The sequence below is a fragment of the Shewanella sp. SM71 genome (assembly GCF_025653905.1).
In the GTDB taxonomy this organism is placed as follows: domain Bacteria; phylum Pseudomonadota; class Gammaproteobacteria; order Enterobacterales; family Shewanellaceae; genus Shewanella; species Shewanella oncorhynchi.
Window position 1 is genome coordinate 1 of sequence record NZ_JAKKRW010000003.1, and the last position, 57,671, is coordinate 57,671.

The 57,671-nt window shown below is 46.3% G+C and carries 48 protein-coding genes and 1 pseudogene (1 of these 49 running past the window's edge); 25 read left to right on the forward strand and 24 right to left on the reverse strand.

Annotated elements, in window-relative coordinates; all coding sequences use genetic code 11:
* Positions 1–559: 559 nt before the first annotated feature.
* A complete protein-coding gene (locus tag L5L97_RS03685; protein ID WP_131523258.1) occupies positions 560–1,918 on the reverse strand; it encodes a YjiH family protein in 1,359 nt (452 codons plus the stop codon).
* Between the two features lie 706 nt (positions 1,919–2,624).
* Between L5L97_RS03685 and L5L97_RS03690 the strand changes: the two genes are divergently transcribed.
* Complete coding sequence (locus tag L5L97_RS03690) at positions 2,625–3,338, forward strand: hypothetical protein (protein WP_028761881.1); 714 nt, start codon at positions 2,625–2,627, stop codon at positions 3,336–3,338.
* A 36-nt stretch (positions 3,339–3,374) separates the two neighbouring features.
* On the opposite strand, the gene L5L97_RS03695 is transcribed toward L5L97_RS03690, so the two are convergent.
* Together L5L97_RS03695 and L5L97_RS03700 are read right to left on the reverse strand one after the other, a co-directional pair.
* A complete protein-coding gene (locus L5L97_RS03695) occupies positions 3,375–4,262 on the reverse strand; it encodes a U32 family peptidase (RefSeq protein ID WP_263181180.1) in 888 nt (295 codons plus the stop codon).
* Positions 4,263–4,299: 37 nt separating this feature from the next.
* Positions 4,300–5,310: a peptidase U32 family protein gene (locus L5L97_RS03700; protein ID WP_263181182.1), complete on the reverse strand. Its 1,011-nt coding sequence runs from the start codon at positions 5,308–5,310 to the stop codon at positions 4,300–4,302.
* Between the two features lie 138 nt (positions 5,311–5,448).
* Between L5L97_RS03700 and L5L97_RS03705 the strand changes: the two genes are divergently transcribed.
* Entirely contained in the window at positions 5,449–5,982 is a 534-nt protein-coding gene (locus L5L97_RS03705; RefSeq protein ID WP_219234640.1) for an SCP2 domain-containing protein, read from the forward strand.
* Between the two features lie 109 nt (positions 5,983–6,091).
* On the opposite strand, the gene L5L97_RS03710 is transcribed toward L5L97_RS03705, so the two are convergent.
* From L5L97_RS03710 to yegQ, 3 genes are all read right to left on the reverse strand, one after another.
* Positions 6,092–7,981 (reverse strand): S8 family peptidase, encoded by a 1,890-nt coding sequence (locus L5L97_RS03710; protein ID WP_263181184.1) that lies wholly within the window; start codon positions 7,979–7,981, stop codon positions 6,092–6,094.
* A gap of 521 nt (positions 7,982–8,502) precedes the next feature.
* Entirely contained in the window at positions 8,503–8,754 is a 252-nt protein-coding gene (locus L5L97_RS03715; RefSeq protein WP_006082676.1) for a YfhL family 4Fe-4S dicluster ferredoxin, read from the reverse strand.
* Between the two features lie 4 nt (positions 8,755–8,758).
* Positions 8,759–10,126 carry a tRNA 5-hydroxyuridine modification protein YegQ gene (gene yegQ / locus L5L97_RS03720; RefSeq protein ID WP_105251727.1) on the reverse strand — a complete coding sequence of 456 codons (1,368 nt, stop codon included), beginning with the start codon at positions 10,124–10,126 and terminating at the stop codon, positions 8,759–8,761.
* Positions 10,127–10,454: 328 nt separating this feature from the next.
* On the opposite strand from yegQ, the gene L5L97_RS03725 reads away from it, so the two are divergent.
* Together L5L97_RS03725 and L5L97_RS03730 are read left to right on the forward strand one after the other, a co-directional pair.
* Positions 10,455–11,297: an HDOD domain-containing protein gene (locus L5L97_RS03725; RefSeq protein WP_028761421.1), complete on the forward strand. Its 843-nt coding sequence runs from the start codon at positions 10,455–10,457 to the stop codon at positions 11,295–11,297.
* A 90-nt stretch (positions 11,298–11,387) separates the two neighbouring features.
* Entirely contained in the window at positions 11,388–12,881 is a 1,494-nt protein-coding gene (locus L5L97_RS03730; RefSeq protein ID WP_263181306.1) for a putative bifunctional diguanylate cyclase/phosphodiesterase, read from the forward strand.
* Between the two features lie 208 nt (positions 12,882–13,089).
* Here the strand turns inward: L5L97_RS03730 and L5L97_RS03735 are convergent, their stop codons facing one another.
* On the reverse strand, positions 13,090–13,521 hold the full coding sequence (locus tag L5L97_RS03735) for a thioesterase family protein (protein ID WP_168822859.1): 432 nt from the start codon (positions 13,519–13,521) through the stop codon (positions 13,090–13,092).
* Between the two features lie 352 nt (positions 13,522–13,873).
* Between L5L97_RS03735 and L5L97_RS03740 the strand changes: the two genes are divergently transcribed.
* Complete coding sequence (locus tag L5L97_RS03740) at positions 13,874–14,854, forward strand: chemotaxis protein (RefSeq protein ID WP_105251730.1); 981 nt, start codon at positions 13,874–13,876, stop codon at positions 14,852–14,854.
* 152 nt (positions 14,855–15,006) lie between these two features.
* On the opposite strand, the gene L5L97_RS03745 is transcribed toward L5L97_RS03740, so the two are convergent.
* Positions 15,007–16,263: an adenylosuccinate synthase gene (locus L5L97_RS03745; RefSeq protein ID WP_113939327.1), complete on the reverse strand. Its 1,257-nt coding sequence runs from the start codon at positions 16,261–16,263 to the stop codon at positions 15,007–15,009.
* Positions 16,264–16,403: 140 nt separating this feature from the next.
* Between L5L97_RS03745 and L5L97_RS03750 the strand changes: the two genes are divergently transcribed.
* Positions 16,404–17,294, forward strand: coding sequence for a LysR family transcriptional regulator (locus L5L97_RS03750; protein WP_028761417.1), 891 nt, complete (start codon positions 16,404–16,406; stop codon positions 17,292–17,294).
* Positions 17,295–17,321: 27 nt separating this feature from the next.
* Here the strand turns inward: L5L97_RS03750 and L5L97_RS03755 are convergent, their stop codons facing one another.
* Together L5L97_RS03755 and L5L97_RS03760 are read right to left on the reverse strand one after the other, a co-directional pair.
* A complete protein-coding gene (locus L5L97_RS03755) occupies positions 17,322–18,146 on the reverse strand; it encodes a substrate-binding periplasmic protein (RefSeq protein ID WP_263181185.1) in 825 nt (274 codons plus the stop codon).
* A 325-nt stretch (positions 18,147–18,471) separates the two neighbouring features.
* Positions 18,472–18,906 (reverse strand): PACE efflux transporter, encoded by a 435-nt coding sequence (locus L5L97_RS03760; protein WP_263161960.1) that lies wholly within the window; start codon positions 18,904–18,906, stop codon positions 18,472–18,474.
* 90 nt (positions 18,907–18,996) lie between these two features.
* On the opposite strand from L5L97_RS03760, the gene L5L97_RS03765 reads away from it, so the two are divergent.
* Complete coding sequence (locus L5L97_RS03765) at positions 18,997–19,884, forward strand: LysR family transcriptional regulator (protein ID WP_212599308.1); 888 nt, start codon at positions 18,997–18,999, stop codon at positions 19,882–19,884.
* Positions 19,885–19,983: 99 nt separating this feature from the next.
* Here the strand turns inward: L5L97_RS03765 and L5L97_RS03770 are convergent, their stop codons facing one another.
* Positions 19,984–20,601 carry a TetR/AcrR family transcriptional regulator gene (locus tag L5L97_RS03770; protein WP_198572928.1) on the reverse strand — a complete coding sequence of 206 codons (618 nt, stop codon included), beginning with the start codon at positions 20,599–20,601 and terminating at the stop codon, positions 19,984–19,986.
* 418 nt (positions 20,602–21,019) lie between these two features.
* Here L5L97_RS03770 and L5L97_RS03775 point away from each other — a divergent pair, with 418 nt between their 5' ends.
* The 6 genes from L5L97_RS03775 (at position 21,020) to L5L97_RS03800 (ending at position 30,278) form a co-directional block, all read left to right on the forward strand.
* Positions 21,020–22,258, forward strand: coding sequence for an efflux RND transporter periplasmic adaptor subunit (locus tag L5L97_RS03775; protein WP_263181186.1), 1,239 nt, complete (start codon positions 21,020–21,022; stop codon positions 22,256–22,258).
* A 13-nt stretch (positions 22,259–22,271) separates the two neighbouring features.
* Complete coding sequence (locus L5L97_RS03780; protein ID WP_113939332.1) at positions 22,272–25,430, forward strand: efflux RND transporter permease subunit; 3,159 nt, start codon at positions 22,272–22,274, stop codon at positions 25,428–25,430.
* 443 nt (positions 25,431–25,873) lie between these two features.
* On the forward strand, positions 25,874–26,551 hold the full coding sequence (locus L5L97_RS03785) for a methylamine utilization protein (RefSeq protein ID WP_263146951.1): 678 nt from the start codon (positions 25,874–25,876) through the stop codon (positions 26,549–26,551).
* Complete coding sequence (locus L5L97_RS03790) at positions 26,541–28,847, forward strand: GGDEF domain-containing phosphodiesterase (RefSeq protein WP_263181187.1); 2,307 nt, start codon at positions 26,541–26,543, stop codon at positions 28,845–28,847. The genes L5L97_RS03785 and L5L97_RS03790 overlap by 11 nt, the downstream gene beginning before the upstream one ends.
* Positions 28,848–28,923: 76 nt before the next feature.
* Positions 28,924–29,805 (forward strand): DUF3034 family protein, encoded by an 882-nt coding sequence (locus L5L97_RS03795; RefSeq protein WP_263181189.1) that lies wholly within the window; start codon positions 28,924–28,926, stop codon positions 29,803–29,805.
* Complete coding sequence (locus L5L97_RS03800) at positions 29,802–30,278, forward strand: group I truncated hemoglobin (RefSeq protein ID WP_263181190.1); 477 nt, start codon at positions 29,802–29,804, stop codon at positions 30,276–30,278. Before L5L97_RS03795 ends, L5L97_RS03800 begins: the two co-directional genes overlap by 4 nt.
* Before the next feature lie 112 nt (positions 30,279–30,390).
* Here the strand turns inward: L5L97_RS03800 and L5L97_RS03805 are convergent, their stop codons facing one another.
* Positions 30,391–30,864: an NYN domain-containing protein gene (locus L5L97_RS03805; RefSeq protein WP_006082658.1), complete on the reverse strand. Its 474-nt coding sequence runs from the start codon at positions 30,862–30,864 to the stop codon at positions 30,391–30,393.
* Positions 30,865–30,979: 115 nt separating this feature from the next.
* Positions 30,980–31,855, reverse strand: a pseudogene (locus tag L5L97_RS03810) (helix-turn-helix transcriptional regulator).
* A gap of 193 nt (positions 31,856–32,048) precedes the next feature.
* Between L5L97_RS03810 and L5L97_RS03815 the strand changes: the two are divergent.
* Positions 32,049–32,960, forward strand: a complete 912-nt coding sequence (locus tag L5L97_RS03815; protein ID WP_259573406.1) for a DMT family transporter — start codon at positions 32,049–32,051, stop codon at positions 32,958–32,960.
* A 72-nt stretch (positions 32,961–33,032) separates the two neighbouring features.
* Here the strand turns inward: L5L97_RS03815 and L5L97_RS03820 are convergent, their stop codons facing one another.
* Positions 33,033–33,800, reverse strand: coding sequence for an AraC family transcriptional regulator (locus tag L5L97_RS03820; protein WP_263167057.1), 768 nt, complete (start codon positions 33,798–33,800; stop codon positions 33,033–33,035).
* Between the two features lie 142 nt (positions 33,801–33,942).
* Between L5L97_RS03820 and L5L97_RS03825 the strand changes: the two genes are divergently transcribed.
* Entirely contained in the window at positions 33,943–35,106 is a 1,164-nt protein-coding gene (locus L5L97_RS03825; RefSeq protein ID WP_263181191.1) for a multidrug effflux MFS transporter, read from the forward strand.
* Positions 35,107–35,182: 76 nt separating this feature from the next.
* On the opposite strand, the gene L5L97_RS03830 is transcribed toward L5L97_RS03825, so the two are convergent.
* The 7 genes from L5L97_RS03830 to L5L97_RS03860 all read right to left on the reverse strand — a co-directional run bounded on the left by L5L97_RS03830 (position 35,183) and on the right by L5L97_RS03860 (position 44,465).
* Positions 35,183–38,326: a multidrug efflux RND transporter permease subunit gene (locus L5L97_RS03830; RefSeq protein WP_263181192.1), complete on the reverse strand. Its 3,144-nt coding sequence runs from the start codon at positions 38,324–38,326 to the stop codon at positions 35,183–35,185.
* Positions 38,326–39,435: an efflux RND transporter periplasmic adaptor subunit gene (locus L5L97_RS03835; protein WP_263181193.1), complete on the reverse strand. Its 1,110-nt coding sequence runs from the start codon at positions 39,433–39,435 to the stop codon at positions 38,326–38,328. The genes L5L97_RS03830 and L5L97_RS03835 overlap by 1 nt, the downstream gene beginning before the upstream one ends.
* A gap of 210 nt (positions 39,436–39,645) precedes the next feature.
* A complete protein-coding gene (locus L5L97_RS03840) occupies positions 39,646–40,440 on the reverse strand; it encodes a substrate-binding periplasmic protein (RefSeq protein WP_263181194.1) in 795 nt (264 codons plus the stop codon).
* Positions 40,441–40,687: 247 nt separating this feature from the next.
* A complete protein-coding gene (locus tag L5L97_RS03845; RefSeq protein ID WP_263181195.1) occupies positions 40,688–41,890 on the reverse strand; it encodes a metallophosphoesterase in 1,203 nt (400 codons plus the stop codon).
* 297 nt (positions 41,891–42,187) lie between these two features.
* Entirely contained in the window at positions 42,188–42,658 is a 471-nt protein-coding gene (locus L5L97_RS03850; protein WP_263181196.1) for a nuclear transport factor 2 family protein, read from the reverse strand.
* A 2-nt stretch (positions 42,659–42,660) separates the two neighbouring features.
* Positions 42,661–43,353 (reverse strand): DsbA family protein, encoded by a 693-nt coding sequence (locus L5L97_RS03855; protein WP_263181198.1) that lies wholly within the window; start codon positions 43,351–43,353, stop codon positions 42,661–42,663.
* A 188-nt stretch (positions 43,354–43,541) separates the two neighbouring features.
* Positions 43,542–44,465 carry an MBL fold metallo-hydrolase gene (locus L5L97_RS03860; protein ID WP_219251241.1) on the reverse strand — a complete coding sequence of 308 codons (924 nt, stop codon included), beginning with the start codon at positions 44,463–44,465 and terminating at the stop codon, positions 43,542–43,544.
* A gap of 274 nt (positions 44,466–44,739) precedes the next feature.
* On the opposite strand from L5L97_RS03860, the gene L5L97_RS03865 reads away from it, so the two are divergent.
* Positions 44,740–45,681 carry a LysR family transcriptional regulator gene (locus L5L97_RS03865; protein ID WP_263181200.1) on the forward strand — a complete coding sequence of 314 codons (942 nt, stop codon included), beginning with the start codon at positions 44,740–44,742 and terminating at the stop codon, positions 45,679–45,681.
* Between the two features lie 177 nt (positions 45,682–45,858).
* Here L5L97_RS03865 and ettA read toward each other — a convergent pair whose 3' ends face one another.
* Positions 45,859–47,526, reverse strand: coding sequence for an energy-dependent translational throttle protein EttA (gene ettA / locus L5L97_RS03870; protein ID WP_028761391.1), 1,668 nt, complete (start codon positions 47,524–47,526; stop codon positions 45,859–45,861).
* Positions 47,527–47,715: 189 nt separating this feature from the next.
* Between ettA and glyA the strand changes: the two genes are divergently transcribed.
* The 9 genes from glyA to L5L97_RS03915 all read left to right on the forward strand — a co-directional run bounded on the left by glyA (position 47,716) and on the right by L5L97_RS03915 (position 55,510).
* A complete protein-coding gene (gene glyA / locus L5L97_RS03875) occupies positions 47,716–48,969 on the forward strand; it encodes a serine hydroxymethyltransferase (protein WP_263181201.1) in 1,254 nt (417 codons plus the stop codon).
* Between the two features lie 316 nt (positions 48,970–49,285).
* Entirely contained in the window at positions 49,286–49,735 is a 450-nt protein-coding gene (nrdR, locus tag L5L97_RS03880) for a transcriptional regulator NrdR (protein WP_006082643.1), read from the forward strand.
* Positions 49,736–49,854: 119 nt separating this feature from the next.
* Positions 49,855–51,033: a bifunctional diaminohydroxyphosphoribosylaminopyrimidine deaminase/5-amino-6-(5-phosphoribosylamino)uracil reductase RibD gene (gene ribD, locus L5L97_RS03885; protein ID WP_263146993.1), complete on the forward strand. Its 1,179-nt coding sequence runs from the start codon at positions 49,855–49,857 to the stop codon at positions 51,031–51,033.
* Positions 51,034–51,083: 50 nt separating this feature from the next.
* A complete protein-coding gene (locus L5L97_RS03890; protein ID WP_263181202.1) occupies positions 51,084–51,740 on the forward strand; it encodes a riboflavin synthase in 657 nt (218 codons plus the stop codon).
* Positions 51,741–51,835: 95 nt separating this feature from the next.
* Positions 51,836–52,939, forward strand: a complete 1,104-nt coding sequence (gene ribBA / locus L5L97_RS03895; RefSeq protein ID WP_263181203.1) for a bifunctional 3,4-dihydroxy-2-butanone-4-phosphate synthase/GTP cyclohydrolase II — start codon at positions 51,836–51,838, stop codon at positions 52,937–52,939.
* Between the two features lie 130 nt (positions 52,940–53,069).
* Positions 53,070–53,549, forward strand: a complete 480-nt coding sequence (ribE, locus tag L5L97_RS03900) for a 6,7-dimethyl-8-ribityllumazine synthase (RefSeq protein ID WP_006082639.1) — start codon at positions 53,070–53,072, stop codon at positions 53,547–53,549.
* A gap of 11 nt (positions 53,550–53,560) precedes the next feature.
* A complete protein-coding gene (gene nusB, locus L5L97_RS03905; protein ID WP_006082638.1) occupies positions 53,561–53,965 on the forward strand; it encodes a transcription antitermination factor NusB in 405 nt (134 codons plus the stop codon).
* Between the two features lie 78 nt (positions 53,966–54,043).
* On the forward strand, positions 54,044–55,000 hold the full coding sequence (thiL, locus tag L5L97_RS03910) for a thiamine-phosphate kinase (protein ID WP_263181307.1): 957 nt from the start codon (positions 54,044–54,046) through the stop codon (positions 54,998–55,000).
* Positions 55,001–55,015: 15 nt separating this feature from the next.
* Positions 55,016–55,510, forward strand: a complete 495-nt coding sequence (locus L5L97_RS03915; protein ID WP_220590854.1) for a phosphatidylglycerophosphatase A — start codon at positions 55,016–55,018, stop codon at positions 55,508–55,510.
* 152 nt (positions 55,511–55,662) lie between these two features.
* On the opposite strand, the gene recN is transcribed toward L5L97_RS03915, so the two are convergent.
* Together recN and L5L97_RS03925 are read right to left on the reverse strand one after the other, a co-directional pair.
* Positions 55,663–57,321, reverse strand: a complete 1,659-nt coding sequence (recN, locus tag L5L97_RS03920; protein WP_263181205.1) for a DNA repair protein RecN — start codon at positions 57,319–57,321, stop codon at positions 55,663–55,665.
* A gap of 128 nt (positions 57,322–57,449) precedes the next feature.
* A protein-coding gene (locus tag L5L97_RS03925; protein ID WP_263146999.1) for an AEC family transporter crosses the window boundary here: on the reverse strand, positions 57,450–57,671 show its end. Its footprint extends 741 nt past the window's final position; only the last 222 of its 963 coding nucleotides appear in the window; its start codon lies off the right edge, out of view — the gene reads right to left on this strand; the stop codon is at positions 57,450–57,452.

The window sequence follows — 57,671 nt, forward strand, 5'->3', positions numbered from 1 at the left end:
TATGTATGTAAAAATCGAGTATTAAACTCACCTTAAAACACGACTACAGATAATGAAGTAACAGGTAATACCGGCCTTTGCAGATGCTGAGAGAGTACAAGGAGCATATGACTCCGAAAGGACGATAAGCAGCAAAGGCGCGGTTCTCATTAAGGCCAGAGAACAAAGATTCTCACAAACAGGTCGGATATACGTACGCAGTATTACTTTCTGTTACTCAAAAAGTGGTTGATCTATTTGAGGTGTCCATATACGGACTTGCTGCGAGTCGACGAGCGAATGCCATGGCAAGCCTGTGCTAGTGGATACCCGTAAACGCTAAACTTCTAACAACTGAAATTACTGCACCCCAAACACTACTTTCCAACACATTTCTGTCCCAAAGTGAGTTGTGTGGTGTCGAGTGGAGATTGTACGATTAAGTCACGCTATATAATCAAAACAGCCTGTTCGTGTATGAGTTAGTGCAAAAAGGGGAGTCAGTTAATCTGACTCCCCTTTTTTAGAACGTTTGTTGGACTTACATTAAAACCTACGTTAGGCCCAAACTAGCGTAATGTTAGAACAATAAATGGGCTACACCTGCGATAACAGGTAGTGTCACTAAGGTGCGTAGAATAAACACCACGAAAAGCTCAACGAAGTTGACGGGAATTTTACTGCCGATAAGCAGTGCACCGACTTCACTCATATAGATCAACTGAGTCACAGACAAGGCTGCAATTACAAAGCGGGTCATATCTGATTCAATTGAGCTGGCAAGGATTGACGGAATAAACATATCCGCAAAACCGACCACGATTGTTTTAGAGGCTTCAGTGGCTTCTGGAATATGCAGTAATTCGAGTAATGGAATAAACGGCATACCCAAATAGTTAAATATGGGCGTGTGCTCGGCAATAATCAGTGCCAGCGTACCAATGGCCATTACCACAGGAATAATACCAAACACCATATCGACAACGTTTTTAATACCTTCATTTAAGACCGCTTTTATGCCACCGGCACTGGCGGCTTTTTCTAAGGCTTTATCAAAGCCCCAAGATAAGGCGCCATGTCCAGCTGGGATTAGCTCATCATCTGGCATGCGTGGTGTGTCATCTATGTAGTTGTCTTTCTTCCACGATAATGGTGGCAACTTAGGCACAATCACAGCGGCGGCAAAACCCGCGAGGCACACAGTCAAATAAAAGGGCACAAACATATGCTCTAACTTAACTTGTGAGATCACCACTAAGCTGAAGGTAATCGATACCGCCGAGAAGGTTGTACCAATAACTGCGGCTTCTCTCTGGGTATAAAAACGGGCTTCGTATTGTTTGCTGGTCAGCAAAATACCGACACTGCCATCACCTAACCATGAGGCCATACAATCAATAGCGCTACGACCCGGTAGATTGAACACGGGACGCATGACTTTCGTTAAGAGTGTGCCAAAGAGCTCGAGTAGGCCGAAGTTCAGCAGCAGCGGCAGTAACATACCCGCAAAGATAAATACTGAGAACAACACAGGTAATAAGTCGTTTAAGACTAATGCGCCAGTGCTCGAGGAGTTGATGATCTCTGGACCTAAACCTAAGTAAGTCAGTACGATAAACACTGCACCTAAGATTCGAGTCGTCAACCACATAGGGCTGACATTCAATAAACCATTAAGGAAGTGATTTTGGCTAACAAATGTGGGCTTAAACACTTTTGACAGTAAAGAGGCCAGCGCCGTAGTCACAACAATAATAGTCACTATGAGGGTTAGCACACCGCTCAATGCGCCTTGCAGTGCTTTAGATATGATAGCGATAGGAATTGTGATCGCATCGTTGTAGCTGATAGGGGTCATAAATAACAACAGACCAATCAGCGAAGGGACGATAAAGGTGAGTATCGTCTTAATGTTTCGGTTTTTATTTTCAGTAGCCAATGTTGTACACCTTAAAGTACGAGTCGTACATGGTAAATTTGAATAAATAGCCGCACGTAACAAGCTGTCGACGCTAATTAAGGTGCATTTAAATTCAACTCAAAAACGAGAATGGGGAAGATTACTCGCTTAGCTTCTCTATGTAAAACGATTCGCTAGTTAGTTTGATATAAGCAGCAAAACAGCATAGTTATTTTACTTCAGTTTTCGATAAATTAAGAGTGGCTATATTGGCTTGCATTACTGTAAAAGCATTATTAAACATGGCGTTATCATCACTCACTTGAGGTTGGCTAACGACTGGTTAATTACTTGTTTACTGATGTGTGTGAAACTATCTAGATGTTATTTCTGCACAAAAATGCATCAACAACTTTAGCGTTACTGCCGTGTTGGTTGGTTTTCTGTTCGATTTGAAAGTGCAATAGAGATAACTCTGGCTATATAGCGTTGGCGAGAACCTGTTGTGCATATCGCGGTAATGTTAAGGATCCTTGGGCACTAGGACACATTTTTATGCGATAAGCCTTTAAATCGACTTATCTCTAAAAGTGACCTTCTCCATTATCTTGATGCTTTTGTGATTGACTAAAAAGTCGCAAATAACGATGAAAGTAAAAATATTATTCATAAAGCGGATACCCGCCGCTTTAAATCTTCTCATTTCCATGTAAGTTAGTATTACTCCCATCCAGCTCTAGTATTCATGATCGCAAAAGTACAGAAGGTTACGATTAAAGGCGGCTCAACACTGGCCATTAAGTTTGGTTTTTTGGGGATCTTTGGGCTTTTAATTGGCATTGTTATTACTGTTTTGGGGTTCGATGATTCTGAATTCCATCGCTTCAACTTTTTGAATCACACCCTAAGTGAATTAGGGACTTATGGTCATTCGTCTTTCGCTGTCATTCTCAACGGTGGATTGTTTTTTGGCAGTTTAAGCCTCGTTTTCTATTGTTTGTCTTCTTTGCAGCAGGTGACTTCTTGCTGGGGATACCCTTTCTTTATCAGTTTGGCTCTCACTTTTCTGGCTTTAGCGAGCGTGGGATTATTTCCGGTGAACGTGTATCACTTGCATGTTCTTGGGCTGAAATGGTTTTTCTATCTGGGGAGTTTGAGTGCGATCTTCTATTTAGCCTTGGTCTGTTTCGGCAAGTCTAACTTTGGCCGTTGGACTGGGTTGTTGGCGTTAATAGTCTTATGTAGCATGTTGACGTTTCTGTATGCACCACAGCTCAATTTAGGTTTGACCGAAGGTGATAGACCGTTTTATCAGGAGATGGTATTGCAACTGCCGCGTCCTACTTTGTGGTGGCCAGCCCTACTAGAATGGATTGGACTGGGAAGTTTATTGTGCTGGACAAGTGTGCTGCTTTTTAGCCAGTTAAGCTTCAGCCAAGATCCCAAAATCATTGGCTGAGTTATCTTTAAATTTAGGCTTAACTTCAGCTTTAGGCTATGGATTCACATGCACAGCAAGGCCCGCTTCACCAAACCAATAACCGTTGCACTGGGTTGTACCAAGTTTGCTATTCATCGAAAAATCCTGAGTATTTTTAGTCGCTTGAATCGTATCGACCAAAGCATTGGCTTTAGTGATGCAGTCAAGACTACTGGGTGATACTCGAAACACATCGACCCCCATTTGTGTCATTGCCGCTATTTCACTGCGTAAATCTAAACAGCTAGCGGATTGGGTTTGAATTCCATTGAGCCTGAGTAAAGGTTGCTGCTCTTGGGTTTGCGCGAGTAGTCCTTTACTGTATTCACGGCATACCGTTTCGCAATGATCTTTCGTGAGCTGTTTGTGTCTAGCGGTAAAGCAGCGCGCCGAATGGGCGAGTGGTAAATAGCCGTGGCCGAGCACTTCCACCTCAAATGATGGCTGTTCTTGAATCACTTGTTGCAACCAAGCCTTAGATAGCTCCACTGGCATCACAAATCTTTGCATTCCAAACCGCTGCAAAATATCTAAACTGGCGCGATTGTAGTTATTGATACTCGCGCCGCAGACGAAGGGCAGCTTGTGCTCGTTGGCAAGATACACTGCCGCCATATCGTTTGCTTCGACGATAAATTCACCGTTATCGACCTGGCGTTTGAGCTCAGTATATTCAGATGGCGCTTCGATTAAGGCCAGCGTCGAAAGCACGACTTCTTTACCCGCCTGCTTGAGCATTTGCGCCAGCTCTAGATAATCGCCCCACTTGAGTTCGCGTCTGCGGCTACAAACCGCCTCACCTAAATACACTAAGGGAATTTGACTGGCGGCGACTTGCTGGTAAAAGTCAGCGACTTGCTGTTTCTGCCAGCAATACAACAGTGGTCCTAGGGAAATCTTCATAAGGTGTCCTTTGTCAATCTTGCTCTCTATTTACCTTTTATTGCCAATCGCGCTCGTAGGCGCCAAGCGTAGTGATTTGACCCTCGGATACTTTCGCTAGGGCTTGTTCCCAATGGGGTTGATTTTGGCTTTGTGAGTACAGCGCTGGATTATTTAGATAGGTGTCTATGGCTTGACGCCATACTCGAGTGACTTGTTCAACATAGGCGGGGCTGCGTTGACGTCCTTCGATTTTCAGCGACACTATGCCCGCCTTGGCTAGCTCTGGAAGTAAGCTTAAGGTATTCAAACTGGTTGGTGATTCGAGTAAATATTGCGGCGAATCTTGATCTGCTGTGATGTAACGGCCTTTGCATACCACGGGATAACCCGTTTGTTCGTCGAGGGCCGATTTATCGATTAACACATCGTTGAGCCGGGTTAATCGGTTCTGTCCTTCTTCTTGCCAGCGAACGTGTTTTGCTGGTGAACAAGATCCACCTGTGTTGGGCGATTGGCCCGTTACATAGGATGATAGCTGGCAACGCCCTTCGGCCATAATGCACAGACTACCAAAGGCGAATACTTCCAAATCCACTGGGCTGACTTTAGCAAGATCCCGTACTTGTTTCATGGATAACACCCGTGGCAATACTACTCGGGCGATGTTAAAGGCTTCCTTATAAAAGCTCAGCGCACCCAGATTGGTTGCACTGGCCTGCACCGATAAATGCAGTGGCAGGTTTGGATAGTGCCTATGGGCATAATCGAGTAAAGAAAGATCGGCGACAATTAATGCATCCATACCCAGTTTTGCCGCTAAATCGATAGCCTGATACCAACGATGCTCTTCACCGGGCTTTGGAAAAGTATTTAAGGTCAAAAAGATTTTTTTGCCGTGCTTTTGCGTCAGCTCAGTGGCTTCTTGCAATTTTGCGGGGGTGAAGTTTAATCCTGCAAACGAGCGCGCGTTGGTGTCGTTTTTTAACCCTAGATACACAGCGTCGGCTCCGGCATGTAATGCCGACTTTAGCGAGGCCAGATTTCCTGCTGGACACAACAGCTCCATAGTGATGCTCCCGATAAAATGATAGCCGCTGAGTGTAGGTAAGATTGAATGGCGATGAATTGATTTAAAACAGGTTTAAGATCATAAAATCCCGATAAACTGGGATATATCATGTTTTATTCTTGTAGGGTTCCCGCTATGTCCGCTGTTTTTTTCGCAAAATTTGCTCAGCAACTTTTAGAGTTCACCCCAAAAGCCATCGGCTTTCCCCTTGCTAAGATGCCGTTTAGCCTCAAAGCAAAAGCCATCAGCCAATTGCTTGAACTCTTACTTGCCGAGCAAGCTGCTGACGATGAGCTTGGATTTTTGACGGATAAATGGGTCGCGATTCGAGTGGAAGATATAAACTTAGCCTTCGAAGTCAGTTTTAATGGAAAATGGCAAGTCAGAGAGCTCACCGATGCGCAGGTGACCTTCAGTGCCAACTCTGCTGAGCTAGTGTTAGTGGCGGCGGCGAAGGAAGATCCCGACACGCTATTCTTCCAGCGTAAGCTGAGTATTCAAGGTGATACTGAATTAGGACTCGAAGTGAAAAACCTGCTGCTAAGTATCGAATTTGCCAGTATGCCAGCCCCAATTCGTCTTAGTGTTGAAAAGCTTGCCGCTGTGATTGAGCGTCTTCAAATTGAAGCGAAACCGACAATTATTCTCGCCAAATCCCCAAGCTTTTAACGTTATTTAGTGAGACTACACACTGCTAATTCCATAAAGAAGCCCGCTAAGTTATTATCTTAGTGGGCTTATTTTTATTTAAACTTTATTGTATGGTTTGGTCAATGAGTTAGTAGCTTGCACTCAGTTGTAGTCCCGAGTAGCTCGAATAAGCGCGTAACATCACATGGTAAGTTCCCGCTTGAGTCACTGTAATCGAACAGCTTTCATTGTTCCCATTTTTATAGGGACGGCAATCATAGCTGGTGGTCGTTGGGGTAGTGCCTGCTTTGACATACAGGTCTACATCTCCAGTTCCGCCACTGGTGGCAATGTTGAGTTGGCTATTGGCTGGAACCACTATCTTATACAGTTTCTCTGTTGCCGTTGCCCCGCTTAAATTCGTGACAGGTACGCCATTGGTTAAGCAGTTTGCATCGGTGCAGCTTCCGCCGCCATTCAGGTTATAGCTGGCTGTCAGTTGGGCATTGGCGTAATTATTATAGCCTTGCACCATCACATACCACCGACCCGCCGTAGGTGTGGTGAAGTTACAGCTCTCGTTGTTGCCATTTTGATAGGGGCGGCATTGGTAGCTTGTTGTCGTCGGTTTTTGTCCTTGGCTGACATAAATATCCGCATCACCAGAACCACCCGCTAGATTGATCCCTAAACTTGCCGCATTGACTGGGACATCGATGTAGTAATACGTCGCAGAACCTGTGGCGCCACTGATTGCGACACCCACATTATTTTGCAGCGGTGTTTCATCGACGGGGCAATTATTGCCACAGCCACCATCATCGCTTGCAAGTGAAAACAGTAACTTATTCGGTGAGCCTGTTTTCGCGTCTGTAACTTTATTTGACGTGGCGCGCGTCGTGAGTAAGTTTGTCACCTGTGCGGGAGAGAGATTTGGATTTTCATCTAAGTATAATGCGGCAACGCCTGCCACATGTGGGGCAGCCATTGAGGTACCACTTATGGTATTAGTCGCTGAATTCGAGTTATACCAAGCAGACGTAATGCTCGAACCTGGCGCATAGATATCAAGGCAAGTCCCGAAGTTAGAAAAACTCGAGCGGGAATCGTTACTGGTGGTTGAACCAACCGTGATGGCATTTACCGCCCGTGCGGGTGAGTAATTACAAGCGCTACTGTTGTCGTTACCCGCCGCCACTACGAAAGTGACCCCTGCGGCAACTGCGGCATTGACTGCATCATCAGTTGCTTGGGAGGCGCCGCCTCCTAAACTCATGTTTGCGACGGCGGGGCCGGAAGCATTGTTTTTCACCCAGTTTATCCCTGCAATCACGCCAGAGTTACTACCTGAACCTGAACAGTTGAGTACTCTGACGCCCACAAGATTGACGTTTTTAGCCACACCGTAGGTAGCGCCGCCAACAGTTCCTGCCACATGGGTACCATGGCCGTTACAGTCAGTCGCATCGTAATCATTATCCACAAAATCATAGCCACTGCTGGCGCGACCACCAAACTCATTGTGAGAATTAAGCACGCCAGTATCGATCACAAAGGCGGTTACACCAGAGCCGTCGAAATCCGTGTGATAGTTACTATCCAATGGCAAGTTTCGTTGATCGATTCTGTCTATGCCCCAGGTCGGACTCGGTTGATTGGCATTGGCTTCAACCATAGGCGTTACTGACATGATTTGATCTTGTTCTATGTATTTCACATTTGGATCTTTACGCAGTGCTTTAATCTGTTGGGCGCTGGCCTTGATGAGTACACCATTGAGCACATTGCCAAAGTTTTTCATCACAGTGACATCATATTGGTTGACTAAACTCTCGGCTTGTTTCGTCGCGAATTCAGCTATGGTGTTGTTATTACTTAGATTAAGAACGCTTGGGGTATTGAATACAACAATGTAAGTATCTTTGATGGCTTTAGATTGCGGGACACTTACCATACTCGCTTGGTATTCATTAGCGTTAACAGGGAAGTAAGCAAGTCCAGTTGCGACCGCGACTGCAATTAAATGTTTCTTATGCATGTTGAACTCCATTTTCTTTTTATGTCTCCACGGACTTCGAGACACAATTCAATGTAGAAGGTATTTTCAACCTGCCCAGTTCGGTGCTTAAGGCGTATCTAATTTACAAGGTTAAAATGTAACACTTGATTTACAATTTGACCGTGGGTGACTTTTTACTTAGCTAAAGAGTGAGGTGTACAAATAAGCGTCAAAATAATAACTATTAGTCTATTAAAACAACCGAGTTTGTAAAATTGGTGATTTATCAAGCGACATTTAGTCCGAATCATAAACTGTGAAGCAGCGATAAATTCCGTCTGCTACTTTTTTGACATTCACCGCTGAAAAGAAGTCAGTCTAAAGTAGTGTTTTGACTAATGCTGAAATAAAAGCTTGGATTTAAGCGATTTAAAGGTTCCTCATACCGTTAAATGCATCATTATTGTGATTTTTTATGCGGGTTGTTTTGCGCAGGTTATGGCAGGTATTAGAGCAGATTTGACCGAGAGGCATTATAGCCACTCGGTCAGGTGACGTGATTAAGCTTTTTGCGTTAACACGGCAAATTTCACTAACAATTCGTCGTTAGATTCGACACGGTTTGGATCTGGGTCGATGCAATCAATGGGGCAGACAGATACGCAAGTCGGTTTGTCGTAGTGACCCACACATTCGGTGCAACGGTCTGGATCGATTTCATAGATTTCTTCACCCATAGTGATGGCCTGATTAGGACATTCAGGTTCACACATGTCGCAATTGATGCAGCTATCGTCGATCAGTAGTGCCATGATCTTAACCTAGTTCATGTGGGTTGCGAGTATCCTGACCTTGGGGCAAGTTACGCAGCAAAATACCGTGGCTCAAATCGACTTCTTTCGGCACGGGCAGATACACAGTGTGCCCCGAACCTAAGCCTGCTTCAACTGCTTCAGCTTTGCGATTTTCGAGTTGTTCAATCGTCAAACTGATATTGCCTTGCGGTGTCATCAGTTCAACACTGTCGCCAACGGAGAACTTGTTTTTTACTTCAATTTCGGCCAATCCTGCAAGATTACGTTTGCCCGTCAGTTCACCTACAAATTGTTGGGTGTCACTAACTGAGTAGCCATAGTCATAATTTTGGTATTCATCATGGACATGGCGACGTAAAAAGCCTTCGGTATAACCACGGTGGGCTAGGCCTTCTAATTGATTCATTAGGCTGCGGTCGAAATCTTTACCCGATGAAGCATCTTCAATCGCGCGGCGATACAGTTGTGCTGTACGGGCAACGTAATAGAAGGACTTAGTGCGGCCTTCAATTTTGAGCGAGTCTATGCCCATTTTAGTCAGGCGCTCAACGTGCTGAATGGCCCGTAAGTCTTTAGAGTTCATGATATAAGTGCCGTGCTCATCTTCGAAGGCGGGCATGTATTCGCCGGGGCGATTGGCTTCCTGTAGTAGGTAAATTTGATCTGTGGGAGCGCCTGCGCCTAAGGTCGTTGGCGTTTCAATTTGCACCGCATTTGGCATGGCAATGATGTCACCGCTGTCATTTTGCTGCGCTTCGTGTACATCGTATTTCCAGCGACAAGCATTAGTGCAGGTGCCTTGGTTAGGATCGCGTTTATTGATATAACCTGAGAGTAAACAACGGCCTGAATACGCCATACACAGGGCGCCATGCACAAACACTTCAAGCTCGATATCGGGGCAGCGCTGACGAATCTCTTCGATTTCATCTAAAGACAATTCGCGTGACAGGATCACGCGTTTGATGCCTTGGGTTTGCCAAAACTTTACCGAGGCCCAGTTGATGGCATTTGCTTGCACGGATAAATGCACCACTTGATCAGGAAACGCTTCACGTACCATCATGATTAAACCGGGATCGGACATGATCAGTGCGTCAGGCTTCATCGCCACTACGGGTTCCATGTCCTTGATATAGGTTTTTAGCTTGGCATTGTGGGGCGCGATATTGCTCACCACATACAGCTTTTTACCGAGTGCATGGGCTTCTTCAATCCCAGTGGCAAGGTTTTCCATTTTAAAGTCATTGTTACGTACCCTTAGACTATATCTTGGCTGACCGGCATACACTGCATCTGCGCCATAGGCAAAGGCGTAGCGCATGTTCTTTAAGGTTCCAGCTGGAGACAGCAGCTCAGGTTTAAACATAATCACTCTCAAATGGGTTAATAAATGACGCGGTGCGCGGGGGCGGCATTTTACACAATGAAAGTAGGGGTATGCAAATTGCCTTAGTTAACTTTAGCAGTACTTCACATTTTACGAATATAGTGAGTTTGGCTTAGATCAACTGGAGCGGAATATTTCAACTTGAGTGATGGTTGAGGTCGATGATCAAGACAGATAAGTAAGGCAAAATTGATAACGCAATCATACAAATTATTAACGTCTGCAGTTTTTTCTACGCATCTAATGACAGCCAACTGATATACTCCAACAATCCAATGTTGATGTTTACAGATTGATGGGAGTTAAGATGTCTACCGAACATCTACTGTTAGTCAGTTTATTAAAAAAACTAAAAGACGATGCCTTAGTACTACCGACCTTGCCTGAAGTGGCGATGCGGGTGCAAGAAGTGGTTGGACGCTCCGATGCGAGCCTTAAACAAGTGGCAGAAGTGATCGGCCAAGATGCAGCGATTTCTGCGCGTATTATTAAGGTCGCTAACAGCGCGCTATATAGCCGAGGCGTGCCAGCTGAAAGTATCAACAGTGCGGTTTCTCGTATTGGGTTAATCCAGATTAAAAGCATTGCCACTTCGGTGGCGATGGAGCAATTATTTATTTCCACCAATGAAATGGTGTGGGAAGTCATGGACGAAGTGTGGCGTACCTCAATCGATGTAACTGCTGCGTCTTGTGCCATGCTGCAGATGTATAATAAGCGCCATTCAACCAGCCGGTTAAATTTTGATACCTTAACCTTAGCTGGACTCGTGCATAACATTGGCGCCTTACCTGTATTAACAGAAGCGGAGGCGCATCCCCATTTATTCACTAGCATTGATCAATTACGCGCGCTCGTACGTAAAATGCAAGGGCCTTTGGGTCGTGCTGTTTTGAAAAGTTGGGATTTCTCTACCGAAGTGATGGAAGTGGTTGAGCGTTGGGCTGATTTACCTTATCTACCCGATCATGTCACCTATCTCGACTTTATCCGTGCAGCGGCCTTTTATACCGGTGAATTGCGAGCGGGCACTGAACTAGAGCAACGTCTCGGTGTGTTTGTCGCCCGTGGATTACCTGTGACGACCGATGATTTAGCCAGTGATGAGTTTATGGAAAAATTCCATTCAATTAGAGAAAGTTACCAATAATCATTAGGCCTAAATGGAATTCAAATGGCGCTGATATCTTTTATCGTGTCATTTGAGAAAAAGCTTACGTGGTATGGCAGAGGCCAAGGTATGTTCGTAATCGGGTTAGTTGTCGCTTCTCTCGCTTTATTGATATTTTCATTGTATATCCTGCAGGCAAAATACAGATCTTTACGGTCGCAGCAAAAATTCTTAGCACAGCTTTGTACCCAGCTAGAGCAGCAAAAGGTTGAACGCCAAGCTTTAGACATTGGCATCGTCCCCCAAGCGTTTGCTCCTCTCTACCATACTTTAAATGAATTATTAAAGGCGTTACCGGCAAGTGTGGGCAAGGATAAGCTAACAGGACTTGTTAATCGTGTCGGCTTGAAACGTACTCTTACCGGCATGATGCCGCTGACTCAAGGGACATTAGTGCTAATTGATATTTATCGATTTCGCTATGTGAATGATCTCTTTGGTTTTGTATTTGGCGATATCCTGCTGAAGCAATTTGCCGAACGCTTAAACAGCTTAAGTTTATCCCCGAGATTAATCGCACGCCTCAATGGTGATGAATTCTGTTTATATTACGAGCAAGCGTTGACTGAGGAGCAATTAGTCCACTTAAGAGGGCGGTTGCAAGTGCCTTTTAACATTAAGAACACACCCGTCAGCGTTAAGCTTCAAATCGGTTGTCTGCATTTACAAGAACACCATGCCGACACGAGTCAGATGCTACGTCGAGTCGATTTGGCGCTGAAGAAAGCCCGCCATTCTCGTAGCGCGATTGCATACTATGCCCAAAATGATGATATTCGTCAGTTAAGAGAACTGAAAATTATCGATAGTTTGCCTAAAGGTTTGCAACGTAATCAAGTATATATGGTGTATCAAGCTAAACAGGATATTGCCACGGGTCGATGTTTTCAGGTTGAAGCCTTGATGCGTTGGGAGCATGACGAACTCGGCATTATTTCTCCTGGAGAATTTATTCCCTTAGCCGAATATGCTGGCATGATTGATTTAGTCAGCCAATGGGCACTTGATCAGGTTTTAGCACAGCAGGCAAAATGGCGCGCGGCGGGGATACAATTGTGTGTTGCAGTTAACCTGTCGACACGGGACCTTGACAGTGAAACCATACCCCAAGAAATTGCTGCAAGATTAGCCTATTACCAGCTCCCCCCCGAATCTTTGATGATCGAAATTACTGAAAGCACTTTAATGGCGGATTTAACTAAGGCGGTCGAGACGTTAGGAAAGATACGTGCCTTAGGGGTTAGACTTGCAATTGATGATTTTGGTACGGGTCATTCTTCCTTAGCTTATTTAAAGCATTTACCCGTTAATGAAGTCAAAATCGATAAAGCCTTTTTAAAGGATCTGGAGCAGGATAAACCGTCGGAATACATCCTCGAAGCCAGTATTAATATTGCCAAAAAACTCGGTTATGAGGTAACTGTTGAAGGAATTGAAACGCTTGAGATTAGAGATAGGTTAGTGGCTATGGGGGTTGATACTATACAAGGTATGTATTACGCGAAGCCCATGAGTGCCGCCGAACTCGAAATGAACTGGGCCCAACTACATAATACAATCTAAACCTTGTTCTCATTAAAGTAAGCGCTCGTTAAATCAAATGCTCGTCAAATCAAATGCTCGTTAAATCAAGAGTACTAAGGCTTGCAGTCGAGCCTTAATACTGTCCAGTTATCGCTATTTGAGTTGTACTTCTTTGAGTGATTTTTGTTGCCTTTGCTTATGTCGAAATAAGCTCAGGAAATCGCGCGCGTACTTGTATGTAAGAGTATTAGCTTTGTTCGCTTGATGTGAAACCAAGACTTAATATGGCGATTAACTCTGCCGGCATAGGCGCTAATTGACGGGCTTGATTCATACACACCATTTCTATGGTTGCCGTGACAGCAGGTTTTTTGCCCTGAGGGCGCCAAATTTCCTGTAGCCACACAGTGCGATACTTGCTCTCAAAGTAAAATTTAGTCCGTACATCGATAATATCGGCAAATTCCACCCCCTCATGGCACAGCATATCGCTACGATACACAGCAAAACCCAGTTGGTTTTGTTGCCATAATGCACTTAAACGTTCAGCACCAATCACATGCTCACGGGCTCGCTCGAAGTATTTCAAAAAGTTGGGGTGATACACCACGCCAGAAAAATCAGTATCTTCATAGTAGATTTGCACTGGGAAAGAAAAGGTCGGGCTAAATTGCGGCATGGGCTACGGCTATGCTAGATAGTTTTATTGCGCAATAGTTTAGCGGCTTATCTCTTAAAACAAAACCTCTAATGCGGATAGGCAAAAGCGCTGTTAAGGGAAATGTGCAGGCTACTTTAGGTCGGCAACGGCGATGCTTAATCTGGACATGATTGACAATGTGACGACTGAAATAGTCATTAGATTCGATTATGTGACGTTTTTCTGCTTATAGATAAAATGCTTGTTACCCAAAAAATATCACGCTAATCAGGCAGTAAAATCACACTATCGTGCCTAATTCATTAATCCCTTCCTATACTGATAACTGCAATCCCTTTCTTACGTTGATTTGCTAGGTTGAGAGCTTTATATGAGCGAAATTAAAAAATCAGAAATATTGACAGAGAGTGGCACAAATGAACTCGAAATTATTGAGTTTCATCTACATAAGACACTTCCTAACGGTGGCCATAAAGTGTGTCATTACGGTATTAATGTCGCCAAAGTGAGAGAAGTCATTAGGGTGCCAGAAACGTCAGATTATCCCAATGCCCAGCGGCACATGGTTGGGGTGTTCTCGCTGCGAGAAAAGTTGATCCCTTTGGTCGATCTTGCCGGTTGGCTCGGAATATCGACACCAGAGGATTTAACCCACAAAGTGGTCATAGTGACTGATTTTAATAAGATGATTAATGGGTTTTTAATCGATAGTGTTCGTAGCATCCATAGAGTGTCGTGGGAGCAAGTTGAATCGCCGAGTCAATTTTTAGAAGCGGGTGAAAATGATTGTGTCGTTGCCGTAGTGCGCCGTGATGGCATGCTCATTATGATATTGGATTTTGAGAAGATTATTGCCGATATCAATCCTGAACTGAGTATGGATAAGTACGATGTCACGCTCGATAGAAGTGTACTGATCAATGATAAAATGCTGGCGAAACGTGAAGCGAAAACGATTTTAATTGTCGATGATTCCGCTTTTATTCGTAAGATGATCGAAAATACCCTTCGCAGCGCAGGTTACAACATTATCACAGCCAAAGATGGTGGTGATGCCCTTGAAATGCTAATGGAATTTGAGAATCTTGCTGACCAAGATAATGCTTCTATTTCTGATTTTGTCAGCGCCATTATTACAGATGTTGAGATGCCTCGCATGGATGGCATGCATTTGGTGAAACGCTTAAGAGAATCCAAGGCGTATCGACAAATGCCAATTGTGATGTTTTCCTCTTTAATGAGTGAAGATAACCGCACAAAGGCGATGGCATTAGGTGCTAACGATACCATTACTAAACCAGAAATTGGTCGTATGGTCGGTATGATAGATAAATACGTATTCGAAGAGTAATGCCATTTCATTTAGTGGCGATATTTGAATATGGGGTATTCGAGTCATCGCTATCAACGTCTTGAGTGATTCTTTAATGACAAACCATATCAAAGTAAAAAGCCATATTCACCGAGGCGAATATGGCTTTTTTGTAGGGTAAATGTTGTTTACTAGCGGATGATCATTTGATCGCGCTCTGGTCCAACAGAAACCATGCTAACGCGTACACCCATTAAGTCTTCAATACGTTCAACATATTGTTGTGCGGCGACTGGTAGGCTTTCGAAGGTGCGACAACTAGTAATATCTTCGCTCCAGCTTTGCATTTGCTCATACACTGGGCTTAACGCAGCAGTTTGTGGCCAAATTGGGTTCTCAGTGTGTTCACCAGCATAGGCAACACAGATTTTCAGATCTTTCATGCCAGAAAGACAATCAATCTTAGTCAGGGCAATTTCGGTTGCTGCTTGTAGCTCAACACCATTACGGGTGGCAACAGCGTCGAAGTAACCCATGTCACGTGGACGGCCTGTCGTTGCACCAAACTCGTTGGCATTTTCGCGGAAGGCGTCTTGCTCTTCCATTGCGGTCACTAAGGTGCCAGTGCCGACTGATGAGCTAAAGGCTTTCGCGACAGCAATGACGCGCTCTGGACGCAGAGCTGGTAAACCGCTGCCGATACCCGCGTAAGCCGCAGTCACGTTTGAAGATGTGGTATAAGGATATTCGCCGTAGACTAAGTCGCGGCCAGCACCTAATTGCGCTTCAAACAGTAAGCTCGCATCTTGTTTTTGTAATGCTTTTAATGGCTCTGTCACGTTACAAATAAACGGACGCCAAGGTGCCGTCACTTCTAATAACCATGCGGTCATTTCGGCGGCGGTTTGATTAAAATCGCAGCTTGGATAAAGCGCTTTTAACTGCGGTAATTTCCAGTCGAGCATAAATTGAATGCGCTCTTGCAGCACTTCAGGTTGGTTTAACCAGCCGACTAAAATGCCTTTTTTCATCACGCGATCGCCATAGGCTGGCGCAATCCCTTGACGGGTTGAACCATAGGCGAGGTCGCCAAGACGTTGTTCTTCTAAGGTATCTTCTAATGCATGTAGAGGTAAGCACAGGGTAGCACGGTCAGAAATGCATAATTTGACTTCAATGCCAGCCGCTTGCACTTCAGCAATTTCTACACTGAGTTTTTCAGGGCTGATCACCATGCCAGGGCCTAAAACTGCAACGCAGTTAGGGTTGAAAATGCCACTCGGTAATTGGTGTAATTTAAAGGTGCCATAGTCGTTGACGACGGTATGGCCAGCGTTGTTACCACCTTGAAAGCGAATACTGGCAGCGGCATCCGCGGCTAAATAATCTACGATGCGGCCTTTGCCTTCATCACCCCAATTTGCACCCACAACCACGATCGACGGCATAACAACATCTCCTCATTGATTAAGACGCTATGCTAGACCCGTCATTTAAATAAGAGAAATTAATTATGGTTATCATCCCAATAAGAATTTCATATATCATTGGCTATCATTAACTCTAATACTTTGCAAAAGGTGACGTTATGCTCGATATCCATTGGTTAAAGACCTTCGTGACTTTAGCTGAATACAAGCATTTTGGGAAAGCGGCCACAGCGCTGCACATGACGCAGCCCAATGTTAGCTTGCATATTAAGCAGTTAGAGCAAAGCACTCGAGTCAAGTTGATTGACCGTAATCCCTTTCGATTAACGCAAGCGGGATTTCGCCTGTTAGAGAGCAGTCAGAAGACGTTAATGGAGCTGCAAATTTGTCAGGCGGATCTCAATGCGATTAATGACCTTAGTCAAGGCACATTGACCATTGCCGCCAGCGACATTATCTCGCGGTTATTGTTGATCCAGCCGTTTCAGCTTTTTAAGGCGGAGTTTCCGGGAATAGATTTCTCACTGCTCAACACTACCTCATCACAAGCCTCTGAATTGGTGAAAAATGCCGAGGCCGATTTAGGGTTTGTGATTGCGCAGAAGGAAAGTCAGCCACTGCATTTTACTGAGCTACAACAGATTAAATGGTGTGCAATCGGAGATAATTTACAGCAATGGCAGCAGGCAAAACCCTCTGTGGATACGCCCTTAGCCGAGCAACCGACGTTGATTTTATTAGGACACGATACGCGAACCCGCGAATTGTTAGATCCCGCATTACCGTCGCTGAACTTATCGAATTACAGAATAATGGAAGTCGGCAGTGTTGACGCGCAAATTGATTGGGCAGAGGCGGGATTTGGTGTGGCGATCGTACCGGAGTTTTCGGTTTACACTAAGGCGAATTTGACCACTAAAGTCACCCCTTTGCCGCAATTCCCCACAACCAGTTTGGGTTATATTGTGCGCCAGAATCAGATCTTATCGAAGGCCATCAAGCAGCTGTTATATTGGGTGAATCAAGAGATCATTCGCTCGCAGCGGTAATTTCTCATTCGCTTGCAGCGATAGGGATTAGTCAGCGACTAAGAGCAGTTTGTCGTATTGGCCAGTGGCTTTTAGTTGCGATAAGCCCGCGTCGAGTTGGGTCGCTAAGGTCTGTGCCTGTGGATTTTCCTTTGAGAAGGCCAAAAAAATATCGCTGCTATGGTTAGCAAATACAGGAATGACGTCATCATCTACGCCCATTTTTTTCAGGTTTTCCTTGGCGACTAAGTCGAACATCAAGGCGGCATCTATGCGACCAATCAATAATAAATTGATGAGCTGTTGTTGGTTGGCGACGGTGACGATATTGAGCTGTTGCTGTTTAACTAATTTGGGAAATTCATCGCCATATTCATAGCTTTTAATCACGCCGATAACGGTGCCTTTAGGTAGCGCCCATTTATTGTCTGCAAGAATAGGTTTTTGTTTCTTTTGATAAAAAGAAGCCGTGGCGATAAATAATGGGGTGTTTCCAAAGATGAAGCGTTGCTCAGTACTGTTCTCGCGGGTGACGTTAAACACCCCATCAACTGCACCTTTTTCCGCCATCATTAAGGCGCGGGAGTAGGGCACAACTAAGCTATTCACTTCAATATGCGACTGTTTAAATGCGGCTTGGATTAAACGATGGGAAATACCTTGACCAAACTGATTGGCGAAAGGTGGCCAACTGTCTTCTGCGGCTAAGGTTATGGCTTGAGGTTGCGATTCTGCTGGTATTGCATTGCTTTCTTTAGCGAGTGCCATGTTGCAAATAATGGATATGAGCAATAAAACGATGCTAAGTATCAATGCTGACGGCAAATTTAATGCCTGCTGCATCCTGAGCCTCATTCTGTTCCCTGCACGCATTTTGCTTCCATCTCCCCGCTTAATATATGGCTTTTATAGCATAAAGAATTATATCTAGACTAATGATTTGAATATTAATTACTGATAGTTAGTCCTTTTGTGATGCTTATAGGATATTTCAACAACCTCAGTTTACTGTGTGCGGGTCTATTATTTTTATGTTGTGTTTAAGGGGGATTTTACGCTGGGCAACACATGAACTGGCTTAGCTTTCTTGCTAAGTAGAAGAAATTGAACTGGATAAGTTTCAATGCTGCCATCAAACGAATCGCTAAATTGTTTAGTGAGGTTCGTTTGATGGTGATGTGTGTTGATCTTAGCTGCGCTATTTGACCTTAGTGGCTTGCATAGTAAACCAAGTCTTGTAGGGCTGATACTTGTCATAGCACCAATGGAATAGGGTGCTGTAGAAGAAGAAAAAGATCAAAAAAACCGCCTCTAAGCCCATGGCTGCCAACCAACCTATCTGTAGAAACCAGGCGATGGTCGGTATGCTAATAAAAATAAGTCCCCCTTCAAATCCAAAGGTATGCAGTATTCTGGTTTTCAAAGTGCGTTGCTCTCGATTTGCCCCAAATACCCTGTCGAATCCTAGGTTGTAGAAGTAGTTCCATACCACGGTATAAAGACTCAAAGCGATACCAACTATGACAAGTTCACTGGTTCCCTTGCCTGATATAAGGGCAGAAAAGGGGATAATAATAGCGAGTGCAATCGCTTCAAAGAGTAAGGCGTTAAAGATACGTTCTGTCGTTTTCATGGCTATTTCCCATTCATTTAATGTGACTATGGCCATAATTTTATCTAGTATAGGGATAAGTTATAGTTAGATAGTATCGGTAAAAGCGATATGTTTAGTCTCGAACAACTCGAAGCCTTTATGGAAACCGTAGAATCGGGTTCATTTTCGAATGCTGCAAGGCAACTTAAGAAAGCACAATCCGTGATTAGCCAGCATGTGATGAATCTTGAAATTGACTGTGGGGTTGAGTTATTTGACCGTTCGGGTCGTTATCCGGTATTAACGGCCGAAGGTAGTAAATTACTGCCCTACGCAAGAGCGACGATTCTTCAACATCGTAGGCTCAAACATACCGCCTTATCGCTCTTCAGTAGTCAATCTTCAGAAGTGTGCCTTGCGATGGATGAAGGCATTCCGATACAGAGAATATCTGAAATTATTCGGTTGTTAGAAGGTGATTTCCCTAATATCGAACTCGAGTTTCTCAGTGCCTCAAGCATAGATATTATCGACATGGTGCATTCGGGAAGAGCATCTACAGGATTGATTTTTAGTGAATTATCTATGCCAAGTAGTATAGATTTTGAGAGTATTGGGGTGATTCAATTCGATCTTTATGTGGCGAGTTCGCATCCCTTAGCAAAATCAGTTGCACCGAACATGGACTCATTGCGACTGTATCGACAATTACTCATCCGCTCACGGAATACTAAAACCAGTAGTTTTCAGCAGGCGTTCAGTCCTGATGTTTGGTATGCCGATAACTATTACGTGTTATTGGAGCTCGCATTACAGGGCCATGGTTGGTGTCTATTGCCCGAGCATATGGTGTCCAATTTAGTTTCATCGGGTAACTTAACTCGCGTCCCCATAGAATTTGAGCAGATAGGCTGGCATGCAAACGTCGATGTGATCCAGCATCAAGATAAAAGCAGCCTGCCATTATTGAAACGACTCAGACAACTGTTTAGAGAACTCTTGGTTGGACAGAAATAAATGGTTGGACAGAAATAAAGCAAAGCATAAATAAAACCCCAGTTAAGTGAGTACTATACTGGGGTTTAGTTTTTGTGGATCAGGATTGGTGAATCAGGATTAATTATTACGCGGAAAGTTAGCCAGCACTAGTTCGGCCACTTTGCGCAGTTCATTCGGGCAAATTCCACTGGTCGCTTGTACGGCCATACCTTGCAATACAGTGCCTATATAACGGGCAAGCAGCAAGGGATCGGCGTCAGCGGGCAAATCACCTTCATCTTTGGCGCGTTGCAGTCGTTCGCACAGGGCTATTTCTCCGTCACGGCGACGATTAATCAAAGTATCTTTAATCGCTTGTCCTGCTTCACTACAGGTGAGTGCCCCTTGAACAATCAAACATCCCTGTGGATGGCTTTTATCCACCAAAGAGCTTGCCGCACCTAGTAGCATTGACTCGATAACCTGATAGGCGGTTTTTTGTTCAAGTGCCGGGTAGAAAAACGCACAGGGGCGTTGTTCATATAATTCTATCGCCTTGAGAAATAACTGTTCTTTATTACCGAAAGCGGCATAAAGGCTAGGTTTATTAATGCCCATAGCTTGGGTGAGATCGGTTAACGATGTACCTTCAAAACCTTTGAGCCAGAAGACTTCTAAGGCTTTTGCTAATGCATCGTCAGTGTCAAAAGCTCGTGGGCGACCAACACAGGGCGTCTGGGTGACGGTTGACATCATTAGGCTCCTCAATTCTCAATTGCCCCTAGGATAGACATGGGTTTAGTCCCTGTCCAGCCACACTTGCCACCGATGACGGACTTAGGGGGATATGTCTACTTAGTCATTCAAGGTGTCACCTAAGTTCAGCATGTTATCTGCGTTAGTCAGTGTTTGCTTCAATATTCATCAAAATGCTTTGCAGTTCAAACTCGTAGCCTTTTGCCTCTGGACGCATTGCCTGCCTAGGGTAAGTGCACACTTTTAATTAAATACCGATCGGTACATAAATTTGTTGACAGCATCATTTTACGCTATATATTACCGTCCAGTACAGAATATTTTTTACCAGTCGGTATTTAATTGGTTTGGTTTGTAACACAGCTGCATGTGTGTGGTTCGAACAGCGTGAAATGCCCGCCACTTTGAGGATAGTAATATGATGAGTAACAAACCTTTACGAATAATGATGTTAACGGCTGTGGCTGCTTTCGTCCTTTCAGCTTGTGGTGAGCAAACTGCGCAGCAGGGACCTGCACCGAGTGCGCCTAAGGTGGATGTCGCTCAGGTATTACATGAGCGAGTCACCGAATGGGATGAGTTTACCGGTCGTTTACAGGCGCCAGAAAGTGTCACCCTTATCCCGCGGGTGTCGGGTTATATAGACTCAGTAAATTTTAAAGAAGGCGCCTTAGTGAAAAAAGGCGAAGTGTTATTTCGCATCGATCCAAGCGTGTTTGAAGTGGAAGTGGCCCGGTTAAAAGCAGATCTTGCTAGCGCACTCTCTGCAGAGCAACTGGCCACTAATGATTTTGAACGAGCACATAAGTTATTTGACCAAAAGGCGGTCTCGGCCGAATTACTCGATACCCGTGAGTCGAATAAACGTCAGACTGCAGCCGCAGTCGCTTCGGTGAAAGCAGCACTCATGCGCGCCGAGCTTGATTTAGCTTATACCCAAGTGCAAGCGCCGATTGATGGCCGCGTATCCTACGCTAACGTCACTGCGGGTAACTATGTCACCGCAGGGCAGAGTGTGCTGACCAGCTTAGTCTCTACCGCCAGCATGTATGCCTATTTTGATGTGGACGAGCAAACCTACCTTAAATACGTGAAGTTAACCGCGCAGAACAAACGTAACGATCCCCGTGCTGGCGATAATCCTGTTTACATGGCTTTAGCCAATGAGCGCGATTATCACCATATTGGCATGGTCGACTTTGTGGATAATGCGATGGATAAGCAGACGGGTACTATTCGAGTTCGTGCGACTTTTAACAATGAAGACAATAACCTATTGCCAGGCTTGTTTGCGCGTCTTCGTACTGCGGGCAGTGGCGCCTATGAGGGGATCTTGATTGACGATAAAGCGGTTGGCACAGATCTCAATAATAAGTTTGTGCTGGTCGTCGCTCATGATGGCACGGTCGAATATCGCGGTGTGACCTTAGGCGAAAAAGTCCAAGGACTGCGCATTGTAACCCAAGGCTTGATGGCCGATGACAAGATCGTCGTTAATGGTATGCAACGCGTACGTCCTAAGATGCAAATTGAGCCAAACATAGTGGACATGGTCGACAGCGACAAGCTCGAGGCACTGCGCCAAGCCCAGTTAATACTCGATAAAAATCAAGAGCATTTGACGGCGCAAGCGGTCGAAACGGCGAGCCGCGGTTAAGGAATAACACACTATGTTGTCGCAATTTTTCATTAAAAGACCGATATTTGCAGCCGTACTGTCATTGCTGTTTCTTATCACGGGGGCGATTGCCGTTTGGCAGTTGCCTATTACCGAATATCCAGAGGTAGTGCCACCAACGGTAGTGGTCACTGCTAATTATCCTGGCGCAAATCCTAAAGTGATTGCCGAAACTGTGGCTTCACCGTTGGAGCAGGAAATTAACGGCGTCGAAGACATGTTGTACATGTCATCGCAGGCGACGTCCGATGGACGTATGACCTTGACCATCACCTTTGCGATTGGCACGGATGTGGATAAGGCACAAACCCAAGTGCAGAGCCGAGTCGATCGCGCTATGCCCCGTCTGCCGCAGGAAGTACAACGTCTTGGTATTGTTACTGAAAAATCATCGCCAGACTTGACCATGGTGGTGCATTTGTTATCGCCGGATAACCGTTACGACATGTTGTATCTGTCTAACTATGCGGCGCTAAACGTCAAAGACGAGTTAGCACGAATTAATGGTGTCGGCGCGGTACGTTTGTTTGGCGCCGGCGAATACAGTCTGAGAATTTGGCTTGACCCGAATAAAGTCTCGGCGCTGGGTTTATCGCCCGCAGACATTATTGCCGCCGTGCGTGAGCAAAACCAACAGGCAGCAGCGGGCAGTTTAGGCGCGCAGCCCAGTGGCAGTGCTGACTTTCAACTTTTGATTAACGTTAAAGGTCGTTTAACTGAACTGTCTGAATTTGAAGATATCATTATCAAAGTTGGTCAGAATGCTGAGGTGATCCGCCTTAAAGATGTCGCGCGGGTCGAACTCGGGGCAACGAGTTATGCGCTGCGCTCTTTACTCGATAATAAGGATGCGGTCGCTATTCCTGTATTCCAAGCATCGGGCTCTAATGCGATTCAGATTTCCGACGATGTACGCGCCAAAATGGCAGAGCTGTCTAAAGGATTCCCTGAAGGACTCGAATACGAAATCGTTTACGACCCAACAGTGTTCGTGCGTGGCTCGATTGAAGCTGTGGTAAAAACCCTGCTCGAAGCCGTGTTGCTGGTGGTGTTAGTGGTGGTGCTATTCCTGCAAACTTGGCGCGCATCGATTATTCCGCTGGTGGCCGTGCCTGTGTCTTTGGTCGGTACCTTTGCCTTTATGCATCTGCTTGGTTTCTCGTTAAATGCCTTGTCGCTATTTGGGCTGGTGCTCGCCATCGGGATTGTGGTTGACGATGCCATCGTCGTGGTCGAAAACGTCGAGCGTAATATTGCCGCAGGATTAAGCCCAGTAGAGGCAACGCAAAAGGCGATGAAGGAAGTGACTGGCCCGATTGTGGCAACCACCTTAGTGCTGGCGGCGGTGTTTATTCCAACGGCCTTTATGAGCGGTTTAACCGGGCAGTTCTATAAACAGTTTGCCTTGACTATTACTATCTCGACCTTTATCTCGGCGATTAACTCACTCACTTTGAGTCCGGCATTATCGGCGCTGTTACTCAAGAGCCATGATGCACCTAAGGACGGCTTAACGCGTCTAATGGATAAGTTGTTTGGTGCTTGGTTATTTGTGCCTTTTAATCGCTTATTTAACCGTGCATCCGATGGTTATGGCTGGTTAGTGCGTAAGGTGATCCGTTTTGGCGGCATTATTGGTCTAGTGTATTTAGGCATGGTGGCGTTAACGGGTGTGCAATTTGCCAATACACCAACGGGTTATGTGCCCGGCCAAGATAAACAGTATTTAGTGGCCTTTGCTCAGTTGCCCGATGCGGCATCCCTTGAACGTACGGATAGTGTGATTAAGAAGATGTCTGAGATTGCGCTAAATCACCCCGGAGTCGCGCACTCGATTGCCTTCCCTGGCCTTAGCATCAACGGTTTTACCAATAGTCCTAACTCTGGCGTGGTGTTTGTCGCGCTCGATGATTTTGACTCGCGTACCAGTCCTGAACTGTCGGCGAATGCCATTGCAGGACAATTGAATCAGCAATTTGCTGCTATTCAAGACGCGTTTATTGCCATCTTCCCGCCGCCACCTGTGCAAGGCCTCGGCACTATAGGAGGGTTCCGTCTGCAAATTCAAGACAGAGCCAACCTTGGTTATGAGGCCTTGTATCAGGTGACCCAACAAGTGATGTACAAGGCGTGGGCCGATCCTCAGTTAGCTGGCGTTTTCTCTAGCTATCAAGTGAACGTGCCACAACTTGAACTGGATATCGATCGGACTAAAGCGAAACAGCAGGCAGTGTCGCTCGATCAAATTTTCCAGACATTACAAACCTATATGGGCTCGACCTATGTCAACGACTTCAATCGTTTCGGTCGAACCTATCAGGTGAATATGCAAGCCGACGAGGCGTTCCGTCAAAGTCCGCAGCAGATAAGTCAGCTAAAGGTGCCGAATCTGAATGGTGACATGATCCCGCTAGGTTCGTTCATCAACGTCAGCCAAAGTTCAGGCCCAGACAGAGTGATGCACTATAACGGTTTCACGACCGCTGAAATCAACGGTGGTCCAGCGCTAGGAGTGAGCACTGGCCAAGCGCAGGCGGCGATTGAGAAAATTTTGGCTGAAACCTTACCTAATGGTATGACTTATGAGTGGACCGAGCTGACCTATCAGCAAATTCTCGCGGGCAATACGGGTCTTTTGGTTTTCCCGCTGGTGATCATCTTAGTGTTTATGGTGCTAGCCGCCCAGTACGAGAGCTTAAGCTTGCCATTGGCGATTATCTTAATCATCCCAATGACCTTACTTTCAGCCCTCAGTGGTGTGCTGATTTATGGCGGGGATAATAATATCTTCACCCAAATTGGCCTGATAGTGCTGGTGGGGCTGGCGACTAAGAACGCTATCTTGATTGTCGAGTTTGCAAAGGAGAAACAAGACCATGGTATGGCACCTATGGAGGCGATATTAGAGGCAGCAAGATTACGTTTACGTCCTATCTTGATGACATCTATCGCCTTTATCATGGGAGTGGTGCCTATGGTGTTCTCCACTGGCGCGGGCGCCGAGATGCGCCAAGCCATGGGCGTGGCAGTATTCGCCGGTATGATAGGGGTGACTGTATTTGGTCTTATCCTAACGCCGCTGTTTTACTATGCCTTAGCAAAGAGAGGCGGTAAAAAAGCCGATGAGCATAAAGAGATAACAGTCGGTTAAGCTTGTTTTCTATTTGAAAAACACATGAAAGGTCTACATTGAGTAGGCCTTTTTTGTTTATTCACGGCGAGAGCGATTAGATTTGACTATCTTTAGCTGGGGTTAATTAACATTAGGTCAATTGATACTTAGTGATGGTATTCCTCGCCAGGTTAAAACTAAAACCAGAAATGAGGAATATCGTTGGTATTTTCTGGATCATCAATAAGAAACAATGAATAACTATTACCAGACCATTCTGTTAGCTTATAACTTATTGCCACTTGAGCGCGTCATTATCACAGAATGATTAGAATGGTTACTGTTTTACGACTTTTCTATATAATTTGATGATTATTCAATACATTAGTAATGTACAATGCTAGATGAATCTAGATCGTTTTTTTACGCAGAACTCAGCTAAGGTACTTGTTGGCCTTGCATCACTATGCCCGAGGTAACGGATGATTCTATATCGCGTTTTATATGCGTTAGTACTTTGCGTTTTGATCTATTTCACGCCTCAAGTCATGGCTGCTGAACTCAATATTAATGTAGTAGATCTGCAACAACAGGCCATTGCCGATACTGTCGTGGAGCTGATCCCTGCAGTGATGCCTGATAATGCAATACCTGTCGAGCATTATGAAATGTCGCAAAAAAATCGAACCTTTATTCCCTTTGTGCTGGCGGTGCCTAAAGGTGCAAAGGTTGATTTTCCCAACTTAGATCGTACTCGCCACCATGTATATTCTTTTTCAGAAGCTAAACCTTTCGAACTTAAATTGTATGTGGGTCAGGCCGAAGCGCCGATTCAGTTTGATAAACCCGGTTTGGTCGCGCTTGGCTGTAATATTCACGATTATATGCAGGCATTTATCTATGTGGCAGATAGCCCTATTGTCGCTGTGACGGACGAAAAAGGTGAGATCCAGTTTAAGGGACTTACCGCCGGTCAATATAAAGTTAAGCGCTGGCATCCATGGCAGAAGGCGGCATCAGAGCCAACGGATTTACTGATAGTTAATGGTCCTAATCAACTTAGTCTGTCCTTAGACATTGAGCGTCAAGCTAAACCGTCGGCTCCGCCGTCGGGATTTGGTCACTACGATTCTGAAGGTAAGCCATTACATGCTAAATAGTTTTCGCGCTCGGCTGATTTTAGTTTTCTTTATTGTGCTGACGTTAGTGCAATTTGCCACAGCATTTTCTGTGTTGACAGCGACCGAAAAAGATAACTTTTTACAGCAACAGAAAAGCCTCGATATTGGCGCGAATGTGTTTCTCGAAGTGTTATCGAATCGCGGTATTCAGCTCAGTCAAAGTTTGTCCGTACTCAGTGCCGATTTTGGTTTTAAGCGCGCGATTGCTACTGGTGAGCAAGAAACCATTGAGTCAGTGTTATCTAATCATGGATCTCGTATTGGTGCCGACGCCGCTGTATTGCTATCACCTAAAGGGGAGCTCTTGACCTCGAGTTTGCCCGGACTCACTCAGGATGATATTCAATCCTTATTTAATATGACCACCAGCAATCATAATGCGTTAGCTATCCTTAATTTTGATCATGCTAGCTATCAGTTTGTGCTGCAGCCGGTGAAGGCGCCGACCTTAATTGCTTGGGTTGGCATGGGTTTTTTATTGGATGAGAAGGTCGCCCAACAAGCTAAAGCTATTACGGGCATCGATGTGAGTTTTGTCAATCAGGCAACGGGCCGCACTGAAATCGCTTCAACCTTATCAGATAATGAAAAGTTAAGCGTAATTGAGCAGGCGAGCTTATTGCCTAGCTTGCTGAAAATGCCTAGTGAAAGTATTCCCGTAGATCATCTGTCTATGGGCATCAAACTTTATGATCACAACGGCAGCCAATTAGCGCTACTACATCAATCAAACCTTAAGTGGCAGCAAAGTTATCAGCAACTACGCAATAATATGCTGCTGATTTTTGCTTTGACCTTAGCACTGGCGATTGCGATTGCGATTTGGTTGTCGGGCAGTTTGACTGAACCCGTGCATCAACTTGTGAATTATGCCCGCAAAATCGGTCAAGGTAAGCAGCCTGCCAATATTCAAGGTGCGCCAGCAGAACTGCGGGTGTTGGCCAAAAGTTTGTCCTTAATGCGCGATGATATTGAAGCGCGGGAAAAGGATTTAGTCTATCAATCCCGCCACGACAGTTTGACGGGATTACTCAATCGTTTTGCGGCAAAACAGCATTTGGCGGATCTTAACGATAAATTATCCGGTGCTATGGTGTTGTTAGATATTAAACATTTCCGCCATATCAACGATATTATTGGTTTTGCCAACGCCGATACTTTATTACTGCTTTTTGCTCGTCGCTTAGAGCAATTAGCACCGACACCGGATTTACTGGCGCGTTTAGACGGTGACTCATTTTTACTTCTGTATAGTCAAGGTATTCGCCCCGAACATTTACTGAAGTCATTGGATATGCTGGAGTCTCCCTTTCCAATCCAAGGCTCAAATATTTCTCTTACCGTGCGTGCGGGATTACTTGAAATCGATGGTAATGGTGCTGATATCGATGTATTGGTGCGCCGCGCCGAAATTGCCCTCAATCAAGCCTGTCTCGAAGAGCAACGCATCGTCAGTTATCGTGAAGGCGCCGATGAGAAATACCAGCGTGAGCTGACGATTATCCGTGATTTGCCTATAGGTTTAGCGCAAAACCAATTGTATTTAGTGTTCCAACCTAAAGTGGATTTACGCCTAAACCAGTGCACTGGCGCCGAAGCATTGATCCGCTGGCAACATCCTACGCTAGGGTTTATTCCGCCCGATGAATTTATCCAACTGGCTGAAAATTCAGGCAACATTGATATTGTTAGCCAGTGGGTATTGAAGCAGGCAATTCAGCAATTAGTGACATGGCAGCGGCGGGGTATGGTGCTAAAACTGGCTATTAACCTGTCGGCCCATGATTTAGTCGATACTCGCTTACCGAATCAAATCGCCATTTTACTGAAAGACAATAATCTGCCAAGCGGTGCACTCTGTATCGAAGTCACTGAAGGCGCCGTGATGAAAGATGCACAGACTGTGGTGAGTGTATTACAGCGATTTCGTGACATGGGCGTGTCTGTTGCCATTGATGATTTTGGCACAGGTCATTCATCATTAGCCTATTTGAAAATTTTACCCGTTAATGAGGTGAAAATTGATCGCTGCTTTATCAAAGACATGCTCACGGATAGCCAAGATGTGATGATAGTCGATACGAGTATTAAATTGATCCATGGCTTAGGTTTTACCGTAGTAGCCGAAGGCGTTGAAGAACAAGAAGGTGTTGAGATATTGCGTAATCTTGATTGCGATATCATTCAAGGTTACGTGTTTTCGAAACCCTTAAAAGCGGCTGAATTTGATCTGTGGTTCGAGGCGTTTAACCATCCAAATGCCTCTGATGCATAAGCGCGTTTACTCAAGTCAATATGCAAAGACGTTAGACTAACGATTCATCGTCGAAAGAATGAGAGCGGAGCATCAAGTGAACATTTCCATAAATGCATTGAAGTTGAATTCATTAACTTGGAATTATGTTAAGGCCTTGTTTTGCCTATTTTTACTATTGGGTACTGTTCCTACGTTTGCTGAAGGTAGCCGTGTGGTCGCGACAGGCGGCGGGACGATGATTGAAGGCAGTGCTGGCGGTGGCATAGTGCCATGGGCCGTGATTAACGGTTATGGTAGTAGCGGTGAATGGTCGGCAACGGCGATGGCGACGGGGGTCTATGTCGATGATTTTACCCTGAAAGTGATAGGCGCTTCTTTGAGTTTTGATAATCGATTCGAGCTGAGCGTTGCGCGGCAAACCTTTGATTTGGATACTATGGGCGGCGAGTTAGGCCAAGATATCTTCGGCGTAAAATACAAGCTTACCGGAGAGCTGCTTTATACGGCTATGCCGCAAATTACCTTAGGTGCCCAGTATAAAAGAGTCGATGACTTTGCGATTCCTCAGGCGGTTGGGGCGCGGGATGATTGGGGTTTAGATGTGTATATTGCTGCCAGCAAAGTATTTTTTGATGCGGTAGCGGGACGAAATGTATTACTCAATGGGACCGTGCGCGCGACCAAGGCGAATCAAACGGGTTTATTGGGTTTTGGTACTCAAGCCAATCATGATTACCAGTTTGTGCTCGAAGCCTCTGCCGCGGTATTGCTGACGGATAATGTGGCACTGGGTATCGAATATCGCCAGAAACCCGATGAGTTAGCTTTTGCCCAGGAGGATGATTGGCAAGATGTGTTTTTAGCTTGGTTTATCAATAAGCATTTTTCCGTGGTTACGGCCTATGCGAATTTGGGCAGTATTGCGGGGTTTGAAGAGCAACGGGGTTGGTACCTGTCGGTGGAGGGGGCGTTATGAGGCGTTTACGGGTGAAGCTAATACCTTTCGTCGCAGTGTTTTTTTTCACTGGCTGTGCGGTGCAAACGACCGAAACCTCAGCATCACTAACTCACTCGAGTCATCAAACCGCAAGCCATCAAACCTTATACCAAGATTTAGGTGGTAACGCAGGCGTATCGGCGATAGTCGATGGTTTGCTGGCACGTATTGCCACAGATCCACGCATAGTGCATCACTTTCAAGAGACAGATATTGCGTTATTTCGTGAGCGTGCCATCGAACATTTCTGTCTGGTTGCCGATGGCGGCTGCCTGTATCACGGCGAAAGTATGCAGCACAGTCATAGAGGATTGAATATTACTCAAGCGGATTTCGATGCCTTAGTCGGCCATTTGATTGAATCGATGAAAGAGCAACATATTCCGCTATCTATCCGTAATGCCTTTCTAAAACGTCTTGCCCCTATGTATACGGACATTACCTATCAGTGACTTGCTTCATCTTTAAAGTAGAAGCTCAATATAGCGTCTCGACATTGTGGGGCGAAAGAGTGAATGAGTCAGATACGGTTAGCGTGATGGATAGGCGCATTCTGTCTTGTGACTAGAGCAATAACGCCTCATCTATGGGATGAAATTGAGAGGCTGCATCCCTTAAGGATTTAGCCGTCAGGGTAGGGACGCCATAGACTTGGGTTTCAACGCCATATTTTTGATGGATTTTTTGCAGCAATAAATCGAAATCGCCATCACCAGACAATAAGATCACTGTATCCACTTCACTCGCCGCTTCCATAATATCTATGGTGATCCCCACGTCCCAATCGCCTTTGGCTGAGCCATCGCTACGCTGAATAAACGGTTTTAACTTCACCTCAAAACCTATGTGCTTTAGTGCGTCTTGAAATTTCAATTGCCCATCGTCGCCCTTATGGATGGCATAAGCCACGGCCAAGGCTATGTCACCCTCATAACCTAAGTGTTGCCACAGTTTACGATAATTAAATTGGCGACCATAGGCTTCGCGGCAGGTGTAATAGATGTTTTGTACATCGACAAATAAAGCGATTTTTTTCAAGGCGTTTTCCAGCGGCTAGGGGAGTAAGGGCACTATAGCATATCGAAGCAATAGGGTTTTCAAGGATGTTAGAGTGTTGGGTTCAGCCGTCGATATTGTGAACCCACAGCGTATGTTAGCTTCTATGGTATTTTTGATATTCGCCCGGTGACATGCCGCTGAGTTTTTTAAAGTAACGCCCCATATGACTTTGATTGGCAAAGCCATTATTGAGGGCGATCTCGGTCAATGATTGCGTTGAATGACTCAAGCTTTGTTTGACCTTTTCAATGCGCACTTGCAGCAAATACTCCTGCGGCGTCATCGCAAATTGGCATTTAAACATGCGACAAAAATGGTACTCGCTCAGTTGGGCAAGCTCGGCCAACTCAGACAAGTAAATCTGCCGATGGGAATGGCAATGAATAAACTCTTTAATTGCTTTAGCCACTTTAGGTGCGAGTCCGCCCTTAATTGGCCCCACCGACAAATTAAAGCCTGAGCTTTGCAGCAAAGTCACTAGCACAGTGTCGGTTACTTGTTCCATCATTAGATGGTGATCCCTCGTCTGCCAATCGAGCCCCGCAACTTGGTGCCGAAACAGCGCCTCCAATCTCGGATTATCGACAAAGGTCAACTCAGGTAAACGCACTTGGCGTGGATCTTTATCAAAGACTCGCACCGCCAATTTTTTAAGATGTTCATCGCTAAAATACAAATGCATAAACTGCTGCGGTTGTCCCAGTTGCCAATGGCTTTGGCAGCCTTGGGGCATAAGGCAAAACTTACTGGGCGCGCCATAGTCGGCCTTGATATCGGTTCTGTGGGTTTCGTAGCCGCCATCCAGATACATGCTCAGCGTATGTTGTGCATCGTTTTGGTAATACAGACGCTCGCCCGCATTTTGATAATTAGTGTGCCACTACAGAGCCCAAGATAAATCCTCCGTAATCGCTTGTTTACGAATACAGGTTTTGGCGGATTTATCAAAACTGATGTATTTGGGCTCCATGGGTTCCTAGTGATCTCACTGGCTAAGCATTTTGTCTTTCCAAATTATCGCACTTATGGGCGTGGCTCAACGTTCGCTTGCGATTAAAACCGCAATATCGTGTTATGACCCACAAGATGGTGACATAAGGACGAAAGCCATCGCTGTATAGTTCGCCTCATTAAGTATTTTATGAAGGTGAGGGGGACTCATTATGGCTGCTGTGATGTATTTGCTGATGATTTTTGTGTGGGGTTTTTCGTGGATTGCCATTAAGTGGCAGCACGGTGAGGTGGCGACGGAAGTCTCGATTTTTTATCGCTTCGCGATAGCGAGCCTGTTGATGTTCGCCATCGGCTTTGCCTTTAACAAGCTGCAAGCGGTAAAGCTTAGGCAGCATCCTTGGTTTGCACTGCAAGGTGTGTGTCTATTTTGTTTGAATTTTATCGCGTTTTATACTGCAACCCATTATATCGCCAGCGGTTTAACGGCGGTGATTATGGCCACTGCGCCCATTTTTAATGCGATACATGGCCGCATTTTTTACGGCACGCCCACTACCCGCAACTTTTGGTTAGGAGTCAGTGTCGGTCTGGGGGGCATTATCTTACTCTTTGGCGCCGATTTGCTCGCGACTCAGTGGTCACAAACCTTAGTGTGGGGCTTACTGTTTTCGCTGCTAGGTACGTGGTTTTTCTCGATTGGCAATATGATCAGCATGCGTAACTCGCGCGATAATGTGTCGCCTTTTACCTCGACAGCATATGCCATGTGCTACGGCAGTGCGGCGTTACTGCTGATCATCTGGTTTAAAGGTTTAAGCTTTAGTTTACCGCTAACAACGAGTTATCTTGGCAGCCTGTTCTACTTAGCCGTTGTCGCCTCTGTGATTGGCTTTACCGCTTATTTGATCTTGGTTGAGCGAATTGGCGCTAACGCAGCGGCGTATCTGTTGGTGATAACCCCTGTGGTGGCGCTTAGTGTATCGAGTGTGTTTGAGGATTATCACTGGACTTGGTATTCAAGTGTGGGACTCTTGCTGGTTGCGCTCGGTAACATGTTAACACGCCGCCAAAGACCGCTTGCTTGGTTTAAGTTTTCTGCCACGCCAGCGCTGAAAGCCTAACGTCGCAGCTAGCGCCATGATGCACATGATGCAAGGCTCGATTCGACGATTGTAGGTCAGTCGAGCCAGTATTTATTTGAAATATTGTGCCGGTGTGGTGCCGGTATATTGCTTAAAAAAGCTGATAAAGGCACTGTCACTGGAAAATTGTAAATTAAAGCCCACCTGCGCCACCGATTTCCCCGCCGCCAATTGTTCAATGGCCGAGAGTAAACGCCATTGCTGGCGCCATGCTTGATAAGCCATTCCCGTCTGTGCGCTAAAAATGCGGCTAATTGTGCGTTCACTGGCTCCGATTTCTACTGCCATATCCTTAAGATTAGCTGGCGGTTTTTGGTGTTGCTGCAGTTGCGCAAGCCAGGTTTTTAAACGTTTATCCTGTGGGAGGGGTAAAGCCAGATTTTCTTCCGCGGCATGGCCCAATTCTTCGCAGAGCAGCAAAAAGGCATTGTGCTGAGTGCTTCTTGGTTTGTCCCATGGCCAAAACGACATAGTGTCGATTAACGCTTTGAGTAGCGGGTTTACATGGAAAATAGTGACTTTATCGGGTAATGAAGTGACGGTTTCAGGTTCAAAGTAGAGTGAGCGATAGGCAACCACATTACGCATGGTGACGCTGTGCTTAACGCCAGCTGGCAACCAAGCCGCACGCGTTGGCGGTAACACCATTTGAGTATCGGCTAGGGTGAATCTCATCACGCCAGTGGGGGCGTACAGCAGTTGCGCCTTCCTGTGGTGATGCACTCCCGAGTCGTGTTCGCCCATATCTGCGGCAATGCCAATGACCAGATTATCCAGCTGGTCTGGATTAAATTGCTGTTCAGGTAGAATAAAGGCCATTTTGTCCTTTTTTTGATGTTTTTTGTCTAAGTGTTGCTAATGGACACATTTGGATTTTATCTATACTGCGCCATCTTTGACAAGTATGGAGCGACATTTCGGTAAACCAACTCATTTGGATGACTGAAATGGACTAAAAATCATGAATATAAAACCACCATTAGGGCTCGTTGTGCTGCTAATGATGTTTCCGCAAATTATGGAAACCATCTATAGCCCAGCTTTGCCTAATATTGCAGAAAACTTTGCGGTGTCGGTTGCCGGTGCATCGCAAACCTTATCTGTGTACTTTATGGCCTTTGCCATCGGCGTATTTTGCTGGGGCCGCTTAGCCGACATTATTGGTCGCCGTAAAGCTATGCTCGCGGGATTAGTCTGTTATGCGATTGGCTCAGCATTAGCCTTGATGGTTAGCGACTTTAGCCTGTTGTTGATGGCCCGCATATTGTCGGCCTTTGGCGCGGCAGTGGGGTCTGTGATTACCCAAACTATGATGCGTGACAGTTATAGCGGAGAGGAATTAGCGAAAGTTTTTTCTGTGATGGGGATGTCACTTGGAATAAGCCCAGTTATCGGATTGCTATTGGGCAGTGTTCTCAGTGCGTATTGGGGTTATAAAGGTGTGTTTGTCGCACTCATGGTCTCTGCAATCGTATTATTATTTTTGTCGGTAAAATCTTTACCCGAAACCAAACCCGCACATACTCAGAAAATTGCGATAGGCGAGTTAGCGATTAAGATGCTTAGTGACAGCGGGATTATTAAGAACATCTTGTTGGTGGCGGCGTTTAATCTGATGTGGTTTAGCTACTTTTCACTGGCGCCATTTATGTTTGAGGCGCAAGGGTTATCGACGCTTGCCTTTGGTACCAGTGGCTTACTGTTAGGCTTTGGTACATTCCTTGGCAGTTATGTTAATAAAATAATGCTGGGTCAAGGCCACACTGGTGCACGACTGGTTCGCTTAGCCAGTGCTATTGCACTTGTCGGTGGATTGGGGATTTGGCTGATCCAATCTACCTTTATAGGGCTGAATAATGTTTACTTTTTAGCGCCTATGCTATTGATTGTGATTGCTTACGGTATCGCTATTCCGAACATACTCAGCTCGGCTTTGGCAAACTACCGCATCTATGCGGGCTCTGCTGGTGCACTCTTCGGACTGTTTTATTACATTCTGTTGGGACTGGGTTTAGGCGGCACGGGAATCGTTCACCATTTAGGTATGGTGATTACGTTAAGTGCACTGCTTTGTGTTGGCTTAGGTTTACATTTAGGCTTAGCCAATAAAGTAAAAAATGCTTAAGACGTAAATGAGAAAAAGCCAAGGCACTGAGTGCCTTGGCTTTTTGCTATGCGATTTTCTGCAGTTATGATTAGCACTAGGCTTTAGGCGCAAGCACCTGCTGCTTTGCCGCCGCCTCTTGGGCCGCTAACTCTTGTGCTTTGATTGCCGCTTCGAGCTTAGCTTCAACATAACCCGGTGAATGGGTCGCTGCCGAGATTAATCGATACATGGCAGGGATGACGAGTAGGGTCACAAAGGTGGCGAATGCCATTCCGAAGAACACTACAGTACCTACAGCGATACGGCTTTCTGAGCCTGCGCCCGTCGAGAAAATTAGCGGTACAGCGCCCACTAAGGTGGTGAAGGCTGTCATTAGGATTGGCCGTAAACGACGGGATGACGCATCGATAATAGCTTTATCGAGTTCAAAGCCGCGGTCACGCAATTGGTTGGCAAATTCCACGATGAGGATACCGTTTTTAGTCACCATACCAATTAACATGATCATGCCTATCTGGCTGTAGATGTTGATCCCTTGGCTGGTGATCAGTAGTCCTAAGAAACCACCGAATACACCCATAGGCACAGTAAACATCACCACTAACGGGTTGATAAAGCTCTCAAACTGTGCGGCTAATACTAAGTAGGCAACCAGTAAAGCCAAACCAAATACGATAAAGATACTGCTTTGGTTTTCTTTAAAATCTTTGGATTCGCCCGTGTAACCAATCGAAATATCTTTAGGTAATAATTCAATGGCTTTAGCGTCAAGGAACTTTAAGCCTTCACCTAAGGTGTAACCTTCACTGACGTTAGCCTTGAGGGTGATCGATTTTTGCTTATTGGTGTGGCTTAATCTTTGTGCCGAGGCAATTTCTTCTATATGGGTGACAGTATCAAGCGTCACTAATTCGCCTTTACCGGAACGCATGTAGATTTGGCTAAGATCGCCAACGTTGTTAAAACTGTTTTCATCACCGCGCAAGTACACATCGTATTCTTCGCCGCGATCCACATAGGTGGTTTCGGTGCGACCGCCGAGCATCACTTCTAAGGTTTGCGAGACGTCATCGACACTGATCCCAAGCTCCGCTGCGCGTTCTTTATCAACCGTCACGATAAGCTCAGGCGTGGTTTCGGCGTAGTCTAAGTCGGCACCTTCCATCATAGGGCTGGCATTGGCTTCTTCTTTGAGCACCTGCGCCCACTTAAACAGTTCGGCATAGTCGGAACCACCAAGCACAAATTGCACCGGTTCACTCGATTGGCCCCTAAAGCCTGGCATCATAGGGCGAACCATCACATCGGGAATGTCCTTCAATGCTTTGCTAATAATCCCAAGCGCTTGCTGTGCGGATTCGGTGCGTGTACCCCAATCTTCAAGCTGCATGATCACAAAGCCCGTTTGATCGCCCGCACGGCCACCAAACGCGGGGGCTTGCACGCTGAAGGAGCGCAGCACACCTTGACCCAGCAAGGGCATGAGTCTGTCTTCGACTATGTCCATGTTGGCTGTCATACGGTTATAACTGGTGCCTTCGGCGCCTTTAACAAAGGCGAACAACACACCGCGGTCTTCCTGCGGCGCCAGCTGTGACGGCACTTGTTGCATTAACCAAGCGCTGCCGCCGATACAAGCGAGGATAACTAAGGGCGCGAGTAAACGGAGTTTAATCGCTCGAGTCACTGCGACGCGATAAACGCTTTCCATGCGAGCAAAGCCGCTGTCGACCCAACGATTAAAGCGATTCGGTTTGACGTTGGCTTTGAGTAATTTACTGCTCAGTACAGGCGTAAGTGTGAGTGCCACTAAGGAGGAGAACAGCACTGACACCGCCAGCATCACGGAGAACTCGGTAAATAGTAGTCCGACCATGCCCTCCATAAATGAAATTGGGAGGAATACCATCACCAGTACCGCCGTAGTGGCGATAACGGCAAAGCCCACTTCTCGAGTACCTTTATAGGCGGCGAGTAAGGGCTCTTCACCTTTTTCGATATGGTGGAAAATGTTTTCAACCACCACAATCGCATCATCCACCACTAGACCGATGGAGAGAATTAACGCCATTAATGTCAGTAGGTTAATCGAATAACCTAGCATGTTAGCGGCGATAAATGCCGAGATTAACGATACCGGAACCGTTACCGCAGGGATGAGTGTCGCCCGCGCTTGTCCAATGAAGATATACAGCACGAGTACGACCAAGGCGCCCGTGACATAAAGTGTGCTATACACTTCGTTAATCGAGCGGTCGATAAATACGGTCGAGTCGAAGTCGACCACTAGGCTAGTGCCTTCGGGCAGGAAGTCTTGTACGCGATCAACTTCTTTATGCACTTCTTTGGCAACGAGCAGAGGGTTGGCATCGGACTGGGCAATAATGCCTAAACTGATGTTAACTATGCCGTCGCTTTTGAAGGTCGAGTTTTCGTTTTGTGCCCCAACAGCCACATCCGCCACATCTTTTAAGTAGATAGCCGTGCCATCGCTGGCGGTACGCACCACAAGATAGTCAAAATCCTTCGGCGTGTAGTACAAGCGTTTGGTACGCACCGACATCACTGTGGTGTCGTTGCGCACTTGGCCGCCGGGCGTTTCGATATTCTCTTTACGCAGGGCGTTGATAATATCCGTGGCGGTAACATTACGTCCTGCCATTTGTTCGGGTCTGAGCTTGACGTACATGACCTTATACAAGCCGCCGGAAATGCTGATAGAACTCACGCCGCTGATTAAGCTGAATTTGTCCTCGAGTACTCGCTGGGCGTAGTCCGTTAATTGAGTACGGTCCATCACACTCGAGCTTAAGTTCACATAGACTGAGGGTTCGCCGGAGCCGTTGTCTTTTGAGACGACGGGGTCTTTTGCATCTTCTGGGAGTCTGCGTTGGGCGCGGGCCACTGCATCACGCACATCGCTGACCCCTTCGGTTAAGTTCCAACCTAGGAGGAATTTAACTGTGATACGCGAGCTACCGTTACGTGTGGTCGAGGTGATTTCGTCAATACCACTGATCCCTGTTAGCTCATCTTCTAAAGTCTTAGTGATCTGGCTTTCCATAATCGCCGCCGACGCACCCGAGTAACTGGTGCTGATGGTGACCACAGGGCTTTCGACGTCGGGCATTTCCCGTATCGACAGTTTAGTGAACGACACTATGCCAAATACACACAGCAGTAAGCTTAAAACGATGGCAACGACAGGGCGTTTAACCGAAACATCGGATAACCACATTATTTCGTCTCCGTTGCTTTAGGACCTGAAAGCTCTGTCGCACGGGCTGAGGCTTTATCATCGAGCGTGACTTCATTGATTTGCAGGCCATCGCGCATATTGACTAAGCCCTGTACCACGACTTTGTCACCTATATTTAAACCGCTTTCGATTAAGACTTGGTTATCGATACGTGCCCCGAGTGTCACTTCTGTGCGGTGGGCAATGTGGTCGGCGCTAACTACGTATACGTAACGTTTAGTTCCTGAATACTCAAGAGCTTGTACTGGCACCATAGGTGCTGAAATCGCTGGGAAGGTGATGGTTGACGACATCATCATGCCCGGTTTTAAGCGTTTCTTCGGATTATCGAATAGCACTCGTACTTTGAGGTTTAAGGTTTCCTCATTGACGCGGGGATCGATAGCCACCATTTTGCCAGTAAAGATTTCATTCGGCCAAGCGCGACTGGTGGCTGACACTTGCATGCCAATACTCAGTTGCGATAGGAAATGCTCAGGCACTTGTAAGTCGAGGCGCATGCTGGACAAATCATCTAGCGACATCAACTCAGTGCCCATGCTGACCATCTTGCCTTCGCTGAAATTAATCAGGCCAGTATTACCCGCAAACGGCGCTATCAGCGAGTGGTAATGTAAATCTGCTTGGGCGGAGGATAAGCGTGCTTGGGCGATATCAACACTGGCTTTTTGTGCGTCAATCTCGGTTTGGGTAATGGCGTTACGGCTGATCAGTTTTTCAAATTCTTTGAGTTTACGTTTTTCATCATTGAGGAAAGCATTGGCCTCGGCGACGGCGGCTTGGGCTTTCATATCATCGAGTTCGATCAGTAACTGGCCTTTTTTCACCGCTTGGTTTGAGGTCACTGCGACTTGTTTAATCTTACCTGTGACTTGCGGTGCAATGATCACTGCACGTTCAGCCGCGAGTTTGCCGATAAGAGAGATAGATTGCGCTAATGGATATTCAATCACTTCACCCGTGACCACAGGAACGGTACGCATAAGATGTGGCGCGTTCTCGGGTTTAGCCGCTTGAAGGACATCACTAAAACTCACCGCTGTGGCGATAATCGCAAGCAGGGCAATGGCAAAAATGGTTTTTTTCATTGTAATTATTATCTCGCGCAAAGGCAGTTTAAAAAGGTAATCGCTCTAATGGCGCTATTCTAGTGAATAACGTACGCCAGTTGGGTAAAAGTTTGTAAAGGTAAGCGAACGAAAATGAAAGAAATTGTGTTTTTTGAGCATTGAGCACAATTCAACGAGGGTTTTGCTGTTTTTTTGTGCTGCTATTGCTTTTTAAAAGCTGGACGGACTTTAGGGATGGACTTCAGTTCGCGTTTTTTCAATCGGCGCTTGAGTCGTTTCAACCTGAGGATATTGGCTTAAAATTGCTGCTAATCGTCCATCGCGGCGCATACTCTCTAAACCTTGATTAAAATCCGTCACTAACTGCGGATGATCCGCCACAGCCAAAGAGATCCCTAAATGAAATACCTCAGTCGCTATGGGGTGGCCGACTTGCTCAAAGGCACCCTCATATTCACTTGGTCCTTTTTTAATTAAATACCTCGCTAAGTTATGGCCAATCAAGACTAAGTCAATACGCTTTAAAAACAGCTTTTTGAGATTCATCTCATCCGAATTTCCTTCCTCTGTGGTGAGCCCCGCGGCGAAGATTTCTGGTGGATTAGCGTAACCGCGACCTATACCGATAGTGAAAGGTTTAAGATCTGAAAGTTGACTGAAACTCAGCGGTGAATCTTTACGTTTATAAAACACAATTTGTACGGGTTGGATAGGTGCGGAATATTGGGCCCATTGCTCGCGCTCTTTACGATACCAGAGCCCAATGATGCCATCAGCTTGGCCAGTTTTAACGAGTAAAGCCGCGCGGGCGAAGGGATAAAACTTGAGACTGGCAGTGTAACCTTGACGTTTAAAAGCTTCTTTGACGACTTGCGCAACGCCGCCCTGTTCAGGTAAAGCATCGGCATAAAAAGGAGGATAGTTAGTGGCGACTAAATGGAGTTCTCGCCCCGCAAATGCTGGGGGATAGAAGCTGAATAGAAACAAGCAAAAGCTAGATAATCTGAGTAATTTCTTCCCCATTTCTACTCCAGCAGTGAGGTGAGTCGCACTTGGCTTGAGTATAGTCAGAGTTAATTAAAACAGGCGAACTTATGGATATTAAGATGAGCGTATATTGAGAGCCATACGATTGAGTGTTATGCCGATTGAGTACCATGGTGGGCGTCCATTTTACCTTTACTTATTTATACATTCGCGCCCTAACTTATTCATGCATTAAGGCGCTAGCTCATGCACGTATTGGGGCAAAAGATATTAGTGAGGCAGGTTATAGCGAAACCTGCTCACCCTGATACAAACCTCGGCGGAGTTTTCCTGCGTCGATAAGTAACAGCTCACCGGATTTACCATTCTTAATGCTGCTATCTATCGCAATGATTTTATTATGATAAAGCCCAAGTACTTGTTCCTGCGATGTGTGCCCTACGACGATATGATCGACCTTGAAATAGCTCAGTATGCTATCGATATCCGACTCTTTCAGTTCATCTTTAAAGTAGCCACGATACCAAGTTGGACCATTGGTAAAAAACAAAAAGTTGAGTAAATCGTCTTGCTTCAAATCGGCTTTTTTATCATCTAAATGCTGACGAAATAATTGGTTAGCATCGTTGATATTTAATTTACGCTCGACCCATTCAGGGCTGATGCCGCCGTGCATAAACAAGATATTATTGATTTTGACTAAAGTATGTTTGCTGCGAAGCCATTGGCCTATTTCGGTGTCTTTGTTGTAGAGCGCATCGTAGCTGCGTTTGAGTAAATCTGCCGAGACTTGGTAGCGTTCGTTGACGTAGCGTAAGTCGCCGCGAAACACCATTTGCTCGTGATTGCCCATGAGTAGATGTAAGCGTCCGCCCGCAGCTTGGGCTTCTTGGTCTAAGGAATATAAAAACCACAATACTTCATTGACTTGATGACCACGGTCAAACATGTCGCCCGTCATCACCATATGACCGTCACCAAAGGCCCAGTGGTTATCTTTGTCGATAATCTGATGGGCTTTTAGCAAGTTAATCATTACATCAAACTGGCCGTGTACATCGCTAAGGGCGACAATTTTGCTGACATGGGTGAAGGTATCTGGCTCAACCGTGACAGCTTGTGTGTGAAGGTGTGGTTGGGGTAATTCACCGCAACTGGCAGGGCGAGTTAACTGCGCCTTCGCAATCGGTGTTTGTTTTAGTTCACTATGGCAAATCCAATAGGCTGTGTCTTTTTGAGCATCATCTAAAAACACATAAGGGCCATCGGTGATGCTGCTTTCTTGAATTTTTAACTCTGTATCAGTTTCACTTGCATTGGCCGCCAGTGAGATAAACGCAAGTGAGGTAAAGGGGAGTGCGGTGACAAGCCATAACAGGGGCGTGAATTTTCTCTGTTGCTTGAGTATCCATTGGCTGGCTCGGCTAAGTCGCGTCATAGATAGCATGATTGGGTGAGCCCCGACTGGCATCGAATTGATTTGCATTAGACCGCATCCTTGTTCTTGTTTTAGTTATTTATTTTGTCATTTTAGACACTTGAGTTGATGAGTCTTCGAACGTGCAGCTTGACGAATTCAATTTCAAGCGCTTAATCGCAAGTGCTTAATCTTAAGTACTTAATGTCAAGTGCTCAACCTATTGAAAACACTAAATCATACGGATAAGGCTTAACATCGGCAAGTCGTGAGGCGGGCTAAATTAAACTTGTTCGCCTCGTGATTCAGTTATTCCATCATTGCATGTCTAATAAGTGCATGACTGTCGTTACATGGTATTGGCAGTTACATGGCATTGACGACGGTATAACTATCAACAAACTGCTCGAAATTGACGATTTTGCCGCTGTGTATCTTCCATAAATGGGCGACTCGAGCGGTAAAATGTTTGCCCGTTTTGACATAAGTACCTGAATAAGTACCGAAGGCAAAAACCTTATCGCCCTGTGCCACATAGTCTTCGATATCGACGCGATAGTTATCCCATTCTTTTTCGAGGCGGGCGAACACATTGGCGGCTATCGCACTAAAACCTATGTAAGTGCCCGTATAGGGAAAACCTGCCGCCTCTGTCCAGCGTGCGTCATTTGCCAGTGCATGCTCAAGATTTTTAGCATTTTCGGCTGAGCTATGTCCCTCGTAAGTACTTTTGACAAGTGCAAGATTCGCATCAGTTTGCCTTGCTGTTTCGATAAGATTTAACTGAGCAGGCTCACTCACTAAAGAGCTTGTTGGAACACTATTAAGCGTTGGCATGATTACGACTCAAACTGTGCTTCAAGATGGCTTAACCACTGGGCGGGTTGGCCATAAAAGCGGTTGATATTAATGGCGGTGATGTTGCCGTCATCATCCTCTATAGCCATTGAAGGGAAACCTTGGGCACCCATCAGATTCAGTAATGCTCTGGATTCAACAATATGCTCATATAGCTTGTCTTCACCTTGGGCATAATGCTGCGCAAAGCCTATAGGGTCGAGCCCAAGTTCAGCGGCTAACCTTGCGAGATTACCTTCATCACTGGCGCTGTGACCATCACGGTAATGGGCCAGTTGTACTGAGTGTAGATAGGCCAAACTGTCGCCACCCATGGCCTCGACTGCGAGCATGGCTTTAATCGGAGGCGCCGAGTCGAGTACGATTGCGGTATCGCGCAGTAGACCATCAAAATAGTTTTCCCCAAAAGGTTGTCCGGTTAGCTCGGCAATACGCAGATCGTGGGGCATAACATAGTCGCGCCAGTTAGCATCGATTTGTTTACGTCTTGGGCCCGTGAGCATACCGCCGCCGTGGAGCTTAATGGTAAAGCCTGCTTTTGCAGCGGCATCGAGTAAAGGCGCTGCCGCATAACACCAGCCACATAAAGGGTCGATAATGGCGTGCAGAGTGCGCTCTTTGGCCGTTGCTGTGCTGCTGGTTTTGCTAGTTGGATGAGTTGTTGGCTGAGTCATAGTGTTAAACCTTTTGGCTTAAGTTCGTCGCAAAATTCGCGACTTAAGCCCTTTGAGAACATCGATTAAAATAGTTAGGTTGGTACAGTTATTTAGCTAAAAAATGGCACGCAATCGCTCACGTGCCTGTCTTTAACTATTTGCACTTAAATGCTTGTATCTAATCGCCTAGATAGATATGGCTGGGCTTACATAGGCCAGGTCATTTCGCCCATGTAAACTTTGGCGCTGATCTCAAGCCCTGCATCGGCTGGCATTTGTGGGTATAGCGCCAGCATCTTTTGGATTAATTCGGCTGAATCTTTCGAGGCTTTTGCTGCGACTTCAAAGGCTTTCACATATTCACGGGTAAAACCAATGGCGCGGGTATCAAATCGCGCTTCGCCTAAGTAGTGCCCTGGGATAACGGTAGTCGGCAACAGTTTTTCCATTGCATCTAAATGGGTTAACCATTCCTGACGCTCAGAGGCAGTTTGAGTGTCAGCCATCCAAACATGCGTGTTATCAAATACTTCTACGCCACCTGTAATGGTTTTTGCCGATGGTACCCACAGGAAAGTGTGTTTAGGGTGTTTATCATTAAAACCTTTGATAATCACTTGCTCACCGTCGATAGTAAAAGTGTCACTGTGAATCGCCTTAGGTAACACTAATTCGCTTGGCGCATTATCTTTTAAAATCGGCCCCCAGTAGGCGAGTTTGCCTTCCATTGAGGCTTTAATAGCATCGACAGTGGTTTGAGTCGCGACGATTTGTGCATCGGGGAAATTCTTTTTAATCACGGCTAAGCCGAAATAGAAATCAGGATCGCTATGGCTGATATACACCTGAGTCAGCTTTTTACCGCTGGCTTTGATGGTGTCGACCAATGTTTGGGCATCGTTATTTTGAAATTGCGCATCGACTAGCATCATTTCGTGTTCGCCGCTGATAAAGCTCGATGACACGGCAAAGATGCTGTTTTCGCCCGGATTAAAATGGCTCACTTGCAATGGCGCAGCATTGACCGCGCTAAGTCCTGCCAGCAACAAGGTGGCGGCTAGGCTTATTTTAGACGAGGCCTTCAATGTGGCGTTAACTGTGTTACGTATTGCATAGGTCGATGTGTTCATTTGGGGCTCACTTATAGTCACAGGGTGAAAGAGTAAAATGTTCGATTTAGCATTCATTGATTTGCAGCTGCTGCAAAAGTGAGTTAAGTATAGGTTGCAATAATCAATAGATAAATGCGAGTATCTGCCCATGTTTGTTGCATTAATCGGACGAATGGCTGCGTGTACTATTGCACTCTTAGTTATTAGCTATTAACTATATAGCTATTAGTTATGTGGGTACGCGAGTATGTCATTGAGCCTTCGAATGATTGAATGTGAGTGGAGATAAATCATGGATAGACTCGAAGCGGCTAAGGTGTTTGTGACTATTGTTGAGCGCGGCAGCATGATCAGCGCCGCCAATGCCTTAGATATGTCGCGTTCTATGGTGACCCGTTACTTGAGCGAAATGGAAGAATGGTCTGGTGCTAGGTTGCTGCATCGTTCGACGCGTAGCCTCAGCTTAACGCCCGCAGGTGAGCAAGTGCTGGACTATTGCCATCGGCTGCTCGAACTGGCTAACGAAGTGCCTGCGGTAAGCCACGCCGCTGTGGCGATTCCGCGGGGATTACTACGTATTAGTTGCTCCCAGTTTTTGGCACATCAGATTTTAACGCCCGTGGTACAGCAATATTTAACCAGTTATCCGCAGGCGAGCGTGAATTTCCACGTGAGCAGCCAAACCGTCGACTTGGTCGCCGAGCGAATTGATTTGGCGATTCGTATCACCAATGAACTCGATCCCAATCTTATCGCTAGGCGCTTAGGGGAGTGTGAGTCTGTGGTATGCGCTGCACCGAGTTATCTTGCCGCGCGCGCCGCCGTGCTGCATCCCGAGGATTTAACTCAGCATAACTGTTTAACCTATTCCTATTTTGGCGATGTGATGTGGCGGTTTTATCAAAGCGATGTGGCTGCGAAACAGGCCCAGACGCAGAACTCCGATCCTAAGTCAAACCAAGGTCAAGCTTTTAATGTGCCTGTGAATGGGAATTTCAGCGCCAATGATTCAATGGTGGTGCTCAATGCCACGCTGGCAGGTGAGGGGATTGCCATGCAGCCCGTTTGGGCGGCGAAACCCTATTTAGATTCGGGTCAGCTAGTGCCTTTATTAACTGAGTTTAAACCTCTGTCCCTCGGTGTGTATGGCGTGTATCAATCCCGCAAACACATGCAGCCTGCACTTAGGGTGATGATGGACATGCTGGTGGCCTACTTTGCCAGCTTGAATTGAAATCGTGCCAGTTTGAAATAGTGTTAGCTTGAAATAGTGTTAGCTTGAAATAGTGCCAAAGCTTGCGGCACTTATAGCGTAACGGGATGCCATAAAAAAGGAGCTTAACCCTTTCGAGTTAAACTCCTCAGATACATGCTTGACTAGATTCTAGATTCTAGATTCTAGATTCTAGATTTACTTTATCATGCGCTTGTATTTCAAGCGGTGTGGCTCAACCACATCGGCGCCATAGGTGTTTTTCAACCATGCCGAGTATTCTGTGTAGTTACCTTCGTAGAAGTTCACTTGGCCTTCGTCACGGTAATCCAGAATGTGGGTCGCGATACGGTCGAGGAACCAACGGTCATGCGAAATCACCATAGCGCAACCGGGGAATTCCAGAATCGCTTCTTCCAGTGCGCGCAGGGTTTCAACGTCTAAATCGTTGGTGGGTTCGTCGAGGAGTAATACGTTACCGCCCGCTTGCAGCAGTTTGGCTAAATGCACGCGGTTACGTTCACCACCAGATAAAGTACCGATGACTTTTTGCTGATCGCCACCACGGAAATTGAAGCGGCCTACATAGGCACGGCTCGGGATTTCCATGTTGTTGATACGCATGATGTCTTGACCACCGGAGATTTCTTCCCAAATGGTGTTCTTATCATTCATCGAATCGCGGAACTGCTCAACCGAGGCCAGTTGCACTGTATCACCCAGCTCAATGCTGCCGCTGTCTGGCTTTTCAGCGCCGGATAACATGCGGAACAGGGTCGATTTACCCGCGCCGTTGGCACCGATAATGCCGACGATCGCGCCCTTAGGCACAGAGAACGACAGGTTGTCGATCAATACGCGGTCACCGTAAGATTTGGTCAGGTTATTCACTTCAATAACCTTGTCACCTAAACGTGGTCCGGGCGGAATAAACAGCTCGTTGGTTTCGTTACGTTTTTGGTAATCGTTAGTGTTCAGTTCTTCAAAGCGTGCCATACGGGCTTTGCCTTTAGACTGGCGGCCTTTCGCGCCTTGACGTACCCATTCCAATTCTTTGGCAATGGTCTTTTGGCGAGCGCTTTCGGTAGCCGATTCTTGCTTCAGACGGGCATCTTTCTGCTCAAGCCATGAAGAATAGTTACCTTCCCACGGAATACCTTCACCGCGGTCGAGTTCTAAAATCCAGCCAGCAGCATTGTCGAGGAAGTAACGGTCATGGGTAATCGCGACCACAGTACCAGCATATTCCTGCAGGAAGTGCTCAAGCCACGCCACAGATTCAGCATCCAAGTGGTTGGTCGGTTCGTCCAGTAACAGCATTTCTGGTTTTTCAAGCAGCAAGCGACAAATCGCCACGCGGCGACGTTCACCACCGGATAATACTTCGATTTTCTCATCCCAATCTGGCAGACGCAGGGCGTTGGCGGCGCGCTCAAGGACGTACTCTAAGTTATGGGCATCTTGGGCTTGGATAATGGCTTCGAGTTCGCCTTGCTCTTTTGCAAGGGCGTCGAAATCGGCATCCGGCTCGGCGTAGGCGGCATAAACGGCATCGAGGCGAGTCAGGGCATTTTTTGCCTCTGCTACCGCTTCTTCAATCGCTTCACGCACGGTTTGATTCGGATCGAGTTTAGGTTCCTGCGGCAGGTAACCGATTTTCAATCCCGGCATTGGGCGCGCTTCACCTTCAATTTCGGTGTCGATACCCGCCATAATACGCAGTAGTGTCGACTTACCTGAACCGTTGAGGCCGAGTACGCCAATTTTGGCGCCGGGGAAAAAGCTTAAAGAAATATCTTTAAGGATCTGCTTCTTAGGCGGAACAATTTTACCCACCCGCAGCATGCTGTAAACAAACTGAGCCATTTTTCTCTATCTTAAGTGACTAATGATGCGGCTAATTCTACTCGATTGCGCGCCGAACTCAACTCGACAATGAGCCAAGTTCAAGCACTATCTGCAGGAATTTCATGTTTCAAATACTGGGATTGTGACCGCGTTCCGAGTAGAATACCGCGCAACCCTACCTATAAGAATTGGCAGCTGGAGTAAGCAATGCTGAAAAAAGATATGAATATCGCAGATTATGATCCGGAACTGTTTAACGCAATTCAGAATGAAACTCTGCGTCAAGAAGAGCATATTGAGCTGATTGCTTCTGAAAACTACACCAGTCCACGCGTGATGGAAGCGCAAGGTTCACAGTTAACCAATAAGTACGCTGAAGGCTATCCAGGCAAGCGTTACTACGGTGGTTGTGAGTATGTGGACGTAGTTGAAACCTTAGCGATTGAACGTGCTAAACAACTGTTTGGCGCAACTTACGCTAACGTACAACCTCATTCAGGTTCACAGGCAAACAGCGCGGTTTACATGGCATTGTTAAAACCTGGCGATACCGTACTGGGCATGAACTTAGCTCATGGTGGTCACTTGACCCACGGTTCACCCGTTAACTTCTCTGGCAAACTGTACAACATCATTCCTTACGGTATCGACGAGTCTGGCAAAATTGACTACGAAGAGATGGAACGTATTGCCATAGAACACAAGCCTAAGATGATGATCGGCGGTTTCTCTGCCTATTCAGGTATCGTTGACTGGGCAAAAATGCGTGAAATCGCAGATAAAATAGGTGCTTACCTATTTGTTGATATGGCGCACGTTGCCGGTCTTATTGCTGCGGGCGTTTATCCAAACCCAGTACCACACGCGCACGTTGTGACATCTACGACCCACAAAACCTTAGCGGGTCCTCGTGGTGGCGTGATCTTATCTGCTGCTGACGATGAAGACTTGTACAAAAAGTTGAACTCTGCGGTATTCCCAGGCGGTCAAGGTGGCCCATTGATGCACGTTATCGCAGGTAAAGCGGTGGCGTTCAAAGAAGCCCTAGAGCCAGAATTTAAAGTTTACCAACAGCAAGTGGTTAACAACGCTAAAGCTATGGTTGAAGTGTTCCTTGAGCGCGGTTACAAAATCGTCTCTGGCGGAACCAGCAACCACTTAATGCTAGTTGACCTGATTGGTCGTGACTTAACGGGTAAAGAAGCCGATGCCGCCTTAGGTAGCGCTAACATTACCGTGAACAAAAATTCAGTGCCAAACGACCCACGTTCACCCTTTGTGACCTCTGGTGTGCGTATCGGTACGCCAGCTATTACGCGCCGTGGCTTTAAAGAAGCGGAATCGAAAGAGCTGACGGGCTGGATTTGTGACATCCTTGATGATGCAAGCAATCCTGCTGTGATTGAGCGTGTTAAAGGCCAAGTATTGGCACTTTGCGCACGTTTCCCTGTTTACGGCTAATTTGCCTATGCATCTACGCTTAGTAGATGAAGGGCCGAGATTGACCGCCGACAGACTTGATACTTATCACATCAGGTATTTAGCATCAGGCACTTAACATCAGGTATTTAGCATCAGGTACTTAGCATCAGGCACTTAACATTAGGTTGTTAAGCTCAGGTAGTTAACCTCAGCCCATAAATAGGATAAAATCTCATGGCCGCATCTCGCGGCCATTTTTATTGGTAAAATCTTAGGTTTAAATCCATTGCGTTTGACTGAGATTTAACAGGTAAAGCCATTAACGCTTTACCACCATTCACTGGCAGGAGGCTCAATGCATTGTCCATTTTGTAGCGCGACAGATACTAAAGTCATCGATTCCCGATTAGTGGCAGAAGGCCACCAAGTGCGCCGTCGCCGAGAATGCACCGAATGTCATGAAAGATTTACCACCTTCGAAGGCGCCGAATTAGTTATGCCTAGGGTGATTAAGCGCGATGGTTCACGCCAACCCTTTGATGAAGAAAAACTCCAAGGTGGCATGTTGCGCGCCGTTGAAAAACGCCCCGTATCTATGGATGAAATAGAGCAAGCACTCAGCAAAATCAAGTCTACTCTGCGCGCCACTGGCGAGCGGGAAGTGCCGTCAGAAATGGTGGGTAACTTAATGATGGAGCAATTGATGAGCCTAGATAAAGTCGCCTACATTCGTTTCGCTTCTGTGTACCGCGCCTTTGAAGACGTGTCTGAATTTGGCGAAGCCATCGCCAAGCTGCAAAAGTAGTCATTGAGTTTTGTCGCCGACAAGGCAGACGTGTACGAGCGATTGGCGTGAAAGCACAAATTTAAAAGACAGGTTTGTAAGACTGGTGAAAGCCGAAACCTTTAACAACAGGGTTGAACATGAGCTTGAACATAAGTTGGTCCGTACTCGATACCCAAATGATGAGCCGCGCGATTCAATTGGCGCGCAAAGGCTTTTACACCACAAGACCCAATCCCTGTGTGGGCTGCGTTATCGTTAAAGATAATCAAATCATCGGTGAAGGTTATCATCAAAAAGCGGGTGAACCCCACGCCGAAGTGCATGCGCTACGTATGGCTGGCGAACGCGCCCGCGGCGCAACGGCCTATGTCACTTTAGAGCCCTGCAGCCATTATGGCCGCACGCCGCCCTGCGCCTTGGCGCTGATCAATATTGGCGTTAAACGTGTGGTGGTCGCGGTGGAAGATCCTAATCCGCAAGTAGGTGGTCGTGGCATTCAAATGCTGCGTGACGCCGGTATTGAAGTGGATGTGGGATTACATCGCGATGAAGCCTATGCCTTGAATTTAGGCTTTATGAAGCGGATGGAATCGGGTTTACCCAGAGTTACAGTAAAATTGGCTGCGAGTCTCGATGGTAAAACCGCGCTGTCTAACGGTGTGTCTAAATGGATAACCGGTCCAGAATCTCGTCGCGACGTGCAGCGATTACGTTTACGTTCTTGTGCACTGGTCACGGGAATTGAAACCATACTGGCGGACGATCCCTCACTCAATGTGCGTTATCAGGAACTTGGCAGCTTAAAAGACAGTGTAACCGAGGCGCAATTACTGCAGCCATTAAGAGTGATACTCGACAGTCGCGCCCGTTTGCCGTTATCGGCCGCCTGCTTGGCTATCGTATCGCCCATACTCTTGGTCTCGACCGTGGCTTATTCCGCAGAGTTTCAAGCACAATTGCCCTCCCATGTGAGTTGCCTCGTGTTACCTGCAATTGCAGGTCGCGTCTCATTGCCTGAACTATTAAGCTATTTAGGCCAAAGCTGTAATCACGTGCTGGTGGAAGCGGGTGCAACCTTAGCGGGCGCATTTTTAGCGCAGGGGCTTGCCGATGAGTTAGTGCTGTACCAAGCGATGAAAATCCTCGGTGGGTATGGGCGTAATCTGCTGCAATTGCCCGATTATCAAACCATGGCACACATTCCTGCACTAATTTTGGTAGATGAGCGCAAATTAGGGCCAGATACCCGTTTAACTTTGAGCGTTATGCTTGATACCTCTTTATCTAAATCGAATTGGAGCAAGATAACCGTTTAACCTTGAGTCTTATGCCTTATTACTTCTTTATTTAATTAAGTGAGTTAACCATGTTTACTGGGATTATTGAAGCCGTTGGCACCCTGCGCAAACTGGAGCGTAAAGGCGATGATATTCGTCTTACCGTGGCGAGCGGCAAACTGGATTTAAACGATGTGCGTTTAGGCGACAGTATTGCCACCAACGGTGTGTGTTTAACGGTTGTGCAGCAATTAGCCGACGGCTATGTGGCTGATGTATCAGCCGAAACTGTGAGTCTAACTGGCTTTGCTCACTACAAAGTGGGCACTAAGGTTAATCTTGAAAAAGCCGTCACCCCAACCACACGCCTAGGCGGACACATGGTCAGCGGCCATGTAGACGGTATTGCTATGGTTGAGCAACGCCTAGTGCGTGGTCAAGCTATCGAGTTTTGGTTAGCCGCACCCGTAGAGCTTGGGCGTTACATTGCCCATAAAGGTTCCATCACCATTGATGGTGTGAGTCTGACGGTTAACGAAGTGGACGGCAGTCGATTCCGCTTGACCATAGTGCCGCATACCGCGGGGGAAACCACGTTAATCGACCTGCAAGCGGGCGATAAGGTGAATATCGAAGTGGATTTAATCGCCCGTTATCTTGAACGCTTGATGAATTATGATGGCAAAGACAGCAAGAGCGGTGGCGTCACCATGGAAATGTTAGCCCGTGCCGGCTTTGTGCGTTAGTGCACAGGAGCAGATTATTTAACTTAAGCTTATCGGCAGCTTAGGTTATTTAGGTATAGAATTTCATAATAACAGCAAAATCATAAGGTCCTACAATGGCGCTGCACAGTATAGAAGAGATCATCGAAGATATTCGTCAAGGCAAAATGGTTATTTTGATGGATGACGAAGACAGAGAAAACGAAGGTGATTTGATCATGGCGGCCGAAATGGTCACGCCAGAAGCGATTAACTTTATGGCGAAATATGGCCGTGGGCTTATTTGCCAGACCATGACTAAAGCCCGTTGCCAGCAGTTAAATCTCCCCTTAATGGTGACGAATAATAACGCCCAGTTCTCGACTAACTTTACGGTTTCTATTGAAGCGGCAGAAGGTGTGACTACCGGTATTTCGGCCCACGATCGCGCTGTAACGGTGAAAGCGGCTGTGGCTAAGGAGGCTAAAGCGTCTGATTTAGTGCAACCAGGGCACATCTTCCCGCTAATGGCACAGGACGGCGGCGTATTAACCCGCGCAGGCCACACTGAAGCTGGCTGTGATTTAGCCCGTCTTGCGGGACTTGAGCCATCGGGCGTTATCGTTGAGATTTTGAACGAAGACGGCACTATGGCACGTCGCCCAGATTTAGAGATTTTCTCCGAGTTGCATGGCATCAAAATCGGCACTATTGCGGCTTTAATCGAGTATCGCAACACCAAAGAAACCACGGTTGTGCGTGAAGCTAAATGCAAACTACCGACCCGTTTCGGCGAGTTCGACATGGTGACCTTCAGAGACACTATCGACAATCAACTGCACTTTGCCTTAGTCAAAGGTGAGGTGAAAGAAGATTGTTTGGTGCGCGTGCATTTGCAAAATACCTTCAACGATTTACTCCACTCAGAGCGCGATCAGCAACGCAGCTGGCCACTCGAAAAGGCGATGGAGCGTATTTCTGCAGAAGGTGGTGTATTGGTTTTACTCGGGAATCAAGAACATCCCTGTGAAATCCTCTCTAAGGTGAAAGCCTTTGAAGCTGAAGATCAAGGCCAAGCGCCTGCTTCTGCAAAATGGCAGGGGACGTCGCGCCGAGTGGGTGTTGGCTCGCAAATTCTCGCTGGCCTTGGCGTGACTAAGATGCGTCTGCTCAGCTCGCCTAAACGCTACCATTCACTTTCAGGCTTTGGCCTTGAAGTGACTGAGTATGTGGCGGACTGAAACCCAAAGTTACACTGAAGTAAAATTAACAATTTCTGATAATTTGCATAGGGCTCTGGGCAATTGGCTGTGATATCATGTCGCCACTTTTCGCCCCGAGCTGGGTGCTTTAGCTAAATTAGGTAAGATAATGAACGTAGTTCAAGGTAATATCGAAGCGAAAAATGCCAAAGTTGCGATTGTAATTTCGCGTTTCAACAGCTTTTTAGTTGAGAGCTTGCTTGAAGGTGCACTTGACACGCTGAAACGTTTTGGCCAAGTCAGCGACGACAATATCACTGTTGTCCGTGTACCAGGTGCGGTTGAGTTGCCGCTAGCTGCGCGTCGCGTAGCTGCCAGTGGTAAATTCGACGGTATTATCGCATTAGGTGCGGTGATCCGTGGTGGTACTCCTCATTTTGATTTTGTTGCAGGCGAATGTAATAAAGGTCTAGCTCAAGTTGCTTTAGAATTTGATCTGCCTGTTGCTTTCGGTGTTTTGACCACTGATACCATTGAACAAGCGATTGAACGTTCAGGTACCAAAGCGGGTAACAAAGGCGGCGAAGCTGCTTTAAGCCTGCTTGAAATGGTCAATGTTCTGCAAGAACTTGAACAACAGTTGTTATAGTAGGAAAAATAATGAAGCCTTCTGAGCGCCGCAAGGCCCGCCGTTTAGCCGTTCAAGCCATCTATTCATGGCAACTAAGCGGGAATAATATTGCCGATGTCGAGCATGAGTTTTTAACTGAACAAAGTCTTGACGGTGTTGATGTAGCTTATTTTCGTGAGCTATTTTCAGGCGTTGCAACGAAGAAAACTCAATTGGATGAGCTGATCATCCCGCATCTGGAACGCCCGATTGATGAGGTGTCTCCAGTTGAGAAAGCCATAGTTCGTTTAGCGACCTATGAGCTGACTTTCCGTAAAGATGTGCCCTACAAGGTCGCGATTAACGAAGCGATTGAGTTGGCAAAAGCTTTCGGTGCGGACGAGAGTCATAAGTTTGTGAACGGACTGCTCGACAAACTGGTTGCACGCAAGTAATAAAGACAAACGGTATCTTAGGATACCGTTTTTCATTGCTAACAAAGGTGGCCGATGTAAGTCGTGCCAAACTGTACAGTGAAAGAATTCCAATTAATTGAATGTTATTTTAGCAACCGCGGCCCTACTCGCCGTGATGTGAAGCTTGGAATCGGTGACGATTGCGCTTTAGTGCAACCCGCAGAAAACAAGTCGATTGCTATCTCTTGTGACACCTTAGTCGAAAATGTCCACTTCTTCCCCGATATGCCTCCCGCTGCCTTAGGTTACAAAGCCTTAGCGGTAAATTTATCTGATCTGGCTGCCATGGGTGCTGAACCTGCGTGGATGACGCTTGCCTTGACGTTACCCGCAGTCGATGAAACTTGGCTCAGTGGTTTTAGCGAAGGTTTATTTGAAGCGGCCGATTACTATGGCATCGCCTTAATTGGCGGCGATACGACGCGTGGCCCACGGGCGATTAATATCACAGTGCACGGCCAAGTCCCACAGGGGAAGGCCCTCACGCGTCATGGTGCTAAAGCCGGTGATTGGATTTATGTTACGGGCACGCTCGGAGATTCGGCCTTAGGTCTGGATATCATTCGCGGTGCGCAGCAAGCCAGAGCCGAACATAAAGAATTCCTGATTAATCGCCATTATCGTCCAACACCAAGAGTCTTAGCCGGCCAAGCTTTGCGCTCGCTTGCCTCCAGTGCAATCGATCTTTCCGACGGGTTTATCTCGGATATCGGTCATGTGCTTAAGGCTTCGGCAGTCGGTGCGGTTGTCGATGTTAATTGCATCCCGCTGTCACGCGCGATGCAAGATACCGTCAGCGAGGAAAGTGCTTTAGGTTATGCGCTGACAGGGGGCGAAGATTACGAACTGCTGTTCACCGTTCCTGAGGCGCAAAAGGGCGCACTGGAAACTGCCTTGAGCCATGCAGGAGCAAAGTTTGTTCGTGTTGGACAAATTTGTGCGGGCAGTAAGCTCAAGTTGCAACTCAATGGCGAGCCGTTTGCGCCGCCTTATCACGGTTTCGAGCACTTTTAAGCTAAGAGCATGTTAATGAAATGGTTGTCAAAGGATCAGGTGCTAACGCGCCTGTCATTAAAAAATCCTGTCCACTTTTTGGCACTCGGATTTGGTAGCGGACTCGCGGCTAAAGCGCCCGGAACCTTTGGTACCTTAGCTGCTATTCCCCTCTATTTATTGATGGCGCCCTTACCACTTGCTTGGTATATCGGCTTAACCTTAGTGGGTGTATTCGCAGGATTTTATATCTGTGGTAAAGCGGCGCAAGACATGGGTGTTCACGATCACGGTGCTATTGTGTGGGATGAAGTGGTTGGACTACTGATCACTATGCTAGCGGCACCAAGTGGTTGGGGTTGGCTATTAGTGGGCTTTGGTTTATTTCGCTTTTTCGACATCATCAAACCTTGGCCTATTCGATGGCTCGATGCCAAAGTTCATGGTGGCTTTGGCATTATGATTGACGATGTCTTAGCGGGCGTGTTTTCGTTTATTTGTCTGCAAGGGCTAGTCTGGTGTGTTAGCTAACATTATCGCTAACCTAACATGATAGTTAACCTGACATGTTAGTTAGCATGACCAACAACTAATTCTTAGCTTTGATATAGCCCCTTAGCTTGTGATATAGAGTGTGTAGATTCAAGCGGTTAGCGATCTCATTCGTTATCTGATTCATACTACTATTGCAGCAGTTCCCTTGCGTTCGCGAGGGTATTGCTGGTGATAGTATCGCCACCTAACAGTCTTGCAAGCTCTTGGATACGCTGCTCACGATCGAGCGATTTCATTGTGGTCTCAGTACTGCCTGCCTTATTAAATTTATCGACAAACATGTGTTGATGACCATTGCCCGCAACTTGCGGCAAGTGAGTCACGCACAGTACTTGGGTCGATTCCCCTAAGCTGCGTAACATGCGGCCCACCACTGCTGCGGTGGGGCCGGAAATCCCGACATCCACCTCATCGAAAATTAATGTCGGTGTGGCAACTTTCTTCGCGGTAATCACTTGGATCCCTAGCCCTATCCGTGAGAGCTCACCGCCAGACGCGACTTTCGAAATCGGTTGCAAAGGTTGGCCAGGGTTAGTGGTTACCATAAATTCGATATTGTCACTGCCATTGGCTGACATTTGCTCGGGGTGGAAATTGACTTCGATCGTAAATTTACCCTTAGGCATATTCAGTTCGTGGATTGACTGAGTCACCAGTTTGTCGAGTTCTTTAGCATAGCGGGCACGGCTTTGGCTGAGCTTTTGCGCATTGCTAAGATAAGCGGCTCTACTTGCCTCGACTTGAAGCTGAATTTCTTCAAGTTTACTTTCATCACTGTCTAAGCTGCTGAGCTCTGTCTTTAATGCTAGATGATGTTCCGCCAGCTTATTCGGGCTGACATGGTGTTTGCGCGCCAGTTGCATGGCTTTTGATAGCCGTTCTTCTAAATAGGCAAAGTGGGTTGGATCGAGTTCAAGCTTACTCAAATAGTGCTGTAATTCGCCGGCACTTTCTTGCACTTGGATTAAGGCATCATTGAGCATAGTATTGATATTGCTTAATGCAGGATCGTAGCTTTGCAGATCTTCGGCGAGGGAAACGACTCGATTGAGCAACGACTCTATGTTGTTCTCTTCGCCTTCAGTGAGTATATCTAAGCTCGCTTGACAGGTGTCAATCAACTCAGTGCCATTGGCTAAGCGTTTGTGCTCTTGCTCAATTTCATCGAACTCATCAACTTTAAGATCAAACTCATCGAGTTCTTCTACTTGATATTGCACTAATTGCTTACGGGCAATACGTTCATGCTGTGAGGCTTCGAGTTGTTTTAGGTCAGCCTCAATTTGCTTGCAGCGTTGAAAGCTGGCGGCAACCGTATCGATAAGTAATCTGTGGTTGGCATAACTGTCGAGCAGGGTGAGTTGATGTTCACTTTTTAACATCGCATGGTGCGCATGTTGGCCGTGAATACCGATGAGCAACTGACCCAGTAATTTGAGTTGCGTCAGCGGCACTGGATTCCCATTGATGTAGGCGCGTGAACGGCCATCGCTACCAATGGTCCGACGTAGTATGCATTCATCATCGAGTTCAAGATCGTTATCTTCTAACCAACGTTTCGCCAATGGAATATCATCCAAGGAAAAGCGGGCGCTGACCTCGGTTTTATTGGCTCCGGGACGAACACTGCTGGCATCGGCGCGATTGCCTAGGCATAGGCCTAGCGCATCGATGGCAATCGATTTACCCGCACCAGTTTCACCTGTGATGCTGGTCATACCGGGGCGAAAATCCAGTTCTAAAAAACGGACGATAGCGAAGTTATTAATGCTGAGTTGGCAAAGCATAGTGAATTCCTGTCGAAAAACATACCAAACCACTGTATTGATAAACAGTATATACTGATTTTATATACAGTAAAGTGGCTTGGGTAAATAATCGGCATTATCGGTAGTAAATATTTTTAATTAACTGATTATGCATAGGTTCTTACTAAGCTTTCTAAGATAGGTAAACTGAAGAAAGTGACTAAGGTGCCAAATAGAATGCCTTGAGCACTGGTTGAAGCCTGAGTGTTATAACGCTGGGCAAGTAAGTACACGCTAGCCGCGGTGGGCAGTGCGCTCAAGATCACGCCCATGATCAGGTAGTCACCACTTACTCCAAAACGGTTAAGCATAAAGTAGACGAGTGCAGG

Excerpts from the sequence above, each read along its gene's own strand:
- L5L97_RS03690 (WP_028761881.1), top strand. The coding sequence starts at position 2,625 with ATGATCGCAAAAGTACAGAAGGTTACGATTAAAGGCGGCTCAACACTG.
- L5L97_RS03695 (WP_263181180.1), bottom strand. The coding sequence starts at position 4,262 with ATGAAGATTTCCCTAGGACCACTGTTGTATTGCTGGCAGAAACAGCAA.
- L5L97_RS03700 (WP_263181182.1), bottom strand. The coding sequence starts at position 5,310 with ATGGAGCTGTTGTGTCCAGCAGGAAATCTGGCCTCGCTAAAGTCGGCA.
- L5L97_RS03705 (WP_219234640.1), top strand. The coding sequence starts at position 5,449 with ATGTCCGCTGTTTTTTTCGCAAAATTTGCTCAGCAACTTTTAGAGTTC.
- L5L97_RS03710 (WP_263181184.1), bottom strand. The coding sequence starts at position 7,981 with ATGCATAAGAAACATTTAATTGCAGTCGCGGTCGCAACTGGACTTGCT.
- L5L97_RS03715 (WP_006082676.1), bottom strand. The coding sequence starts at position 8,754 with ATGGCACTACTGATCGACGATAGCTGCATCAATTGCGACATGTGTGAA.
- yegQ (WP_105251727.1), bottom strand. The coding sequence starts at position 10,126 with ATGTTTAAACCTGAGCTGCTGTCTCCAGCTGGAACCTTAAAGAACATG.
- L5L97_RS03725 (WP_028761421.1), top strand. The coding sequence starts at position 10,455 with ATGTCTACCGAACATCTACTGTTAGTCAGTTTATTAAAAAAACTAAAA.
- L5L97_RS03730 (WP_263181306.1), top strand. The coding sequence starts at position 11,388 with ATGTTCGTAATCGGGTTAGTTGTCGCTTCTCTCGCTTTATTGATATTT.
- L5L97_RS03735 (WP_168822859.1), bottom strand. The coding sequence starts at position 13,521 with ATGCCGCAATTTAGCCCGACCTTTTCTTTCCCAGTGCAAATCTACTAT.
- L5L97_RS03740 (WP_105251730.1), top strand. The coding sequence starts at position 13,874 with ATGAGCGAAATTAAAAAATCAGAAATATTGACAGAGAGTGGCACAAAT.
- L5L97_RS03745 (WP_113939327.1), bottom strand. The coding sequence starts at position 16,263 with ATGCCGTCGATCGTGGTTGTGGGTGCAAATTGGGGTGATGAAGGCAAA.
- L5L97_RS03750 (WP_028761417.1), top strand. The coding sequence starts at position 16,404 with ATGCTCGATATCCATTGGTTAAAGACCTTCGTGACTTTAGCTGAATAC.
- L5L97_RS03755 (WP_263181185.1), bottom strand. The coding sequence starts at position 18,146 with ATGCGTGCAGGGAACAGAATGAGGCTCAGGATGCAGCAGGCATTAAAT.
- L5L97_RS03760 (WP_263161960.1), bottom strand. The coding sequence starts at position 18,906 with ATGAAAACGACAGAACGTATCTTTAACGCCTTACTCTTTGAAGCGATT.
- L5L97_RS03765 (WP_212599308.1), top strand. The coding sequence starts at position 18,997 with ATGTTTAGTCTCGAACAACTCGAAGCCTTTATGGAAACCGTAGAATCG.
- L5L97_RS03770 (WP_198572928.1), bottom strand. The coding sequence starts at position 20,601 with ATGATGTCAACCGTCACCCAGACGCCCTGTGTTGGTCGCCCACGAGCT.
- L5L97_RS03775 (WP_263181186.1), top strand. The coding sequence starts at position 21,020 with ATGATGAGTAACAAACCTTTACGAATAATGATGTTAACGGCTGTGGCT.
- L5L97_RS03780 (WP_113939332.1), top strand. The coding sequence starts at position 22,272 with ATGTTGTCGCAATTTTTCATTAAAAGACCGATATTTGCAGCCGTACTG.
- L5L97_RS03785 (WP_263146951.1), top strand. The coding sequence starts at position 25,874 with ATGATTCTATATCGCGTTTTATATGCGTTAGTACTTTGCGTTTTGATC.
- L5L97_RS03790 (WP_263181187.1), top strand. The coding sequence starts at position 26,541 with ATGCTAAATAGTTTTCGCGCTCGGCTGATTTTAGTTTTCTTTATTGTG.
- L5L97_RS03800 (WP_263181190.1), top strand. The coding sequence starts at position 29,802 with ATGAGGCGTTTACGGGTGAAGCTAATACCTTTCGTCGCAGTGTTTTTT.
- L5L97_RS03815 (WP_259573406.1), top strand. The coding sequence starts at position 32,049 with ATGGCTGCTGTGATGTATTTGCTGATGATTTTTGTGTGGGGTTTTTCG.
- L5L97_RS03820 (WP_263167057.1), bottom strand. The coding sequence starts at position 33,800 with ATGGCCTTTATTCTACCTGAACAGCAATTTAATCCAGACCAGCTGGAT.
- L5L97_RS03825 (WP_263181191.1), top strand. The coding sequence starts at position 33,943 with ATGAATATAAAACCACCATTAGGGCTCGTTGTGCTGCTAATGATGTTT.
- L5L97_RS03830 (WP_263181192.1), bottom strand. The coding sequence starts at position 38,326 with ATGTGGTTATCCGATGTTTCGGTTAAACGCCCTGTCGTTGCCATCGTT.
- L5L97_RS03835 (WP_263181193.1), bottom strand. The coding sequence starts at position 39,435 with ATGAAAAAAACCATTTTTGCCATTGCCCTGCTTGCGATTATCGCCACA.
- L5L97_RS03840 (WP_263181194.1), bottom strand. The coding sequence starts at position 40,440 with ATGGGGAAGAAATTACTCAGATTATCTAGCTTTTGCTTGTTTCTATTC.
- L5L97_RS03845 (WP_263181195.1), bottom strand. The coding sequence starts at position 41,890 with ATGCAAATCAATTCGATGCCAGTCGGGGCTCACCCAATCATGCTATCT.
- L5L97_RS03850 (WP_263181196.1), bottom strand. The coding sequence starts at position 42,658 with ATGCCAACGCTTAATAGTGTTCCAACAAGCTCTTTAGTGAGTGAGCCT.
- L5L97_RS03855 (WP_263181198.1), bottom strand. The coding sequence starts at position 43,353 with ATGACTCAGCCAACAACTCATCCAACTAGCAAAACCAGCAGCACAGCA.
- L5L97_RS03860 (WP_219251241.1), bottom strand. The coding sequence starts at position 44,465 with ATGAACACATCGACCTATGCAATACGTAACACAGTTAACGCCACATTG.
- L5L97_RS03865 (WP_263181200.1), top strand. The coding sequence starts at position 44,740 with ATGGATAGACTCGAAGCGGCTAAGGTGTTTGTGACTATTGTTGAGCGC.
- ettA (WP_028761391.1), bottom strand. The coding sequence starts at position 47,526 with ATGGCTCAGTTTGTTTACAGCATGCTGCGGGTGGGTAAAATTGTTCCG.
- glyA (WP_263181201.1), top strand. The coding sequence starts at position 47,716 with ATGCTGAAAAAAGATATGAATATCGCAGATTATGATCCGGAACTGTTT.
- nrdR (WP_006082643.1), top strand. The coding sequence starts at position 49,286 with ATGCATTGTCCATTTTGTAGCGCGACAGATACTAAAGTCATCGATTCC.
- ribD (WP_263146993.1), top strand. The coding sequence starts at position 49,855 with ATGAGCTTGAACATAAGTTGGTCCGTACTCGATACCCAAATGATGAGC.
- L5L97_RS03890 (WP_263181202.1), top strand. The coding sequence starts at position 51,084 with ATGTTTACTGGGATTATTGAAGCCGTTGGCACCCTGCGCAAACTGGAG.
- ribBA (WP_263181203.1), top strand. The coding sequence starts at position 51,836 with ATGGCGCTGCACAGTATAGAAGAGATCATCGAAGATATTCGTCAAGGC.
- ribE (WP_006082639.1), top strand. The coding sequence starts at position 53,070 with ATGAACGTAGTTCAAGGTAATATCGAAGCGAAAAATGCCAAAGTTGCG.
- nusB (WP_006082638.1), top strand. The coding sequence starts at position 53,561 with ATGAAGCCTTCTGAGCGCCGCAAGGCCCGCCGTTTAGCCGTTCAAGCC.
- L5L97_RS03915 (WP_220590854.1), top strand. The coding sequence starts at position 55,016 with ATGAAATGGTTGTCAAAGGATCAGGTGCTAACGCGCCTGTCATTAAAA.
- recN (WP_263181205.1), bottom strand. The coding sequence starts at position 57,321 with ATGCTTTGCCAACTCAGCATTAATAACTTCGCTATCGTCCGTTTTTTA.